The 57,317-nt window shown below is 71.4% G+C and carries 53 protein-coding genes and 1 tRNA gene (1 of these 54 running past the window's edge); 38 read left to right on the forward strand and 16 right to left on the reverse strand.

Translation table 11 applies throughout. The annotated features are described in order from the left end of the window. Both B082_RS37785 and B082_RS0106880 read right to left on the reverse strand, forming a co-directional pair. Positions 1-776, reverse strand: a 776-nt coding sequence (locus tag B082_RS37785) for an IS630 family transposase (RefSeq protein WP_018551076.1), incomplete at its 3' end; no start/stop codon positions are given. 121 nt (positions 777-897) lie between these two features. Then, positions 898-971, reverse strand: a tRNA-Gly gene (locus B082_RS0106880). Between the two features lie 432 nt (positions 972-1,403). Here B082_RS0106880 and dcd point away from each other — a divergent pair. Both dcd and B082_RS0106895 read left to right on the forward strand, forming a co-directional pair. Further along, complete coding sequence (gene dcd / locus B082_RS0106890; RefSeq protein ID WP_026249506.1) at positions 1,404-1,979, forward strand: dCTP deaminase; 576 nt, start codon at positions 1,404-1,406, stop codon at positions 1,977-1,979. A 6-nt stretch (positions 1,980-1,985) separates the two neighbouring features. Further along, complete coding sequence (locus tag B082_RS0106895; RefSeq protein ID WP_018551078.1) at positions 1,986-2,486, forward strand: phosphoribosyltransferase; 501 nt, start codon at positions 1,986-1,988, stop codon at positions 2,484-2,486. A 103-nt stretch (positions 2,487-2,589) separates the two neighbouring features. Here the strand turns inward: B082_RS0106895 and B082_RS0106900 are convergent, their stop codons facing one another. The 3 genes from B082_RS0106900 to B082_RS0106910 all read right to left on the reverse strand — a co-directional run bounded on the left by B082_RS0106900 (position 2,590) and on the right by B082_RS0106910 (position 6,878). Further along, positions 2,590-3,573 (reverse strand): Yip1 family protein, encoded by a 984-nt coding sequence (locus B082_RS0106900; RefSeq protein WP_018551079.1) that lies wholly within the window; start codon positions 3,571-3,573, stop codon positions 2,590-2,592. Between the two features lie 209 nt (positions 3,574-3,782). Then, on the reverse strand, positions 3,783-6,050 hold the full coding sequence (locus tag B082_RS0106905; RefSeq protein WP_018551080.1) for a (Fe-S)-binding protein: 2,268 nt from the start codon (positions 6,048-6,050) through the stop codon (positions 3,783-3,785). A gap of 150 nt (positions 6,051-6,200) precedes the next feature. Continuing rightward, the gene (locus B082_RS0106910; RefSeq protein ID WP_018551081.1) at positions 6,201-6,878 is read right to left on the reverse strand and encodes a sugar transferase; all 678 of its coding nucleotides are present in this window, start codon (positions 6,876-6,878) and stop codon (positions 6,201-6,203) included. A gap of 250 nt (positions 6,879-7,128) precedes the next feature. On the opposite strand from B082_RS0106910, the gene dnaK reads away from it, so the two are divergent. From dnaK to B082_RS0106930, 4 genes are all read left to right on the forward strand, one after another. Further along, on the forward strand, positions 7,129-8,988 hold the full coding sequence (gene dnaK / locus B082_RS0106915; protein ID WP_018551082.1) for a molecular chaperone DnaK: 1,860 nt from the start codon (positions 7,129-7,131) through the stop codon (positions 8,986-8,988). Beyond that, positions 8,985-9,635: a nucleotide exchange factor GrpE gene (gene grpE / locus B082_RS0106920; protein ID WP_018551083.1), complete on the forward strand. Its 651-nt coding sequence runs from the start codon at positions 8,985-8,987 to the stop codon at positions 9,633-9,635. The genes dnaK and grpE overlap by 4 nt, the downstream gene beginning before the upstream one ends. A 132-nt stretch (positions 9,636-9,767) precedes the next feature. Further along, positions 9,768-10,958, forward strand: a complete 1,191-nt coding sequence (dnaJ, locus tag B082_RS0106925) for a molecular chaperone DnaJ (RefSeq protein ID WP_018551084.1) — start codon at positions 9,768-9,770, stop codon at positions 10,956-10,958. Between the two features lies 1 nt (position 10,959). Then, on the forward strand, positions 10,960-11,406 hold the full coding sequence (locus tag B082_RS0106930) for a heat shock protein transcriptional repressor HspR (protein ID WP_018522258.1): 447 nt from the start codon (positions 10,960-10,962) through the stop codon (positions 11,404-11,406). Between the two features lie 24 nt (positions 11,407-11,430). Here B082_RS0106930 and B082_RS0106935 read toward each other — a convergent pair whose 3' ends face one another. The 4 genes from B082_RS0106935 to B082_RS0106950 form a co-directional block, all read right to left on the reverse strand. Then, the gene (locus tag B082_RS0106935) at positions 11,431-12,435 is read right to left on the reverse strand and encodes a helix-turn-helix transcriptional regulator (RefSeq protein ID WP_018551085.1); all 1,005 of its coding nucleotides are present in this window, start codon (positions 12,433-12,435) and stop codon (positions 11,431-11,433) included. Next, positions 12,435-13,403, reverse strand: a complete 969-nt coding sequence (locus B082_RS0106940) for a LuxR C-terminal-related transcriptional regulator (protein WP_018551086.1) — start codon at positions 13,401-13,403, stop codon at positions 12,435-12,437. Before B082_RS0106940 ends, B082_RS0106935 begins: the two co-directional genes overlap by 1 nt. Further along, positions 13,400-14,380 (reverse strand): helix-turn-helix transcriptional regulator, encoded by a 981-nt coding sequence (locus B082_RS0106945; RefSeq protein WP_018551087.1) that lies wholly within the window; start codon positions 14,378-14,380, stop codon positions 13,400-13,402. The genes B082_RS0106940 and B082_RS0106945 overlap by 4 nt, the downstream gene beginning before the upstream one ends. A 189-nt stretch (positions 14,381-14,569) precedes the next feature. Further along, entirely contained in the window at positions 14,570-15,580 is a 1,011-nt protein-coding gene (locus B082_RS0106950; RefSeq protein WP_199783768.1) for a helix-turn-helix transcriptional regulator, read from the reverse strand. 113 nt (positions 15,581-15,693) lie between these two features. Here B082_RS0106950 and B082_RS0106955 point away from each other — a divergent pair, with 113 nt between their 5' ends. Together B082_RS0106955 and B082_RS0106960 are read left to right on the forward strand one after the other, a co-directional pair. Next, entirely contained in the window at positions 15,694-15,945 is a 252-nt protein-coding gene (locus B082_RS0106955) for a hypothetical protein (RefSeq protein ID WP_018551089.1), read from the forward strand. After that, positions 15,942-16,262, forward strand: coding sequence for a hypothetical protein (locus B082_RS0106960; protein WP_018551090.1), 321 nt, complete (start codon positions 15,942-15,944; stop codon positions 16,260-16,262). The genes B082_RS0106955 and B082_RS0106960 overlap by 4 nt, the downstream gene beginning before the upstream one ends. Positions 16,263-16,361: 99 nt before the next feature. Here the strand turns inward: B082_RS0106960 and B082_RS0106965 are convergent, their stop codons facing one another. Further along, on the reverse strand, positions 16,362-16,766 hold the full coding sequence (locus tag B082_RS0106965; protein ID WP_018551091.1) for a pyridoxamine 5'-phosphate oxidase family protein: 405 nt from the start codon (positions 16,764-16,766) through the stop codon (positions 16,362-16,364). A 219-nt stretch (positions 16,767-16,985) separates the two neighbouring features. Here B082_RS0106965 and clpB point away from each other — a divergent pair, with 219 nt between their 5' ends. Next, on the forward strand, positions 16,986-19,580 hold the full coding sequence (gene clpB / locus B082_RS0106970; RefSeq protein ID WP_018551092.1) for an ATP-dependent chaperone ClpB: 2,595 nt from the start codon (positions 16,986-16,988) through the stop codon (positions 19,578-19,580). A gap of 193 nt (positions 19,581-19,773) precedes the next feature. Continuing rightward, entirely contained in the window at positions 19,774-20,343 is a 570-nt protein-coding gene (locus B082_RS0106975; RefSeq protein WP_018551093.1) for a YbjN domain-containing protein, read from the forward strand. Between the two features lie 58 nt (positions 20,344-20,401). Here B082_RS0106975 and B082_RS0106980 read toward each other — a convergent pair whose 3' ends face one another. Beyond that, the gene (locus B082_RS0106980) at positions 20,402-21,580 is read right to left on the reverse strand and encodes a pyridoxal phosphate-dependent aminotransferase (RefSeq protein ID WP_018551094.1); all 1,179 of its coding nucleotides are present in this window, start codon (positions 21,578-21,580) and stop codon (positions 20,402-20,404) included. Between the two features lie 135 nt (positions 21,581-21,715). Here B082_RS0106980 and B082_RS37790 point away from each other — a divergent pair, with 135 nt between their 5' ends. From B082_RS37790 to B082_RS0107050, 15 genes are all read left to right on the forward strand, one after another. Continuing rightward, a complete protein-coding gene (locus B082_RS37790) occupies positions 21,716-22,009 on the forward strand; it encodes a hypothetical protein (protein WP_106435476.1) in 294 nt (97 codons plus the stop codon). A 313-nt stretch (positions 22,010-22,322) separates the two neighbouring features. Next, the gene (locus tag B082_RS0106985; protein ID WP_018522268.1) at positions 22,323-22,844 is read left to right on the forward strand and encodes a DUF2617 family protein; all 522 of its coding nucleotides are present in this window, start codon (positions 22,323-22,325) and stop codon (positions 22,842-22,844) included. Between the two features lie 84 nt (positions 22,845-22,928). Further along, a complete protein-coding gene (locus B082_RS0106990; protein WP_026249509.1) occupies positions 22,929-24,527 on the forward strand; it encodes a polyamine aminopropyltransferase in 1,599 nt (532 codons plus the stop codon). Between the two features lie 94 nt (positions 24,528-24,621). Beyond that, positions 24,622-25,719 (forward strand): SRPBCC domain-containing protein, encoded by a 1,098-nt coding sequence (locus B082_RS0106995; protein WP_018551096.1) that lies wholly within the window; start codon positions 24,622-24,624, stop codon positions 25,717-25,719. 21 nt (positions 25,720-25,740) lie between these two features. After that, positions 25,741-26,538, forward strand: coding sequence for an aldose 1-epimerase (locus B082_RS0107000; protein WP_018551097.1), 798 nt, complete (start codon positions 25,741-25,743; stop codon positions 26,536-26,538). A gap of 173 nt (positions 26,539-26,711) precedes the next feature. Then, positions 26,712-27,251: an orotate phosphoribosyltransferase gene (gene pyrE, locus B082_RS0107005; RefSeq protein ID WP_018551098.1), complete on the forward strand. Its 540-nt coding sequence runs from the start codon at positions 26,712-26,714 to the stop codon at positions 27,249-27,251. A gap of 201 nt (positions 27,252-27,452) precedes the next feature. Further along, entirely contained in the window at positions 27,453-28,475 is a 1,023-nt protein-coding gene (gene fbaA, locus B082_RS0107010) for a class II fructose-bisphosphate aldolase (protein WP_018551099.1), read from the forward strand. Positions 28,476-28,571: 96 nt separating this feature from the next. Beyond that, positions 28,572-29,738, forward strand: a complete 1,167-nt coding sequence (locus B082_RS0107015) for a MalY/PatB family protein (RefSeq protein ID WP_018551100.1) — start codon at positions 28,572-28,574, stop codon at positions 29,736-29,738. Between the two features lie 137 nt (positions 29,739-29,875). Next, positions 29,876-30,289 (forward strand): DUF3151 domain-containing protein, encoded by a 414-nt coding sequence (locus B082_RS0107020; RefSeq protein WP_018551101.1) that lies wholly within the window; start codon positions 29,876-29,878, stop codon positions 30,287-30,289. A gap of 158 nt (positions 30,290-30,447) precedes the next feature. Continuing rightward, positions 30,448-31,296, forward strand: a complete 849-nt coding sequence (locus B082_RS0107025) for a tryptophan 2,3-dioxygenase family protein (protein WP_018551102.1) — start codon at positions 30,448-30,450, stop codon at positions 31,294-31,296. Then, positions 31,289-32,485 carry a kynureninase gene (gene kynU / locus B082_RS0107030; RefSeq protein WP_018551103.1) on the forward strand — a complete coding sequence of 399 codons (1,197 nt, stop codon included), beginning with the start codon at positions 31,289-31,291 and terminating at the stop codon, positions 32,483-32,485. The genes B082_RS0107025 and kynU overlap by 8 nt, the downstream gene beginning before the upstream one ends. A gap of 205 nt (positions 32,486-32,690) precedes the next feature. Then, positions 32,691-33,566 (forward strand): alpha/beta hydrolase family protein, encoded by an 876-nt coding sequence (locus tag B082_RS0107035; protein ID WP_018551104.1) that lies wholly within the window; start codon positions 32,691-32,693, stop codon positions 33,564-33,566. A gap of 94 nt (positions 33,567-33,660) precedes the next feature. Further along, positions 33,661-34,962 carry a sensor histidine kinase gene (locus B082_RS0107040; RefSeq protein ID WP_018551105.1) on the forward strand — a complete coding sequence of 434 codons (1,302 nt, stop codon included), beginning with the start codon at positions 33,661-33,663 and terminating at the stop codon, positions 34,960-34,962. Further along, positions 34,959-35,636, forward strand: coding sequence for a response regulator (locus tag B082_RS0107045; protein ID WP_018551106.1), 678 nt, complete (start codon positions 34,959-34,961; stop codon positions 35,634-35,636). The genes B082_RS0107040 and B082_RS0107045 overlap by 4 nt, the downstream gene beginning before the upstream one ends. A gap of 81 nt (positions 35,637-35,717) precedes the next feature. Further along, on the forward strand, positions 35,718-36,941 hold the full coding sequence (locus B082_RS0107050) for a cytochrome P450 (RefSeq protein WP_018551107.1): 1,224 nt from the start codon (positions 35,718-35,720) through the stop codon (positions 36,939-36,941). A gap of 80 nt (positions 36,942-37,021) precedes the next feature. On the opposite strand, the gene B082_RS0107055 is transcribed toward B082_RS0107050, so the two are convergent. Beyond that, on the reverse strand, positions 37,022-37,873 hold the full coding sequence (locus B082_RS0107055; RefSeq protein WP_018551108.1) for a hypothetical protein: 852 nt from the start codon (positions 37,871-37,873) through the stop codon (positions 37,022-37,024). Positions 37,874-38,059: 186 nt separating this feature from the next. Between B082_RS0107055 and B082_RS0107060 the strand changes: the two genes are divergently transcribed. The 4 genes from B082_RS0107060 to dnaN all read left to right on the forward strand — a co-directional run bounded on the left by B082_RS0107060 (position 38,060) and on the right by dnaN (position 42,793). Next, complete coding sequence (locus B082_RS0107060; RefSeq protein WP_026249510.1) at positions 38,060-39,343, forward strand: adenylosuccinate synthase; 1,284 nt, start codon at positions 38,060-38,062, stop codon at positions 39,341-39,343. Positions 39,344-39,573: 230 nt separating this feature from the next. Further along, positions 39,574-40,434, forward strand: coding sequence for a glycoside hydrolase family 19 protein (locus tag B082_RS35755; protein ID WP_275942400.1), 861 nt, complete (start codon positions 39,574-39,576; stop codon positions 40,432-40,434). A 184-nt stretch (positions 40,435-40,618) separates the two neighbouring features. Further along, a complete protein-coding gene (locus tag B082_RS0107070) occupies positions 40,619-41,515 on the forward strand; it encodes a glycoside hydrolase family 19 protein (protein ID WP_018551112.1) in 897 nt (298 codons plus the stop codon). 135 nt (positions 41,516-41,650) lie between these two features. Continuing rightward, positions 41,651-42,793 (forward strand): DNA polymerase III subunit beta, encoded by a 1,143-nt coding sequence (gene dnaN / locus B082_RS0107075; protein ID WP_018551113.1) that lies wholly within the window; start codon positions 41,651-41,653, stop codon positions 42,791-42,793. Between the two features lie 56 nt (positions 42,794-42,849). Here the strand turns inward: dnaN and B082_RS0107080 are convergent, their stop codons facing one another. After that, the gene (locus tag B082_RS0107080; protein ID WP_018551114.1) at positions 42,850-45,039 is read right to left on the reverse strand and encodes a serine/threonine-protein kinase; all 2,190 of its coding nucleotides are present in this window, start codon (positions 45,037-45,039) and stop codon (positions 42,850-42,852) included. 143 nt (positions 45,040-45,182) lie between these two features. On the opposite strand from B082_RS0107080, the gene B082_RS0107085 reads away from it, so the two are divergent. Both B082_RS0107085 and B082_RS0107090 read left to right on the forward strand, forming a co-directional pair. Next, positions 45,183-45,887 (forward strand): GntR family transcriptional regulator, encoded by a 705-nt coding sequence (locus B082_RS0107085; RefSeq protein ID WP_018551115.1) that lies wholly within the window; start codon positions 45,183-45,185, stop codon positions 45,885-45,887. Positions 45,888-46,064: 177 nt separating this feature from the next. Further along, positions 46,065-46,712 (forward strand): hypothetical protein, encoded by a 648-nt coding sequence (locus B082_RS0107090; RefSeq protein WP_018551116.1) that lies wholly within the window; start codon positions 46,065-46,067, stop codon positions 46,710-46,712. Positions 46,713-46,755: 43 nt separating this feature from the next. Here the strand turns inward: B082_RS0107090 and B082_RS0107095 are convergent, their stop codons facing one another. Then, positions 46,756-47,541, reverse strand: coding sequence for an SLATT domain-containing protein (locus tag B082_RS0107095; protein WP_018551117.1), 786 nt, complete (start codon positions 47,539-47,541; stop codon positions 46,756-46,758). Between the two features lie 449 nt (positions 47,542-47,990). Between B082_RS0107095 and B082_RS0107100 the strand changes: the two genes are divergently transcribed. The 7 genes from B082_RS0107100 (at position 47,991) to B082_RS0107130 (ending at position 54,643) form a co-directional block, all read left to right on the forward strand. Continuing rightward, positions 47,991-48,329 (forward strand): YbaB/EbfC family nucleoid-associated protein, encoded by a 339-nt coding sequence (locus tag B082_RS0107100; protein WP_026249513.1) that lies wholly within the window; start codon positions 47,991-47,993, stop codon positions 48,327-48,329. Between the two features lie 86 nt (positions 48,330-48,415). Then, positions 48,416-49,015: a recombination mediator RecR gene (gene recR, locus B082_RS0107105; RefSeq protein WP_018551119.1), complete on the forward strand. Its 600-nt coding sequence runs from the start codon at positions 48,416-48,418 to the stop codon at positions 49,013-49,015. Between the two features lie 92 nt (positions 49,016-49,107). Then, on the forward strand, positions 49,108-49,767 hold the full coding sequence (locus B082_RS0107110) for a DUF5063 domain-containing protein (RefSeq protein ID WP_018551120.1): 660 nt from the start codon (positions 49,108-49,110) through the stop codon (positions 49,765-49,767). 223 nt (positions 49,768-49,990) lie between these two features. After that, positions 49,991-51,262, forward strand: coding sequence for an aspartate kinase (locus B082_RS0107115; protein WP_018551121.1), 1,272 nt, complete (start codon positions 49,991-49,993; stop codon positions 51,260-51,262). Beyond that, positions 51,259-52,323, forward strand: coding sequence for an aspartate-semialdehyde dehydrogenase (locus B082_RS0107120; RefSeq protein ID WP_018551122.1), 1,065 nt, complete (start codon positions 51,259-51,261; stop codon positions 52,321-52,323). The genes B082_RS0107115 and B082_RS0107120 overlap by 4 nt, the downstream gene beginning before the upstream one ends. Before the next feature lie 383 nt (positions 52,324-52,706). Continuing rightward, the gene (locus tag B082_RS0107125) at positions 52,707-53,282 is read left to right on the forward strand and encodes a SigE family RNA polymerase sigma factor (RefSeq protein ID WP_026249514.1); all 576 of its coding nucleotides are present in this window, start codon (positions 52,707-52,709) and stop codon (positions 53,280-53,282) included. Positions 53,283-53,428: 146 nt separating this feature from the next. Continuing rightward, positions 53,429-54,643 carry a hypothetical protein gene (locus B082_RS0107130; protein WP_018551124.1) on the forward strand — a complete coding sequence of 405 codons (1,215 nt, stop codon included), beginning with the start codon at positions 53,429-53,431 and terminating at the stop codon, positions 54,641-54,643. 187 nt (positions 54,644-54,830) lie between these two features. Here the strand turns inward: B082_RS0107130 and B082_RS0107135 are convergent, their stop codons facing one another. Then, positions 54,831-55,784, reverse strand: a complete 954-nt coding sequence (locus B082_RS0107135) for an SURF1 family protein (protein ID WP_018551125.1) — start codon at positions 55,782-55,784, stop codon at positions 54,831-54,833. A 79-nt stretch (positions 55,785-55,863) separates the two neighbouring features. Then, positions 55,864-57,317 carry the 3' portion of a prolyl oligopeptidase family serine peptidase gene (locus tag B082_RS0107140; RefSeq protein ID WP_234018121.1) on the reverse strand. 478 nt of this gene lie beyond the right edge of the window, so 1,454 of the gene's 1,932 nt are visible here — the last part of the coding sequence; its start codon lies beyond the right edge, outside the window — the gene reads right to left on this strand; its stop codon occupies positions 55,864-55,866.

Below are 57,317 nucleotides of genomic sequence, written 5' to 3' on the forward strand. Positions count from 1 at the left end.
GAGTGCCGGTCCACGATCAGGTGGACCTTGCGGTCGAAGTGGCCGACGAGCCGGGCAAGGAAGCGGCACATGACCTTCGCATCGAAAGTCTCGGTGAAGACCATGAAGTGCATCCGGCCGCGGGTGCTGATCGCGGACATCGCGTTCACGGAGAACCGGTTGCCGGTGCGACGGACCACCGGCGTCACGCCTTTGGCGCCCCAGGTGCGGCCGGTGACCTGGTCCGAGCGGATTCCGACCTGGTCACCGAAGAGGACTTCGGCACCTTCCGCCTTCGCCCTGGCCCGGATCGCCGGCCAGGCCTCCTCGCACCAAGTGCGGACGGTCTGCGGGTCCTGTTCGACAGCCCGCTTGTCCGGCCGCTGGAAGGTCAGGCCCCACCGCTTGAGGTACTTGCCCACCCCGGGTTCGGTGAAGCGGATCCGGTACAGCTTGAAGATCAGTTCACCTATCAGCCCCCGCGTCCACAGCTGACCGGAAAGCCCCAGGTCACAGGGGATATGGTCAAGGACCGCCTGCCGCACGGCGGCCTGTTCGGCCTCGGACAGCACCTGGTGCTCGCCTGTGCGGCGGCCTCGCGGCCGGGACAGCAGCGCGTCCCGGCCACCCGCCTGCCACCTCGCCCACCAGTTGTCCACGGCCCTGACCGACACCTTGAACAAGCCCGCGACCTCCGACCTGTCCCGACCCTCCACCAGCGCGGACACCGCCAGTAGCCGCACAGCCTCCTGTGCGTCCGGCGACCACGTCCGCGCGTCCCCCACCAGATCACNCACACACAGTCAACGAGCCTGAACCCAAAGCGTTCCGGATCAATAGGGCACGCGGAGGGCACGCCGCCGCTCAAGAGTTCCAGACAACAAAGAAGCCCCCGGCCGCTGGCCTGGGGCTTTTTCATGGAGCGGGTGACGAGAATCGAACTCGCGCTCTGAGCTTGGGAAGCTCATGTTCTACCATTAAACTACACCCGCGTAACGCCGTCGCTGATCAGCGATGCATCGTTCCACACTGTACCCCATCGCCGACCGGGTGGGGGTGACGTGGGTGTCGGGGGCGGGAGTTGGGGGCGTAGCGTGGGTGGTCGGAGTGCCGCGTGGAGTGGGGTCCTGTTCATCCCCTAATGTGGCGGTCTCGTCCACGGCTTGATGGGGAAGGGACTTGATGGACTCCATGGAGCGCACCGTCGTCCGCTGTGCCGAAGGGCACGTTTTCGCTACCAGTTCGTTTCCGATGCAGCAGCTCGGGGCCGGGCGGATCGGGCCCGGGCGGCTGATCCGTTGTCCTCGTTGTGCTCGGTTGCGGCATGCCGTGCCTGTGGTGTTCGAGCAGCGGTAGCGGGCGGGTGACAGGCGCGCGGGCGGCCCGATGGGGGCGGGCCCGCGCGTTCTGCGTATCCTCGGTGGGTGCTTCTCTCAGACAAGGACATCCGGGCCGAGATCGACGCCGGACGCGTACGTATTGATCCATTCGATGCGTCGATGGTGCAGCCGTCGAGTATCGATGTGCGTCTCGACCGCTACTTCCGGGTGTTCGAGAACCACCGTTATCCGCATATTGATCCGGCCGTCGAGCAGGTCGATCTGACGCGTACCGTCGAGCCGGACGGGGACGAGGCGTTCATCCTGCACCCGGGGGAGTTCGTGCTCGCGTCGACGTACGAGGTCATCTCGCTGCCGGACGATCTCGCGTCGCGGCTGGAGGGGAAGAGTTCGCTCGGCCGGCTCGGGCTGGTCACGCATTCCACGGCCGGGTTCATCGACCCCGGTTTCTCCGGGCACGTGACCCTGGAGCTGTCGAATCTGGCGACGCTGCCGATAAAGCTGTGGCCGGGGATGAAGATCGGTCAGCTGTGCATGTTCCGGCTGAGTTCTCCTTCGGAGTTTCCTTACGGCTCCGAGCGGTACGGATCTCGTTATCAGGGGCAGCGGGGGCCGACCGCGTCGCGCTCCTTCCTGAATTTCCACCGGACGCAGGTGTGACGGTCGATGGGTGACGACGTGCGGGAGAACCTGACGTACGACGGCTTCGGGCATGCCGTGCGGGAGCTGGCGCAGGCGGTGGCCGACGACGGGTACGAGCCGGATGTGGTGCTGAGCATCGCGCGGGGCGGGGTGTTCGTCGCGGGTGGTCTCGCGTACGCGCTGGACTGCAAGAACATTCACCTGGTGAACGTGGAGTTCTATACGGGTGTGGGCACCACGTTGGAAATGCCGGTGATGCTGGCGCCCGTGCCCAACGCCATCGACTTCTCGGCCAAGAAGGTCCTGATCGCCGACGACGTCGCCGATACCGGGAAGACGCTGAAACTGGTGCGTGATTTCTGCATCGATCACGTTGCCGAGGTGCGGTCCGCGGTCATCTACGAGAAGCCCCAGTCGCTCGTGAAATGCGAGTACGTGTGGAAGAAGACCGATCGCTGGATCAACTTCCCGTGGAGTGTGGAGAAGCCCGTCGTGCGGCGCGGCGGGCAGGTTCTCGACGCCTGAGTGGGTACGTGACGAGTGAGTACGCGGGTGGGAATGGCTGGGCCCGGTGGTGGATTTCTCCGCCACCGGGCCCTTTCAGGTGTTGCGGTTGTGCCTCAGGTCCTCAGATCGTGCCGAGTTTCAGGATCGACACCAGCGCCAGCAGCTGGATCGCCGACGCGCCCAGTGCCTTCGGCCACGGCAGGTCGTGCGACTTGCTCACCATGGAGGTGAGGAGCGCCGCCGCGGCCAGCCAGGTGATCCAGCCGAGGATCACGACCAGGGAGTTCTCGCCGCCCAGGAACATCGCGAACACCAGGCGCGGGACGTCCGTGAGGGACATGATCAGCATGGACAGGCCCACCGTCGGCTGCCACGAGCCGTCGCCGCCGAGCTGGCGGGCGAGCGTGTGGGTGACCGCGCCCAGGACCAGGCCGCCGAGTACGAAGCAGACGCCCGTGATGAGGACGTACGGGACGGCGCTGGAGACGGGGGCGCGGATCGCGTCTTCGCGGGCCTCGTCGAAGCCGAAGAGGGCCAGCAGGCCGTAGAGGAACGTCACGATCAGGGCGGGGCCCCAGACCGGGTAGTCCCGCATCTGCCAGAACGTCGGGCCGGGGCGCGTCACGATGCCGCTGAGCAGCTGCTTCCAGTGCAGGCGCGGGCCCATGGGCGGGGCGGGGGCGTGGCCGGCGCGGTAGGCGTTGCCGTCGCTGTACGGCTCCTCGCCGATGCTGAACGCCTGCGTGTGGCCGGGGTTGTTCGCGTACGGATCGCCGTGGTGCGGGCCGCCCTGCTGGGGGTACGGGTCGCCGAAGTACTCGGGTTCGTCGGGGCCGCCGCCCGGGTAGCCGCCGTTGCCCGGGTAGCCGCCGGGGTGGTGCGGGCCGCCGGGGTGGTTGTAGCCGTTGTCGGCGGGGTAGGCACCGCCGTCGTTGTAGCCCGGTGCGGCGTGGTGCGGGGCGTTGTTCCCTCCCGTCGGCGGCCATTGCTGCTGTCCGTACGGCGGCGGGGGTGCCTGATTGCCGTACGGCTGCTGCCGCGGTTGCTGTTGCCCTTGCTGCGGGGTGCGGTTGTCCCGGCCGCGTCCGATCCTGAATCCAGCCACCCATCGAACGTACCTGCTCCATCGGGGGCGGGTGCCGGGGCGGCGGAACTGGCCGGCCTTTGACGCTCAGCTGTGACATCCCCTAGGGGGTCCCCGAGGGGCTGCCACCAGCACGCCGCGGGGGAAGGCAGGAGCGGGAAAAGCGGAAGCGGCCGGTCCTGCCCCCGAGGCAGGTCCGACCGCTTCGCTCCGCCGTGGCGCGGGTCCGGCTACTTCGCCGGTTCCGGCTCCGGTGCGTCGGCCGATTCCGGCTCGCCCGCCGGGTCGGCCGGGGTCTTCACGGAGTCGAGCAGCAGCTGCGACACGTCGACCACCTGGACGGACTCCTTCGCCTTGCCGTCGTTCTTCTTGCCGTTGACCGAGTCGGTCAGCATGACCAGGCAGAACGGGCAGGCCGTGGAGACGATGTCCGGGTTGAGGGAGAGGGCCTCGTCGACGCGCTCGTTGTTGACGCGCTTGCCGATCCGCTCCTCCATCCACATCCGGGCACCACCGGCGCCGCAGCAGAAGCCGCGCTCCTTGTGGCGGTGCATCTCCTCGTTCCGCAGTCCCGGGACCTTCGCGATGATCTCGCGCGGGGGCGTGTAGATCTTGTTGTGACGGCCCAGGTAGCAGGGGTCGTGGTACGTGATCAGGCCCTCGACCGGGGTCACCGGGATCAGCTTGCCCTCGTCGATGAGGTGCTGGAGCAGCTGCGTGTGGTGGATGACCTCGTACTCGCCGCCGAGCTGCGGGTACTCGTTGGCGATGGTGTTGAAGCAGTGCGGGCAGGTGGCGACGATCTTCTTCGTCGCCTTGGCCTTCTTGGTCGAGTCGTCCTCGTCGTCCTCGCCGAACGCCATGTTCAGCATCGCGACGTTCTCCGCGCCGAGCTGCTGGAACAGCGGCTCGTTGCCCAGGCGGCGGGCGGAGTCACCCGTGCACTTCTCGTCGCCGCCCATGATCGCGAACTTGACGCCCGCGATGTGGAGGAGCTCGGCGAAGGCCTTGGTGGTCTTCTTCGCGCGGTCCTCCAGGGCGCCGGCGCAGCCGACCCAGTAGAGGTAGTCGACCTCGGTGAGGTCCTCGATGTCCTTGCCGACGATCGGGACGTCGAAGTCGACCTCCTTGGTCCACTCGACGCGCTGCTTCTTGGCGAGCCCCCAGGGGTTGCCCTTCTTCTCCAGGTTCTTGAGCATGGTCCCCGCCTCGGACGGGAACGCGGACTCGATCATCACCTGGTAGCGGCGCATGTCGACGATGTGGTCGACGTGCTCGATGTCGACCGGGCACTGCTCCACGCACGCACCGCAGGTGGTGCAGGACCAGAGGACGTCCGGGTCGATGACGCCGTTCTCCTCCAGCGTGCCGATCAGGGGGCGCTCGGCCTCCGCGAGGGCGGCCGCGGGGACGTCCTTCAGCTGTTCGGCCGAGGCCTTCTCCTCGCCCTCCATGTCCTTGCCGCCGCCGGCCAGCAGGTAGGGGGCCTTGGCGTGCGCGTGGTCGCGCAGGGACATGATCAGGAGCTTCGGGGAGAGCGGCTTGCCGGTGTTCCAGGCGGGGCACTGCGACTGGCAGCGGCCGCACTCGGTGCACGTGGAGAAGTCGAGGATGCCCTTCCAGGAGAACTGCTCGACCTGGGAGACGCCGAAGACGGCGTCCTCGGCCGGGTCCTCCCAGTCGATCTCCTCGCCGCCCGAGGTCATCGGCTGGAGCGCGCCGAGCGCGACCTCGCCGTCGGCGTTCCGCTTGAACCAGATGTTCGGGAAGCCGAGGAAGCGGTGCCAGGCGACACCCATGTTGGTGTTGAGCGACACCGTGATCATCCAGATCAGCGAGGTGCCGATCTTGATCATCGCGACGAAGTAGATGAGGTTCTGGAGGGTGCCGAGCGCCAGTCCCTTGAAGGCGAGGACCAGCGGGTACGAGACGAAGTACGCGGCCTCGTAGCCGCCGACGTGGTGGATCGCGCCCTCAAGGCCGCGCAGGGTCAGGATCGCCAGGCCGATGACGAGGATGACGTACTCGACGAAGTACGCCTGCCAGGCCTTCGAGCCCGCGAAGCGGGACTTGCGGCCCGCCCGGGACGGGAGGTTCAGCAGCCGGATGGCGATCAGCACGAGGATGCCGACCGTCGTCATCAGGCCGATGAACTCGATGTACAGCTCGAACGGCAGCCATTCACCGATGATCGGCAGGACCCAGTCGGCCTTGAACAGCTGCCCGTACGCCTGGAGCAGCGTCGGCGGCAGGGTCAGGAAGCCGATGGCGACGAACCAGTGCGCGAAGCCGACGATCCCCCACCGGTTCATCCGGGTGTGGCCGAGGAATTCCCTGACCAGGGTGAGGGTGCGCTGCTTCGGGTTGTCGGTGCGACTGCCGGCCGGGACCGGCTGTCCGAGCGTGACGAACCGGTAGATCTGCGCGACGGCTCGGGCGATGAGCGCAACGCCGACCACGGTCAGCACCAGCGACACGATGATCGCGGCGAGTTGCATTGGGGGCTCCTCGGGCCTGCGAGGTGGGGATCGATCCAGCGTCTACTAGCGGGTACCGCGTGTGCCAGTGGGCATGGAGGTGATCACTGGGACTACGAGTATCGCTACTACTAAGCAGTAACTTAATCAGTCTGTGCTGACACTATCCACTTATTCCGCCGTCCTGTAGCCGGGCAGGCGGTGATCTGTGTCGCTCAGGTGTGCCTTGCCGCGCCACCGAGGGGCGCGGGCCGCCCGGAGCAGGGGGGCGCGGACCGCCTCGGCCAGGATCGCCAGGTCCAGCCGCAGCCCCTGGTGCTCCGCGTAGTGCTGGTCGAGGAGCGCCGCCTCGTCCCACGGCATTCCCGAGCGGTGGCGCACCTGGGCCAGGCCGGTCAGGCCCGGTTTCAGCTCCTGGCGCCAGTGTCGCGCGCCGCCGGAGCCGTTCCGTACGTCGCCCGGGGCGAGCGGTGCCGGGCCCACGAGGGAGAGCTCGCCCCGTACGACGTGGTGCAGCCGGGAGACGATGTCCAGTTTCAGGCGGCGGGTGCGCAGTGAGCGCAGGACGAAGGGGCGGCCGTGCAACCCGGTGCGCGGGGAGTGCGTCAGTACGTCTGCCGGCCGGTGCCGGACGGCGAGCGCCAGGGCGGCGGCGGCCAGCAGCGGGGAGGCCAGGAGCAGCAGGGCCGAGCCGAGGAGCACGTCCAGGGTGCGCTTGGCGGTGGGGCGGGGGAGGGGTGCGGGGGTCAGGGTGCGCAGGGTCTCGCGCGCGGTCGTCAGGCGGGATGCCCGGGGCGGCTGCCAGGGGCGTGGCCCGCGGCCCCGCTGCCCTCTCCTCTGCGTACGCATCGTTCGCACCTGCCTGGGTTCGGCGGATCGGATGACGGTTTTGCACTGCTCACGGCATTTTGTGACAGAACGATCCCATGCGGCCATGATGGGAAGGGTTGTATGGCCCATCGGGTGGGCAGGTGTCGCCGGTCGCGCGGGGTGTGTGCACGTAAGTTGAGTCCACTCGACTCAGGTCTGTTGACTCCGGGACGGGAGTCATGCATCCTTGAGTCAGATCCACTCAAGTAGTCATGTTGGAGGAATCGAAATGGCACGTGCGGTCGGCATCGACCTGGGCACGACTAACTCCGTCGTCAGCGTTCTCGAAGGCGGCGAGCCCACCGTCATCACCAACGCAGAGGGCGCCAGGACCACGCCGTCCGTCGTCGCCTTCGCGAAGAACGGCGAGGTGCTGGTCGGCGAGGTCGCCAAGCGCCAGGCAGTGACCAACGTCGACAGGACCATCCGCTCCGTCAAGCGCCACATGGGCACTGACTGGAAGGTCGACCTGGACGGCAAGAGCTTCAACCCGCAGCAGATGAGCGCCTTCATCCTGCAGAAGCTCAAGCGTGACGCCGAGTCGTACCTGGGCGAGAAGGTCACCGACGCGGTGATCACCGTCCCGGCGTACTTCAACGACTCCGAGCGCCAGGCGACGAAGGAGGCCGGCGAGATCGCGGGCCTGAACGTCCTGCGTATCGTCAACGAGCCGACCGCCGCCGCGCTGGCGTACGGGCTCGACAAGGACGACCAGACGATCCTCGTCTTCGACCTCGGTGGCGGCACCTTCGACGTGTCCCTCCTGGAGATCGGCGACGGCGTCGTCGAGGTGAAGGCCACCAACGGTGACAACCAGCTCGGTGGCGACGACTGGGACCAGCGCGTCGTCGACTACCTGGTGAAGCAGTTCGCCAACGGGCACGGCGTGGACCTGTCCAAGGACAAGATGGCTCTCCAGCGTCTCCGCGAGGCCGCGGAGAAGGCGAAGATCGAGCTGTCGTCCTCGACGGAGACCACGATCAACCTGCCGTACATCACGGCGTCGGCCGAGGGCCCGCTGCACCTGGACGAGAAGCTCACGCGCTCGCAGTTCCAGCAGCTCACCGCGGACCTCCTGGACCGTTGCAAGACCCCGTTCCACAACGTCATCAAGGACGCGGGCATCCAGCTCTCCGAGATCGACCACGTCGTTCTCGTCGGTGGCTCGACCCGCATGCCGGCCGTCACCGAGCTCGTCAAGGAGCTGACCGGTGGCCAGGAGGCCAACAAGAGCGTGAACCCGGACGAGGTCGTCGCGATCGGCGCCTCGCTCCAGGCCGGTGTCCTCAAGGGCGAGGTCAAGGACGTCCTGCTCCTCGACGTCACCCCGCTGTCCCTCGGTATCGAGACCAAGGGCGGCATCATGACGAAGCTCATCGAGCGCAACACCACGATCCCGACCAAGCGCTCCGAGATCTTCACGACGGCCGAGGACAACCAGCCGTCCGTGCAGATCCAGGTCTACCAGGGCGAGCGCGAGATCGCGGCGTACAACAAGAAGCTCGGGATGTTCGAGCTGACCGGTCTGCCGCCGGCGCCGCGCGGCGTCCCGCAGATCGAGGTCGCCTTCGACATCGACGCCAACGGCATCATGCACGTCGCCGCGAAGGACCTCGGCACCGGCAAGGAGCAGAAGATGACCGTCACCGGCGGCTCCTCGCTGCCGAAGGACGAGGTCAACCGGATGCGTGAGGAGGCCGAGAAGTACGCGGAGGAGGACCACGCCCGCCGCGAGGCCGCCGAGTCGCGCAACCAGGGCGAGCAGCTCGTCTACCAGACCGAGAAGTTCCTCAAGGACAACGAGGACAAGGTCCCCGGTGACGTGAAGACGGAGGTGGAGACCGCGCTCACCGAGCTGAAGGAGAAGCTCAAGGGCGAGGACACCGCCGAGATCCGCACGGCCACCGAGAAGGTCGCGGCCGTCTCCCAGAAGCTGGGCCAGGCGATGTACGCCAACGCCCAGGCCGAGGGCGGCCCGCAGGGTGACGCGCAGCCGGGTGCCGAGCAGGCGCAGGGCGACGCCCAGGACGATGTCGTCGACGCCGAGATCGTCGACGACGAGAAGGACTCCAAGGGCGGTGCGGCGTGACCGAGGAGACTCCGGGCTTCGAGGAGGAGCCCGACGTCCCCTCCGGCGCCACCCCTGACGACGCCGAGCCGAAGGCCGCCGCCCCCTCCGAGGAGGAGGCTGCGGCCCCGGCCGGGGACGCGAACCAGATCACGGCACTCACCGCGCAGCTGGACCAGGCCCGCAGTGCGCTCACCGAGCGCACCGGCGACCTCCAGCGGCTCCAGGCCGAGTACCAGAACTACCGCCGCCGCGTGGAGCGGGACCGGGTCACGGTCAAGGAGATCGCTTCGGCGAACCTCCTGTCCGAGCTCCTGCCCGTGCTCGACGACGTCGGCCGGGCCCGGGAGCACGGAGAGCTCGTGGGCGGGTTCAAGTCGGTGGCCGAATCGCTGGAGACGGTCGTCGCGAAGCTCGGTCTGCAGCAGTTCGGCAAGGAGGGCGAGCCCTTCGACCCGACGATCCACGAGGCCCTGATGCACAGCTACGCGCCGGACGTCACGGAGACGACCTGCGTAGCGATCCTGCAGCCCGGGTACCGGATCGGCGAGCGCACCATCCGTCCCGCGCGGGTCGCGGTGGCCGAGCCCCAGCCGGGCGCGGCTCCCGCGGCGGCGAAGGAAGAGAAGACAGACGACGAGGAGAGCGGTGGCGGCGAGGAGGTCTGACATTCCGTCCGATCACCTGGCAGCACACCGCCCGGCCACCAGGACCTTCCGTCCGGTCGGTGCCAGGGCCTTCGGGCCCGGCGCCGGCCGGACGGGGGGCTCCCGGCCGGTCGTCCGAAAGGAGGGACGTCGATGAGTACGAAGGACTTCGTCGAGAAGGACTACTACAAGGTTCTCGGCGTCCCCAAGGACGCCACCGACGCCGAGATCAAGAAGGCGTACCGGAAGCTCGCCCGCGAGTTCCACCCGGACGCCAACAAGGGCGACGACAAGGCGGAGGAGCGCTTCAAGGAGATCTCCGAGGCGAATGACGTCCTCGGCGACACCAAGAAGCGCAAGGAGTACGACGAGGCGCGCGCCCTCTTCGGCAACGGCGGCTTCCGCGCCGGGCCCGGCGGCGCCCAGGGCAACTTCAACTTCGACCTGGGGGACCTCTTCGGAGGCGCCCAGGGCGGCGGGGGCCAGGGCGGCGCCGGCGGATTCGGCGGCGGCGGCGGGCTCGGCGACGTGTTCGGCGGCCTGTTCAACCGCGGCGGCGGCACCGGTACGCGGGTGCAGCCGCGGCGCGGCCAGGACATCGAGTCCGAGGTGACGCTCAGCTTCACCGAGGCGGTCGACGGGGCCACGGTCCCGCTGCGGATGTCCAGCCAGGCCCCCTGCAAGGCGTGCTCCGGCACCGGCGACAAGAACGGCACCCCGAGGGTGTGTCCGACCTGCGTCGGTACCGGACAGGTCTCGCGCGGCAGCGGCGGCGGCTTCTCGCTGACCGACCCGTGCGTGGACTGCAAGGGCCGCGGTCTCATCGCCCAGGACCCCTGCGACGTCTGCAAGGGCAGCGGCCGGGCGCGTTCCTCGCGGACCATGCAGGTGCGGATCCCGGCGGGCGTCTCCGACAGCCAGCGCATCCGGCTGCGCGGCAAGGGCGCGCCGGGCGAGCGCGGCGGCCCGGCCGGCGACCTGTACGTCGTGGTCCATGTCGACGCCCACCCGGTCTTCGGCCGCAGGGGCGACAACCTCACCGTCACGGTGCCCGTCACCTTCACGGAGGCGGCGCTCGGCGGCGAGGTGAAGGTCCCCACGCTCGGCGGGCCGCCCGTCACGCTGAAGCTTCCGGCCGGCACCCCGAATGGGCGTACGATGCGGGCCCGCGGCAAGGGCGCGGTCCGTAAGGACGGCACCCGGGGCGACCTCCTGGTCACCGTCGAGGTGACCGTGCCCACCGACCTCGGCACCGAGGCCAGGGACGCGCTGGAGGCCTACCGGAAGGCGACCGCGGGCCAGGACCCGCGGGCGGAGCTGTTCCAGGCGGCGAAGGGAGCTTGAGGTGGACGGCCGACGGCGTAATCCGTACGAACTGACCGATGAGTCCCCGGTGTACGTGATCTCGATCGCGGCCCAGCTCTCGGGCCTGCATCCGCAGACGCTGCGCCAGTACGACCGCCTCGGCCTGGTCTCCCCCGACCGCACGGCCGGACGCGGCCGGCGCTACTCGGCCCGTGACATCGAGCTGCTGCGCACCGTGCAGCAGCTGTCGCAGGACGAGGGCATCAACCTCGCCGGCATCAAGCGCATCATCGAGCTGGAGAACCAGGTCGCGGCCCTTCAGCAGCGCGTCGCCGAACTCTCGGCGGCCGTGGACGGCGCCGCGGCGGCGATGCAGCAGCGCGAGGCCCAGGTCCACGCCTCGTACCGGCGCGACCTGGTCCCGTACCAGGACGTGCAGCAGACCAGTGCGCTGGTGGTCTGGCGGCCCAAGCGGCCGAAGGACTGAGCGGCCCCGCGCGTACGCGGCCCGTCATCCCGGTGTTCCGGGCATGGCGGGCCGCGTCGTCGTGTGCGGGGTCTGTGCGACGCCCGTACGGACGAGGAGGGCGCCGAGGTGGGTGCGGCTGGTGGCGCCGAGGGTCCGCATGAGCTTGGCGATGTGCGCGCGGCAGGTGCGGACGCTGATGCCGAGGGTGCGGGCGACGGCCTCGTCCTGGTTTCCCTCGACGAGCAGGCGCGCGATGCTCTGCTGGACGGCGGTGACGGGTGCGCCGGGCACGGCGGTGGGCAGCGGCTCGCTGAACGGTGTGGCGCGGGCCCAGAGGACGTCGTACAGCTGCGCCAGGTAGCGGACGAGCGCGGGGTGGCGGATCTCCAGGGCGGCGCTGCGGTCGGGGGTGGCGGGCAGGTAGGCGATCTTGCGGTCGAAGATCATGAGGCGGTCGACCGCCTGCTCCACCGTGCGGACCTGGAGGAGGTCGCCGGGCAGCCGTTCCAGATACGCCTTGAGCCCCGGGCCGTAGCGCGCCGAGTGCTGGTAGATGTGGCGCAGCCGGACGTTCCGCTCGACGGTGGGCAGGGTGCTGGACAGCGCCACCCGGAGCATCTCGGGTGAGCGGGTGCTGCCGGGCTGGAGGGTGAGGATCTCGTCGTTCGCCTCCTCCAGGGCGGCGCTGATGGCCGCCTGGATGGTGGACTGCCCGGCGACGACGGTGATGGCGAGGTCCGCGGGCCGGTCGGTGAGCGCGTCGAGCGCCCCCAGCGTCCGGGCCGGACGGCCGGCGGTCCGTACCTGCTCCAGGATGTCCCGGGCCAGGGGATGCAGCAGCTGTGCCAGGGCCGCCGACGGCGGTACGGGGCGCAGCCACTGGCCGTTTGCGGGGTCGGGCGCGAGCAGGGCGTGGTCGGTGAGGCAGGGCACGTGGGCGGCGGCGGAGCGGGCGACGCGGCCGTGGGACAGGGCCTGGGTGTAGAGGCCGACGGCCTCGTCGCACAGCGCGTGGCCGCTGTGGCCGTGTCCGGGTGACGGGGGCATTACCGGGCGGGCTCCGCGAGGTCGGAGCGGACGAGGAGGGCGCCGAGGTGGGTGCGGCTGGTGGCGCCGAGGGTCCGCATCAGCCGGGAGATGTGGGCGCGGCAGGTGCGGACGCTGATGCCGAGCTTCTCGGCGACCGCCTGGTCCGCGTACCCCTCGACGAGGAGGCGGGCGATGCTGAGCTGTACGGCGGTGGCCGGGGCTCCGGGGACCGCGGTCGGCAGGCTCTCGGTGAAGGGCGTGGCCACGGCCCATAGCGTCTCGTAGACGTCCGCGAGGTAGCGGACGAGGGCGGGGTGGCGGATCTCCAGCGCGGTACTGCTGTCGGGGTCGGCGGGGATGTAGGCGGTCTCGCGGTCGAAGATGAGGAGGCGGCCGACGCTCTGTTCCATCGTGCGGATCTGGAGGCGGCCGGAGGGGATCTCCGTCAGGTACTCCCTGAGCCGGGGGCTGTAGCGCGCCGGGTGCTGGTAGAGGTGCCTGAGCCGTCCTCCCGCCGCGATGACGTACTCGGCGTTCGCCAGGCCCTGCCGCATGTTGGTGGCCATGCGGTTGCCGCCGGGCTGGGCGGTCAGCACTTCCTCCCGGGCCGACCGCGAGGCGTTGCGGAGCGCCGCGCGGATCCTGTCCCGCCCTTCGAGCACGGTGATCGAGCGGTTGGGGTCGTCACCGGCCGTCGCGGCCAGCGGCATCAGCGACCGGGTCAGCGCGGTGGCCAGCCGCAGGCGCGCGTCGATCTCCCGGCTGAGGGGGTCCAGCAGCCGGGCCAGGGCAGCGGACGGTGGTACGGGGCGCAGCCACGCGGCGTCCCGCGGATCGGGCAGGAGCAGGGCGAGGCCGACGAGGCAGGGGGCCGGTCCGAGGGCGCTGCGGGCGATGCGGCCGGCGGTGAGGGCCTCCGTGTAGAGGGTGAGGCCGGGCTCGCACAGCTCCCGCTCGCCGTGGGGGTGCGGCGCCGGTCCGGTCACTTCCCGGCGCCTTCCACGATGCCGGACTGGACGAGGAGGGCGCCGAGGTGGGTGCGGCTGGTGGCGCCGAGGGTCTGCATGAGCTTGGAGATGTGGGTGCGGCAGGTGCGGACGCTGATGCCGAGCTTGCGGGCCACGATCTGGTCGGCGTTCCCCTCGGCGAGGAGCCGGGCGACGCTCAGCTGGGCGGTGGTGACCGAGGTGTGGGGCGCGGTGGCCTGGAGGGGGGCCGAGAGCGGTTTGGCCTGGGCCCACAGCACTTCGTACACCTGGATCAGGTAGCGGACGAGGGCGGGGTGGCGGATCTCCAGGGCGACGTCGCGGTCGGCGCTGGCGGGGATGAAGGCCACGGTGCGGTCGAAGACGAAGAGGCGCTCGACGGTCTGCTCGATGGTGCGGACCTGGATGTGGCCGGCCGGAACCTCTTGCAGGTACGCCTTGATGGCGGGGCTGTAGCGGGCCGGGTGCTGGTAGATGTGGCGCAGCGTCACCCCCCGGTCGGCCATGGCCTGGGCGCGGCCCAGCGCCTTCTTGAGCTGGTCGACGGGCCGGCTGCCGCTGGGCTGGAGGGTCAGGACCTCCTCCCGCGCGCCGTCCGTGGCGTTCTGGATGGCCGCGTCGATCAGCGGGATGCCTTCGAGGACGGTGATGGCGAGGTTGGGGTCGGTGCTGGCGACGGAGGCCAGGGGGGCCAGGGAGTCGGCCAGGGCGGCGGAGAGCCTGATGCGCTCGTGGATCTCCCGGGTGACGGGTTGCAGCAGGTGGGCGAGGGCCGCGGAGGGCGGCACCGGGCGCATCCAGGCGTTGTCCTGCGGGTCGGGGTGGACGAGCGCCAACTCGGTGAGACAGGGGGCGGGTTCCAGCGCGGTCCGGGGTACGCGTCCCGCGCTGAGCGCCTCGGTGTAGATGCTGACGGCCGCTGCGCACAGTTCGAGGTCTCCGTGCGGGTGGTGCGCTATGTCCTCGTCCTTGCCCATTCGTGACCCCCCACTTTTGGCAGTGCAGCAAGATGAAGGTGGTGGAAGCGTAATCCCCGGGGCAGTGTGGACGTGCCGGGGGAGCCGGGAACTTCCCCGGCCGATCCAGGGCGTGGCCACGCTTCTCCCCCGTTGGGTGGCCGTGCCCTGCCGGCCCGGGGGGTGGGGATCTCATGGGGCCCGGCCCGGTCAGGAGTCCTGTTCGAGGATTCCTGACCGGGCGATCAAGTAGCCGAGCTGGGCCCGGCTGTTGCTGCCGAGCGCGGCGGCGAGTTTGGCGACGTGCGCCCGGCAGGTGCGGACGTTCATGCCGAGGCGGCGGGCGATCGAGTCGTCCACATGGCCCTCGATGAGCAGCTGGGCGATGGAGTACTGGACTCCGCTGATGCCCAGCGGTATCGGCTCGTACTTGATCTCCTCGCGGAGCGGAGCGGCGCGTTTCCAGAGTTGCTCGAACACGTTGGCCAGGTACTCGACGAGTCCGGGATGGCGCAGTTCCAGGGCGACTTGCCGGTCGTCCTGGGCGGGGATGAAGGCCACCGTCCGGTCGAACACGATCAGGCGCTCGACGAGTTCCTCAAGCGTGCGGATCTCCACGTTGCTGTCGGCCATGCGTTCCGCGTACGCGAGTGTGCTGGGGCTGTGCCGCACGGTGTGCTGGTAGAGGGTGCGCATCCGGACGCCTCGCTGGACGACGGAGAGGCCGCGGTCCAGCGACTTGCTCAGGCGGTCCTCGATGCGGCCGCCGCCGGGCTGGACGGTGAGGACCTCGGTGCGGCACTCCGCGGTGGCCTGGTCGAGCGCGGCGTTGATGCGGTTGACGCCCTCCAGCACGGTGATCGCGTGGGTGACCGGAGGGCCCTGCGTACTGATGTCCATGAATGGCTCGAACGATTCGGTCAGCTGAACCGAATGCTTGCGGCGTTCCAGGATCTCCCGCTCCAGCGGATGGAGGTGCTGAGCCAGGGCAACCGAAGGGGGGACTGGTCGGAGCCATGCCGGGTCGTCCGGATCGGGGTGCAGGAGGGCGAAATCTATGAGGCAGGGTGCCGGTTCGATGTCGGCCCGCGCTATACGCCCCAGACGCAACGCACTGGCGTAAAGACGCGCCCCGGCCTGGCAAAGTTCGGTGATCCCATGAGGATGTGCCGGATTGGTGCTTTTTGTGGCCATATCTTCACCCCCCAGGTTCCTGAACATACAGGAACATGATGCATCTCCTCGGTGGTGCTTGCGTGCCCCTGTAAGACATCGTCTTTGGTGCGGGGGAGAAGAATCCACAAGTGAGGACGAAGCCGACTATGTATAAGCGAATGCTTCGCTCGGCGCTTGCCGCCTCGTTCGTTGCGGCCCTGGGTATAGGGCTGTTGGGCGGCAGCGGCTTTGGGCAGGGCGGCGATGGGGCTGTCGCTGCCGGGGACATCGGCTGGACCGTTTCGCCCGCCAAGTCGGACATCGGATGGACCGCCTCGGCTGACGGGTCGGACATCGGCTGGACCATTCTGCCCACCGGCTCGGACATCGGCTGGACCACTGCGCCGGCCGGTTCCACCGCAGTCGCATGACCACCCCACCGGACGACCGGACCTTCCGGCGCGAGATGGCGACCGCCTACCGGTCAGGGTGGCATTTCATCGATCTCGTCACGGCGCTGCCCCGCCGTGGTGACTCGTTGATGGTCACTCTGTTCGGCGACCCGGTCGTCGTCGCCCGGGAGGACGACGGCGAGGTCCGGGCCTACCGATGCCTGCGCAAGCCGCGGGGTGCGCCGCAGCCGGTGCGCTGCGCCATCCGGTACGACATGATTTTTGTGAACCTCGCACAGCGTGACCACCAGCTGTTCGAACCCGAAGCCATTTCCGCCACCCCCCGCAGTGCCTGAGCGATCCCCCGTCGTTCCACGTCGCTCAGTCACTCCCCCACACAGCGGCGCCACCGTGACCTGAACACGGTGGCGCCGTTGTGCTGTGCCCGGACGCGCTCAGCCGCGGCCGAGAGCCCGGTCGAGGGTGATCTCGATGACGACCCGGTCGGGGTTGGGTGACGGCACCCGGTCGTAGCGCTCGGTGTGGCGGCGTACCGCCTCCGCGACCCGCTCCGGGTCGGTGCTGATCCGGGCCACGCCCTCCAGGGTCGCCCAGCGGCGGCGGTGCACCTGGCACGCCGCGACGCGGGCGCCGTCCGGGCCGGCGGCCAGGATGTTGGCGACCTTGCGGCTGTGCTTGTTGGTGATGACGCGGGCGAGACCGGCCTCGGGGTCGTAGGTCACGCACACCGGCACCACGTGCGGGGTGCCGTCGGGGCGGACCGTGGTGAGCGTGCACACGTGGTTCTCACGCCAGAACGCGAGGTACTCGGGGCCGGGATGGTGTACGTCGACTGCCATGGGCCACAGCGTAGGCGGGGCGCGACGCGCTGCGGTGGCGGGTACCCGGGGCGGCGGTTTCACTCGGAGGAGGGGCGGAGGCGGGGTTTCGCCTTGAGTGGAACGGGCTCAACTCTGTGCGCGAGCAGCCTTGAGTGGAATAGACTCAACTTTGTACACGTTGACCGTGGCAGACCAGACGACAACGGACCCCGTCATCGCGAGGAGGAGACAGCGCACGTGGACGCCGAGCTGACCAACAGGAGCCGGGACGCCATCAACGCGGCCACCAGCAGGGCCGTGAAGGACGGCCACCCCGATCTGACCCCGGGGCATCTGCTGCTCGCGCTGCTTTCGGGCGAGGACAACGAGAACCTCATCGATCTGCTGGCCGCCGTCGACGCGGACCAGATCGCCGTGCGCACCGAGACTGAACGGCTCCTCGGCGCGCAGCCCAGCGTGACCGGGTCGACCGTCGCACCGCCCCAGCCCAACCGGGAGACGCTGGCCGTCATCGCGGACGCCGCGCAGCGCGCCAAGGAGCTGGGCGACGACTACATCTCCACCGAGCACCTGCTGATCGGGATCGCCGCGAAGGGCGGCCGCGCCGGTGAGATCCTCGACGGGCAGGGGGCCAGTGCGAAGAAGCTGCTGGACGCGTTCGAGAAGAGCAGGGGAGGGCGACGGGTGACCACTCCCGACCCGGAGGGCCAGTACAAGGCCCTGGAGAAATTCGGCACGGACTTCACCGCGGCGGCCCGCGAGGGCAAGCTCGACCCGGTCATCGGGCGCGACCAGGAGATCCGCCGCGTCGTCCAGGTGCTCTCGCGGCGCACCAAGAACAACCCGGTGCTCATCGGTGAGCCCGGCGTCGGCAAGACCGCCGTGGTCGAAGGGCTCGCCCAGCGCATCGTCAAGGGCGACGTGCCGGAATCCCTGAAGAACAAGCGGCTCGTCTCGCTGGACCTGGGCGCCATGGTCGCGGGCGCGAAGTACCGCGGCGAGTTCGAGGAGCGCCTGAAGACCGTCCTGTCCGAGATCAAGGAGAGCGACGGCCAGATCATCACGTTCATCGACGAGCTGCACACCGTCGTGGGCGCGGGCGCCGGCGGCGACTCCGCCATGGACGCGGGCAACATGCTCAAGCCGATGCTGGCCCGCGGCGAGCTGCGGATGGTCGGCGCCACCACCCTGGACGAGTACCGCGAGCGGATCGAGAAGGACCCGGCCCTGGAGCGCCGCTTCCAGCAGGTGCTGGTGGCGGAGCCGTCCGTGGAGGACACCATCGCGATCCTGCGCGGACTCAAGGGGCGGTACGAGGCCCACCACAAGGTGCAGATCGCGGACGCCTCACTGGTCGCCGCCGCGACCCTGTCCGACCGCTACATCACCTCCCGTTTTCTGCCCGACAAGGCCATCGACCTCGTCGACGAGGCGGCCTCCCGGCTGCGCATGGAGATCGACTCCTCGCCCGTCGAGATCGACGAACTCCAGCGCTCCGTCGACCGGTTGCACATGGAGGAGCTGGCCCTCAGGAACGAGAGCGACGCCGCCTCCAAGCAGCGTCTGGAGAAGCTGCGCCGCGACCTCGCCGACAAGGAGGAGGAGCTGCGCGGCCTCAACGCCCGCTGGGAGAAGGAGAAGCAGGGCCTCAACCGGCTCGGTGAGCTGAAGGAGCGCCTGGACGACCTGCGCGGCCAGGCCGAACGCGCCCAGCGCGACGGCGACTTCGACACCGCGTCCAAGCTTCTGTACGGGGAGATCCCCGGCCTGGAGCGCGAGCTGGCCGAGGCCGCCGAGGCCGAGGAGGAAGCGGCGAAGGAGCCCAAGGAGACCCTGGTCAAGGAGGAGGTCGGCCCGGACGACATCGCCGATGTGGTGGGTGCCTGGACCGGCATCCCGGCCGGCCGCCTGCTGGAGGGCGAGACGCAGAAGCTGCTGCGCATGGAGGCGGAGCTGGGCAAGCGCCTCATCGGGCAGACCGAGGCCGTCCAGGCCGTGTCGGACGCGGTACGCCGTACCCGCGCCGGTATCGCCGACCCGGACCGCCCCACCGGCTCGTTCCTCTTCCTCGGGCCGACCGGTGTCGGCAAGACCGAGCTGGCGAAGGCCCTCGCGGACTTCCTCTTCGACGACGAGCGGGCCATGGTCCGCATCGACATGAGCGAGTACAGCGAGAAGCACAGCGTCGCCCGCCTGGTCGGCGCCCCGCCCGGATACGTCGGCTACGAGGAGGGCGGCCAGCTCACGGAGGCGGTCCGCCGCCGCCCGTACAGCGTGGTCCTGCTGGACGAGGTCGAGAAGGCCCACCCCGAGGTCTTCGACATCCTGCTCCAGGTCCTGGACGACGGCCGGCTCACCGACGGGCAGGGCCGGACGGTGGACTTCCGCAACACCATCCTGATCCTGACGTCCAACCTCGGCAGCCAGTTCCTCACCGACCCGCTGACCAAACCGGAGGAGAAGAAGCGGCAGGTCCTGGAGGTCGTCCGGGCCTCCTTCAAGCCGGAGTTCCTCAACCGGCTGGACGACCTGGTGGTCTTCTCGGCCCTGTCCGGCGACGAGCTGACGCACATCGCGGGGCTCCAGATCGACCGGCTCGCGGCGCGCCTCGCCGACCGCAGGCTCACCCTGGAGGTCACCCCAAAGGCCCTGGCCTGGCTCGCGGAGGAGGGCAACGACCCGGCGTACGGCGCCCGGCCGCTGCGCCGCCTCATCCAGACGGCGATCGGCGACCGGCTGGCCAAGGAGATCCTGGCGGGCGAGGTCAAGGACGGCGACACGGTCCGCGTGGACCGGTTCGAGGACGGTCTGATCGTCGGCTCGACGGCGTGAGCGGAGCGCACATGTCCGTAACCGGAACCCGCCCGCGCCCGTAACCGGAACCCGCACGGCGTAACCGGAGTGCCCGAGGCCCCTTTCCCCGCCGGCCGGATATCAGCTTGTGGCGGATCGGGGCCTCGCGGGCTTGCCATGCCCCGCCCGGGATGGGAGAGGATGGCAGCCAACCGCACGAAGGGAAATTACGGTGAGCATCGATCCGTCCTCGATTCCTAACTTCGGGGGCCAGCCCGAACCGCAGGCGGCAGGACCGGAGGGCCCCGTCGTCCCTGACCAGGACCTCGTCAAGCAGCTGCTGGACCAGATGGAGCTGAAGTACGTCGTCGACGACGAGGGTGACCTCGCCGCGCCGTGGGAGGAATTCCGCACGTACTTCATGTTCCGCGGCGAGGGCGAGCAGCAGGTCTTCTCGGTCCGCACGTTCTACGACCGCCCGCACGACACGGACCAGCGCCCGGTCCTCCTCGACGCGATCGACGACTGGAACCGCCGCACCCTGTGGCCCAAGGTCTACACGCACACCCACGAGCCCGAGGAGGGCTCGGAGGAGACCAGTGCCTCGATCCGCCTGATCGGTGAGGCGCAGATGCTCATCGGCACCGGCGTCTCCCTGGAGCACTTCGTCTCCTCGACGGTCAGCTGGGTGCGTGCCTCCATCGAGTTCGACAAGTGGCTGCTGGAGCGCCTGGGCCTGGCCCCGGCCGAGCAGAAGGCCGCCGACGGCGCGGAGGGCACGGAGTCCGCTCCGGAAGCCTGAGCGACCGCACACACGACGGAGCCCGGCGCGGGAGTCCCGCGCCGGGCTCCGTCGTGTCTCACAGCTTCCCGAGCCGGGTGACGGCCTCCTGGAGCACCTCGGTCCGCTTGCAGAAGGTGAACCGGACGAAGGGGGCGCCCTGGTCCCGGTGGTCGTAGAAGACGGCGTTGGGGACGGCCACCACCCCGCACCGCTCGGGCAGCGCCCGGCAGAACGCGATCCCGTCGCCGGAGGCGTCGAGCGGCCGGATGTCGGTGGTGACGAAGTACGTGCCGGCCGGCCGGTAGACCGCGAACCCGGCGTCGGCGAGCCCGGCGCACAGCAGGTCCCGCTTGGCCAGCAGATCCGCGCGCAGCTCCGCGTAGAAGCGGTCGGGCAGCCGCAGCGCCTCGGCGACGGCGTACTGGAGGGGCCCGCCGGAGACGTACGTCAGGAACTGCTTCGCCGAGCGGGCCGCCGCCACCAGCTCCGGGCTCCCGGTGATCCAGCCGATCTTCCAGCCGGTGTACGAGAACGTCTTGCCGGCCGAGCTGATGGTGACCGTGCGCTCGCGCATGCCGGGGAAGCCGGCCAGCGGCAGGTGTTCGCCCTCGAACACCAGGTGCTCGTAGACCTCGTCGGTGACGACCAGCAGATCGCGCTCGCACGCCAGCTCGGCGACGGCGGTCAGTTCCTCGCGGGTCAGGACGGTGCCGGTGGGATTGTGCGGGGTGTTGATCAGCAGCAGCCGGGTACGCGGGGTGACGGCCGCGCGCAGTTCGTCGAGATCCAGCCGGTAGGTGCCCGCAGAGGTGTCGGGACGCAGGGTGACGGGAACGCGGGTGGCGCCCGCCATGGCGATGCAGGCGGCGTACGAGTCGTAGTACGGCTCCAGCGCGATGACCTCGTCACCGGGCTCCAGGAGCGCCAGGAGGGAGGCGGCGATGGCCTCGGTGGCGCCCGCGGTGACCAGGACCTCGGTGTCGGGGTCGTACGCCAGGCCGTAGCGGTGCTGCTGATGGGCGGCGATCGCGGTGCGCAGCTCGGGGATGCCGGGGCCCGGCGGGTACTGGTTCCCGTGCCCGGCGCGCAGGGCACGGACCGCGGCCTCGCGGACCTCCTCGGGGCCGTCGGTGTCCGGGAAGCCCTGGCCGAGGTTGATGGCTCCGGTGCGGACGGCCAGCGCGGACATCTCCGCGAAGATCGTCGTGCCGAACTCGGCGAGGCGGCGGTTGAGCAGCGGTCGTCCCTGTGTCATGACCGTCATCCTGCGCGCAAGCTCTGGAGTTGCTCAAGTCTGCTTTGGGCCTGTCGGGGTGCGGGCATTCGCCTTCCACGCCGGAATCGGCGCGAAGCGGGGGCCTCGCTTCGGGGGACGGAAGGACGTGAGGTCATGAGTGGTGTGCTGGGCTGGCTGATCCTGGGCGTGGCGGTCGTCGTCCTCGTGGCGAGGCTGGCGGGGGTCGGCGGCAAGGGGCGTGCGCCGACGCGTGGCAGGCGGCGCGGTGCCGTGGGCGGTGGCGCGGGCGGGGGCAGCTGGTGGGCCGGGGGCGGCGACGGTGGCTCGTCCTGCGGCAGTGGCGGTCACTCGGGTGGTCATTCCGGCGGTCATTCCTGCGGCGGGGGTTCCTCCTGTGGCGGCGGCTCCTCCTGCGGTGGCGGAGGCGGCTGCGGCGGAGGCAGCTGACACGGGGCAGCTGGTCCGCGAGGGGCCCGGCGGGACGGGTGTGACACACGCCAAGTCCCGCTGGGTTCCTTTTTGTTGGGCCTGAAGGCGGGTCTGCGGTGAACAGATGAGCGGAAGGCCCCCGGGGGGATGGAAACCCCGGCAAGTTGGGCAAAAACGCTGTGAGTGCGGCGTAGTTCGTGATTCCCTCGGTGGAGAGAACATTCAGCCCTCGGACCCCAGTTGGACCTGATCGGGCGCTTCCCACCTCCCACGCGCACGGCGCGGGGGCGTCCCCTGTCCATGTGTCCATGCGTGTTTGCGGAGCCGATCCATGCTCACGACCCTTCATACGGCCTATTCCGATACCCGTGCCGCCGATCTCGCCTGGGCGCTGGGGCGCGAACCGCTCCCGGCGCTGGCCGTCCTCGACCTCGAACTCGCGGGCGCCACAATGCAGTTGAGGCTGCTCGGGGCGTCCCATCAGGTGCTCCTGGAGGAGGAGCGCGGCAGCTGTTCCGAAACCGTCGCCTGCATGCCCGGCAGCAGTACCCCGCTGCCCCTGGGCGTCGCCAAACGGATCGGCGACTGGGAGTACGAGTTCGCGGCCCGCGTCGAGACGCTCGGAGCGGGTTCCTTCGCCGGCCGCGCCCAGGAGTTGCTGGCGCTCGTCGCCGATCATCCCCATGGGCTGGCCGGTACGTTCCCGGGCAGCCCGCACGCCTTCACCGCCATGCTCGCCCAGCGCACCGAGGGGCAGGTGCGGTGGCGCACCTGGCACGCGTACCCGCAGGAGGGGCAGCTGGTGGTGACGCGGACCCGGGTGGGCGTGCGGATGCCGGCGGCGGCGCTGTGACGGACGCCGACTGCGCCGCGGGTGCGCCGGTTGCACCCTTGTGGGTGACAAACGGCGACGAGTCAGTGACGTAGCGTTCGCGGCATGATCGACCAGCATATGTCGCTGCGAGGGGGCGCGGCGCGGCTTCCCGTCCGGCCGAGGACCGGTCGGTACCTCGTGCTGGCCGCCGTCTTCGTCTGTGCAGCCTGTGGACTGGTGTACGAGCTCGAACTGGTCGCGCTCGCCTCGTACCTGATCGGTGATTCGGTCACCCAGGCGTCCGTCGTGCTGTCCGTGATGGTGTTCGCGATGGGCATCGGCTCGCTGCTCGCGAAACGTTTACGCAACCGGGCCGCGGTGGGCTTCGGGCTGATCGAGGCGGCGCTCGCCCTGGTCGGGGGCTTCTCCGCGCTGGTGCTGTACGCGTCGTTCGCCTGGTTCGGGGAGTCGAGGTACGCGCTGGTCGGGTTCTCGCTGACGATCGGCATCCTGATCGGTGCCGAGATCCCCCTGCTGATGACGCTGATCCAGCGGGTGGACCGGCAGGACGCGGGCGGGGCCGTCGCCGATCTCTTCGCCGCGGACTACGTGGGGGCGCTCGTCGGCGGTCTCGCGTTCCCGTTCCTGCTGCTGCCGGTGCTCGGACAGCTGACCGGCGCGCTGCTGACCGGCGCGGTGAACGCGGCGGCGGGCGGGGCGCTGGTGCTGTGGGTGTTCCGGCGGGATGTGCCGCCCCGGTCCAGGTGGCTGCTGATCGCCGCCAACGCGACGGTGATCGCCGTGCTGGCCACGGCCGCGCTGCTGGCCGACGACTTCGAGCGGGCGGCGCGGCGCGCGGTGTACGGGGACCAGGTGCGGGTCGCCGTGCAGACGGACGTGCAGGAGGTCGTGCTGACCGGTGCGGGCCGCAGTTCCCTGGACCTCTATCTGGACGGGCGGCTGCGGGTCAGCGCGCGCGACGAGTACCGCTACCACGAGGCGCTGGTGCACCCGGCGATGAACGGGACGCACGCCAGGGTGCTGATCCTGGGCGGCGGTGACGGGCTGGCGGCACGGGAGGTGCTGCGCTACCCGGGCGTGCGGGACGTGACGCTGGTGGAGCTGGACCCCACCGTCACCCGACTGGCCCGTACGGACCACGCCCTCTCCGCGCTGAACGGGCACGCGCTGGACGACCCCCGGGTGACGGCGGTGACCGGCGACGCGTTCACCTGGCTGCGCACGGCCCACGGGCGCTACGACGTGGTGATCTCCGATCTGCCGGACCCCGGGATCTCGGCGAGCACCAAGCTCTACTCGGCGGAGTTCTACGGTCTGGTCACCGAGGCCCTCGCGCCGGGCGGCCGCGTGGTGGTGCACGGCGGCCCGCCCGTCGGCCGGCCGCGTACGTACTGGACGGTCGACGCGTCGATGCGGGCGGCCGGGCTGCGTCCGCGCCCCTACCGGGTCGGCGGGCGCTGCTCGGGCTTCGTGGTGGGCCCCGACCGGGCCTCGGCCGACACGGACGGGGACCACGGCTGGGGGTTCCTGCTGGCCTCGGCGGGCGCGCGGCCCGCGCTCGGCCTGGACCCGCGGGCGCCCGCGCTGCGCTCCCTGACCCTGCCGGGGCTGCGGGACGCGGGGCGCAGGGCGGAGGCCGGGCGGCTGTCCGGGCTGAAGCCGTCGACGCTGGTGCACCCCCGCTACTGGGAGGAGCGGTGAGGCGGTCCGGCGGGCGGTGCCGGTCAGTCGCGGGGTGCGGAAGCGCTGACGTGACGGCCGGGGCTGAGTAGGCTCGGTTTCCATGGAGCATGAGGTGTTCGTTCCGGTTCCGGTCCCGGCCCTGCGGCGGACGCTGGGCGATCCCGTCCGGGTCGCCCGTTGCGTCCCCGGGCTTCAGCAGGACGCCGACGCGTCGACGGGCCCCCTGGCAGGCCGGCTCAGAATCCGCGCGGGCGGCCACACGATCACCTACCGGGGCACCCTGCGCCTCACCCCGCTGCCGGGCGACCCGGACGTGGACTCCGTGTACGCCGTCCTGGTGGAGGGCGAGGGCACGGAGGCCCGGGGCGGCGGTTCCGCGCAGCTCGCGCTGACCCTCCGGCTGACGGAGGGCGACGAGGGCACGTCGATCGCCTTCGGCGGCACGGTGAGCGGGGACGGGCGCCTGCGCGACCTGGACCCGGCGGCCGCGCTGTCGGCGGTCCACCGGCTGCTGGACCGGTTCGCGCAGCAGCTGGTGACGGAGTCGCTGGCCGCGCACGGGGAGGACTCCGGCGGGGAGCCGGGCGAGGGGTCCGGCGGCGGGACTGCCGGCGGCGAGGCGGACGGCGGCGAGGGGGCCGGTGGCGAGGCCGACGACCCGGGTGCTGCCGCCGTCACCGCGGACGAACTGGCCGTCGGGGAAGCGGTGGAGCAGGCGCTTGAGGAGGCCGCCGAGGAGGCGGACCAGACCGGCCCCGAGCCCTCGGCCGGATCACCGCTCACCGGGTCGGGGCCGATGGGCGGCGCCGACGAGGTGCTGCCCACGCACGAGGCCGCCGCCGACGAGGCCCCGGGCACGGAGCCGGGGAAGCAGGGCGGAGAACAGCCGGAGGAGCCGGGCGAGGAGCAGGAGGGGGACCGGGAGTCCGTGTTCGACGCCCCGATTCCGCCGTCGTCGCTCGACCCGGTCGCCGGTATCGAGTTCACCGTTCCGGACGGGCCGCCGGCCGAGGCCGCGCACGCCCGGCGCACCATGATCGGGCGCAGCGCCGAGGAGGTCGACCACGCCCCGCCGCGTGGCCGGTACGCCCCGGTGCCCTCGCCGGAGGCGGGCGGCGCGGGTGCCACGCTGCGCTGGGTCGCCCCGGCCGCCGCGCTCGCCCTCGCATCGGCGGTGGTCGTGAGCCGGGCGCTGCGGCGCCGGAGGTAGCGGCGACAGTAGGCTCGTCCCGTGAGCAGCAGCGAGAAGGACGTCCGGCTCTCCGTCGGCGACACAGAGTTGACCGTGAACCCCGCCAACGGCTGCCGTATCAGCAGCCTGCGGATCGGCGGCACCGAACTGCTGCGGCAGGGGGAGCGGTACGGCTGCTTCCCGATGGTGCCGTGGTGCGGGCGCACCGAGAACGGGCAGTTCCGCGACGGCGGCGTCCTGCACCAACTGCCGCTGACCGCCCCTCCGCACGCCATCCACGGCACCGGCCGCGACACGGCGTGGAGGACCGCGCTGGAGAGCGGGACACAGGCGTCGTTCTACTACGACCTGGCCGACCCCTGGCCGTACCCGGGCCGGGTGACCCAGACCTTCGAACTGGCCGAGGACTCCCTCACGTTGGCCTTCGGCATCGAGACGTACGGGGACTCCTTCCCGGCGCAGGCGGGCTGGCACCCGTGGTTCCGCCGCCGCCTCGACAGCGGCGAGGAGGTCCGGATCGACTTCGACGCCGCCTGGCAGGAGGAGCGCGGCGAGAACCACCTGCCGACCGGCCGCCGGGTTCCGCCCTCGGCCGGGCCGTGGGACGACTGCTTCGGGATGCCGGACGGCGTCGATGTCACCCTCACCTGGCCCGAGCGGCTGGAGCTGACCGTGAAGAGCCGGTCCGAGTGGGTGGTGATCTACGACGAGCAGGACGAGGCGGTCTGCGTGGAGCCGCAGTCCGGTCCGCCGAACGGGCTGAACACCGCCCCGCGCTATGTCACCCCGATCGAGCCGCTGGAGATCGCGACCACGTGGAGCTGGCGCCGGCTCTGAGCCGCGGGCACCTCCGCCCGCCGGGGGCCCGCCCGCCCGGCGAGCCGGGGTCGGCTCCGGTATGGGCGCCGGCTCCGGTGCGGGCGCCGACTCCGGTGCGGCCACCGGCTCCGGCGTGGGCACCCGCTCCGGCGTGGGCACTCGCGGGAAACGGGCGCCTTATCCTCGTAGCCATGACTGACGTACGCGCTGAGCTGCTCCAGCAGATCAAGGACAAGGCCGTGGTTCACGGCAAGGTGACGCTCTCCTCCGGCCTGGAGGCCGACTGGTACATCGATCTGCGTCGCATCACGCTGGACGGCAAGGCCGCTCCCATGGTCGGTCAGGTCATGCTCGACGCGACGGCGGAGCTGGACTACGACTGCGTGGGCGGTCTGACGCTGGGCGCCGACCCGGTCGCCACGTCGATGCTGCACGCCTCCGCGGCCCGGGGTCAGGAGCTGGACGCCTTCGTCGTCCGCAAGGCCCAGAAGGCCCATGGGATGCAGCGCCGGATCGAGGGCGCGGACGTCAAGGGCCGGCGCTGCCTCGTCGTGGAGGACACCTCGACGACCGGCGGCTCGCCGCTGACCGCCGTCGAGGCCGTGCGCGAGGCGGGCGGCGAGGTGGTCGCCGTCGCCGTGATCGTGGAGCGCGGTGCGGCCCCGGCCATCGCCGAGGCGGGCCTCCCGTACGTCCACGTGTACACGGTCCCGGACCTCGACCTGGGGTGACCTGCGGCTTTCTGCGAGGGCGGCCTGTTTCACGTGAAACAGGCCGCCTTTGTCGTACCCCTGCGAACCGGGGTCGCGAACGCTGGGGGACTCCGCCGGGTGGAGCCGGGACAGGAGTCTGGGAAGATGGGGGCGACGATGACGTCGCCCCCAGGTCAGGGACCAAGCAACGCACACCCGCACATCCCAAGGAGCGGACAGATGCCCATCGCAACCCCCGAGGTCTACGCCGAGATGCTCGACCGGGCGAAGGCAGGCAAGTTCGCCTACCCGGCCATCAACGTGACCTCGACCCAGACCCTGCACGCTGCGCTGCGCGGCTTCGCGGAGGCCGAGAGCGACGGCATCGTTCAGATCTCGACCGGCGGCGCTGAGTTCCTGGGCGGCCAGTACAACAAGGACATGGTCACGGGCGCGGTCGCGCTGGCCGAGTTCGCGCACATCGTCGCCGCCAAGTACGACATCACCGTCGCGCTGCACACCGACCACTGCCCCAAGGACAAGCTGGACGGCTACGTCCGCCCGCTGCTCGACATCTCCGCCGAGCGCGTCGCCAAGGGTCTGAACCCGCTGTTCCAGTCGCACATGTGGGACGGCTCGGCCGAGACGCTGGCCGACAACCTGGCCCTCGGCCAGGAGCTGCTGGCCAAGGCCGCCGCCGCCAAGATCATCCTTGAGGTCGAGATCACCCCGACCGGTGGCGAGGAGGACGGCGTCACCCACGAGATCAACGACGAGCTCTACACGACCGTCGACGACGCGCTGCGTACCGCCGAGGCGCTCGGCCTGGGTGAGAAGGGCCGCTACCTGCTGGCCGCCTCCTTCGGCAACGTGCACGGCGTCTACAAGCCGGGCAACGTCGTCCTGCGTCCGGAGCTGCTCAAGGACCTCCAGGAGGGTGTCGGCGCCAAGTACGGCAAGACCTCCCCGTTCGACTTCGTCTTCCACGGTGGCTCCGGCTCCACCGCCGAGGAGATCGCCACCGCGCTGGAGAACGGCGTCGTGAAGATGAACCTCGACACCGACACCCAGTACGCCTTCACCCGCCCGATCGTGGACCACGTGTTCCGCAACTACGACGGTGTGCTGAAGGTCGACGGCGAGGTCGGCAACAAGAAGGTCTACGACCCGCGCAGCTGGGGCAAGTCCGCCGAGGGCGGCATGGCCAAGCGCGTCACGGAGGCCTGCGCCAGCCTGCGGTCCACCGGCACCAAGCTGAAGTAATCCGGTCCGGATGTACGGCGTGGGCCCGGCGACCCCTCGGGGTTGCCGGGCCCACGGCATGTCCGTGTCCGGCACGCACGATCCGAGGGAACAGCTGTGAGCACGTCCTACGACTTCGACACCGTCATCGACCGCCGCGGAACCTGGTGCGTCCAGTGGGACGGAGTCGCGGACCGGTTCGGGGTGGACGGCCTGCTGCCGTTCACCATCTCCGACATGGACTTCGCGACGGCCCCCGAGGTCCTGGCCGCCCTGCGGGCCCGGCTCGACCACGGCGTCTTCGGCTACACGGACTGGCGGCAGGGCGACTTCCGGTCCGCCGTCGCCCACTGGTACGCGACCCGGTACGGCACCACGATCGACACGGACCGGCTGGTGTACGGGCCGTCCGTGCTCAGCCAGTTCTCCCAGCTGCTCCAGATGTGGACGGCCGAGGGCGACGGGGTGGTCCTGCACACCCCCACGTACGACGGTTTCCGCAAGGCGGTCACCGGGCTCGGGCGGGAGCTGCGGGGCGTGCCGCTGGGGGACACGGACGCGCTGGAGCGTGAGCTCGCGCGGCCGGACAGCACGGTCCTCGTGGTGTGCTCGCCGCACAACCCGTCCGGGCGGGTGTGGACGGAGGCGGAGCTCGCGGAGATGGCCGCGCTCGCCGCACGGCACGGGGTGGCCGTGATCAGCGACGAGATCCACGCGGACTTCGTGCACGACGGGCGGCCGCACGTGCCGTGGACCCGGGTGGGCGGTGACGCGCGCTGGGCGGTCGTCACGTCCGCCTCGAAGTCGTTCAACTTCCCGGCGCTGACCGGTTCGTACGGCCTCATCGGACGGACCGAGGACCGGACGGAGTTCCTGCGCCGGATGGAGACGGCCGAGGGCCTGGCGTCCCCGGCGGTGCTCTCGCTGACCGCGCACATCGCCGCGTACCGGGAGGGCGGGCCGTGGCTGGACGCGGTACGCGCGTACGTCGCGGAGAATCTGGCCCTCGTCGCCGAGCGGCTGAACGGCGCGTTCCCGGCCCTGGAATGGGAGCCGCCGCAGGCCGGATACCTGGCCTGGATCGACCTGCGCCGCGCGGGTGTCACGGACGACGAGGCACTCCAGCGTGTGCTGATCGAGCGGGAGCGAGTCGCGGTGATGCCGGGGAGCACGTATGGGGCGGACGGCTTCGTGCGGCTGAATGTGGGGTGCGCGCGGAGCAAGGTGGAGGCGGGGGTCGCCGCGTTGATCCGGGGCGTGGAGGCGGTGCGGGGCGCCGCGTAGCGGCGGGGCGGGGCTGTTTCGGGGGCTCCGCCCCCGGGCCCCCGCTTCTCAATCGCCGGAGAGGCTTGAAGGCGGGCTTGAAAGGTGGGCTTGAAGTGCGGGCTTGATGGGGCCGCCGGGCCAGGCACACTTGGAGCATGTCGATCCACGAGAACCTGCTCGGGGGCCCTCCCCCGACCCACCTGCCCGACGACCCGGAGCCGCGCGAGCTGCTCGCCGCCGACACCGCGCCCGCCGACGTCGCCGCGAAGTACCCGACCTCCTCGCTGGCCTGGGCGCAGCTCGCCGACGAGGCGTTCGAGGGCGGCCGGGTCGTCGAGTCGTACGCCTACGCCCGCACCGGCTACCACCGCGGTCTCGACGCGCTGCGCCGGGCCGGCTGGAAGGGCCACGGCCCCGTACCGTTCGAGCACGAGCCGAACCGCGGCTTCCTGCGGGCCCTGCACGCCCTCGCACGGGCCGCGCAGGCGATCGGCGAGCAGGAGGAGTACGAGCGCTGCTCGACGTTCCTGCGCGACTCCTCCCCGACCGCCGCCGAGACCCTCGGCTGACCCGCCCCCGTACCGCAGGCCCCGCGAACGCGCACCCGCGCACGCGGGGCCTGCGCGTCTCCCGGCGGGCCGTTTAGGATGCGAACAGGGGACCGGAGCTCCATCACCTCACGGAAGGGGCGGACCGCTACCCGGAAGCTCGTGTCGAGGAGACAGCGATGTCGACGATTCACCCCGACCCCGAAGCCACCGGTGCGCAGACCCCGCACCTCGACTTCGCGGGAACGACTCCGTACGAGGACTACGTCCAGGCGGATGTCCTGACCCACCTCCAGCACCTGCGCTCGGACGATCCCGGCGAGATGGTCTTCCTGGTCACCACCCAGGTCATGGAGCTGTGGTTCACCGTCATCGTCCACGAGTGGGAGACCGCGGCGCACGCGATGCGCGGGGACCGGCTCGACGTCGCGCAGGACGCGCTGAAGCGGTCCCTGCGCGAGCTGGAGGCGTTGAACGCCTCCTGGACGCCGCTCGCCCAGCTCACCCCCGCCCAGTTCAACTCCTACCGGTCCTCGCTCGGCGAGGGCTCCGGCTTCCAGTCGGCCATGTACCGGCGCATGGAGTTCCTGCTCGGTGACAAGTCCGCGTCCATGCTGGTGCCGCACCGGGGCGCGCCCCGCGTCCACGCGGAGCTGGAGAAGGCCCTCGCGGAGCCCGGTCTGTACGACGAGGCGCTCGCCCTGCTCGCTAGGCGCGGGCACGCGATCCCCGAGGCCGTGCTCGGCCGGGACCTGACCCAGAAGTACGAGCCGTCGCCCGAGGTCGAGGCCGTCTGGACGGCGGTCTACGCCAACCCGGACCAGAACGACGAACTGGTCCGCCTCGGCGAGGTGCTCACCGATGTGGGCGAGCTGGTCTGGCGATGGCGCAACGACCACCTCCTGGCGACCCGGCGGGCCATGGGCTCCAAGACCGGCACCGGCGGCTCGGCGGGCGTGGCCTGGCTGGAGAAGCGCGCCACGAAGAACGTGTTCCCCGAGCTCTGGACGGCCCGCAGCCATGTCTGACCTCCGGGAGCGCGCCCAGGCGCTCGACACCGCGGACGCCCTGGCCCCGCTGCGCGAACTGTTCACCCTCGACGACACCGTCTACCTGGACGGCAACTCGCTCGGCGCGCTGCCGCGCCACGTGCCCGCCCGGGTGCAGGAGGTCCTCACCCGCGAGTGGGGCGAGCTGCGCATCCGGTCCTGGGGCGAGAGCGGCTGGTGGACGGCGCCCGAGCGGATCGGCGACCGCATCGCCCCGATCGTGGGGGCCGCGGCCGGCCAGATCGTCGTCGGCGACTCGACCAGCGTGAACGTCTTCAAGGCCCTCGTCGCGGCGACCCGGCTGGCGCCGGAGGGCCGCGACGAGATCCTGGTCGACGCGCACACCTTCCCCACCGACGGCTACATCGCGTCATCGGCGGCCCGGATGACCGGGCACCGGATCGTCCCGGTCGCCCCCGCCGACGTGCCGGACGCGCTCGGTCCGCGTACCGCGGCCGTCCTGCTCAACCACGTCGACTACCGCTCGGGCCGGCTGCACGACCTGCCGGGGCTCACCGCCGCCGTGCGGGCTGCCGGCGCGGTGGCCGTGTGGGACCTGTGCCACAGCGCGGGGGCGCTCCCGGTCGGTCTGGACGAGCACGGCGTCGACCTGGCGGTGGGCTGCACGTACAAGTACCTCAACGGCGGCCCCGGTTCGCCCGCCTACCTGTACGTCGCCGAGCGGCACCAGGCGGCCTTCGACTCGCCCCTGCCGGGGTGGACGTCGCACGCGGACCCGTTCGCGATGACGCCCGGCTACAGCCCGGCCGACGGCGCGGTCCGGGGCCGGGTCGGCACCCCCGACATCCTGTCCATGCTGGCGCTGGAGGCCTCCCTCGACGTCTGGGACGGGGTCGGGATCGAAGCGGTACGGGCCAAGTCCCTGGCGCTGACGGACTTCTTCCTGGAGTGCGTCCAGGCGTACGCCCCCGAGGGCCGGGTCACCTCGGTCACCCCGGCCGCCCACCGGGAGCGCGGCAGCCAGGTCGCACTGCGCTGCGAGGACGCCGAACCGGTCATGGCCGAGCTGATCGCACGCGGCGTCGTCGGGGACCTGCGCCGGCCCGATGTACTGCGGTTCGGTTTCACACCGCTGTACGTGGGGTTCGCCGACGCGGAACGCGCGGCACGGGTGCTTGCGGAGGTTCTGGGCGCCCCGGCGGCGTAGGCTGCCGCATCCGTCCGGTGACCGGCTCGCCCCGGTCGCCGGACGGCGCCGCGCCCCGGTTCGGTACGGGTTGTGGAGGGCGTCGGCCCCGCCTCCCGCGCGCCGGTGCCCCGCAGCGATTCCCGGTGGGCGCGCCCCGCTCCCGTACTGGTACCGTCCCCGCAGGTCAGGCCAGAGGCCGGGGGACAGGGAGGGTGGGAACAGCATGACGGATTCCGCCGCGCGCGAGCAGGACGCCGCCGAGACCGAGTCGGCCTTCTCGCATCCGGCCGTCGCCCCCGACGCGTCCGCCTCCTACGGCAGCCACCCCGACCAGGTCATCGACTTCTACGCCCCGCGCGAGGGCCGTACCGGCGCGCCCGTCGTGGTCGTCCTGCACGGCGGCGCGTGGCGGGCCCCGTACGACCGGGCCCATATGTCGCCGTTCGCGGACTTCCTGGCCCGGCGCGGGTTCGCCGTCGCCAACGTCGAGTACCGGCGCGGCAGCGAGCTTCCGCAGCAGCGCGGCTCGGGCCCGGTCGCGGGCCGCTGGCCGGAGACCTTCGACGACGTGGCCGCCGCGCTGGACGCCCTGCCGGAGCTGCTGGCGCGGGAGCTGCCCGCGGCGGACGGCCGCCGGATCGTCGTCACCGGGCACTCGGCGGGCGGGCAGCTGGCCCTGTGGGCCGCGGCCCGGCACGTCCTGCCCGAGGGCTCGCCGTGGCGGCTGCCGAGGCCGCCCGCGCTGCGCGGTGTGGTGGCGCTCGCGCCGATCGCGGACTTCGCCTCCGCGGTCGGGCTCGACGTGTGCTCGGGCGCGATCGGGCAGCTCCTGGGCGCCGCGGAGGACTTCGCCGGGCGGAGCGCGTACGCCGACCCGGCCCGGCTGCTGCCCACCGGCATCGCGACGGTCGTGGTGCAGGGCACCACGGACCTCACGGTCCCGGCGGCGGTCTCCGAGGCGTTCGTGGACGCGGCGGCGAAGGAGGGCGAGACGGTGGGGCTCACGCTGCTGCCGGACGTCGGGCACTTCCCGCTGATCGACCCGGCCGCCGACGCCTGCGCCGTGGTCGCCGAGGAGATCGCCCAGCTCGCCTGGTAGGGCCGCGCGGCGCCCGCGTAGTACTTGCGACGGACGGCCGGGAATCCACATCACTGCTGACGACCCGGCCCGTCGCCCCGCCTACCGTGGAGGCGTGACCGAGACCAAGACCAGAAGCCCGGAACTCCGGCTCGCCGCAGGGGCGATCGGCGATCTGCGGCAGGACCTCCTCCAGGACCCGTTCGCATATCGGCCGATGGCACCGATGCGGACCGACGGGCCGCTGACCAGGCGGTTGCCGGCGCGGATCCGGGCCGCTTTCGCCTGGGCCCCGCACGCCATGGTGCTGCTCGCCGCGCTGATCACCTTCATGGCCGGTTTCGCCTCCACCGGGAACGCCGGCGTCCTGCTGTCCGGGCTGATTCCCGCCGCCTGTGTGGCGATGACCCTGATCAGGCCGGTCGGGGCGTTCTGGATATCGATGGCGCTGACACCGGTGACCGTGATCGTGGAGGGCGGAGACCAGCCGTGGGGGCCGAGTCTCTTCTTCTCCCACCTGGTGGTGCTGTTCGTCGTCGCGGCCAGGACCCGGCCGCGGACCGCCGCCTGGATGTGGGCGCTCACGCTGGTGCTGGGCCTCTTCGTGGAGGGCGTCATCGGTGCGGGCGGCGGGGTGGAGACCGCGGCCATGGCGGTGGTCTCGGCATTCGCGCTGCTCGTGGTGAGCCTGGTGCAGATCCGGCGGGAGGCGCAGCACGAGGTCACCGTGCAGCGCACCGTGACCGCCGTCGAGCGCGACCGGCGCACGCTGCTGGAGGAGCGCACCACGATCGCCCGCGAACTGCACGACGTGGTCGCCCACCACATGTCGGTCGTCGCGATCCAGGCCGAGGCCGCCCCGTACCGGGTGGAGAACCCGCCGCCGGAGCTGGAGCAGGCCTTCGTCACGATCCGGGAGAACGCCGTCGCCGCCCTCACCGAACTGCGCCGGGTGCTCGGCGTCGTACGGGCCGACGACTACGAGGCGCCGGACGCCCCGCAGCCCACCCTGGCCGATCTCGACCGGCTGCTCGCCAATGTGCGGGAAGCGGGTCTGGAGACGGAGAAGGCGGTGACCGGAGCGGTCCGCGAGCTGCCCCAGGGCGTCGAGCTGTCGGCGTACCGGATCATTCAGGAAGCGCTCAGCAACAGCCTGCGGCACGCGCCGGGCGCCATCGCCAGGGTGGAGATCGGCTACGTCCTCGGCGGGCTCGGGCTGCGCGTGGTCAACGGCCCGCCGACCGGTCCGGTGAAGCCGTCGCCGGGGGCCGGGCACGGGATCACCGGGATGCGGGAACGGGTCGCGATGCTCAACGGCGAGATGACCGCCGAGGCCACAGCGGAGGGCGGTTACGAGGTCACGGCCTTCATCCCCGCCCAGCCGGCCGCGTCCGACGACCCCATGGAGAAGCCATGACGGCCTCGCCCGCCGCCCCGATCCGGGTCCTGATCGTGGACGACCAGATGATGGTCCGCGAGGGCTTCTCGGTCCTGCTCAACGCCATGCCGGGCATCGAGGTCGTCGGCGAGGCGGTCAACGGGCGCGAGGCCGTCACCCAGGTCGCCGCGCTCAGACCGGACGTGGTGCTGATGGACATCCGCATGCCGGAGCTCAACGGCATCGAGGCCACCCGCGAGATCGTCGCCGCCGACGCGGACGCCAAGGTGCTGGTGCTGACCACCTTCGACCTCGACGAGTACGTCTACCAGGCCCTGCGCGCCGGTGCCTCCGGCTTCCTCCTCAAGGACGCCTCGGCCCGCCGGCTCGCCGACGGCGTACGCGTGGTCGCCTCCGGCGAGGCGCTGCTCGCCCCGACGGTCACCCGGCGCCTGATCACCGAGTTCTCCAAGCTGGCCGCTGCGCCCAGGCCCCCGGCCCTGGCCCGGATCGGCGACCTCACGGAACGCGAGACGGAGGTGCTCGTCCTCATCGCCCAGGGCCTGTCGAACGCCGAGATCGCCGGACACCTGGTGGTCGCCGAGTCCACGATCAAGACCCATGTGAGCCGCATCCTCGTCAAGCTGGGCCTGCGTGACCGTACCCAGGCCGCAGTCTTCGCCTACGAGGCCCGCCTTGTGACCCCGTCCTGACCCGGTGCTTCCGACCCGGTGCTCCCGGAGCGGGCGCGGCAAGGGCTGGCCGGGGTGCGGGTGGCCGGTTAGCGTCGGTCCATGGAACAGCCCAGCGCGTCCCCCGGCCCGTTCGACCCCTGGTCGGCGGCGTTCGTCGCCGATCCGTACCCCGCCTACGCCGAGCTGCGGGCCACCGGCCGCGCGCACTACTTCGCGGCCACCGACCAGTGGCTCGTCCCGCACCACGCCGATGTCTCGGCCCTGCTGCGGGACCGGCGGCTGGGGCGGACGTATCTGCACCGGTTCACCCACGAGGAGTTCGGCCGGACGCCCCCGCCCCCCGAGCACGAGCCGTTCGAAACGCTCAACGGGCAGGGGCTGCTGGACCTCGAACCGCCGGACCACACCCGCATCCGGCGCCTGGTCTCCAAGGCCTTCACCCCGCGCACCGTCGAACAGCTCGTCCCGACGGTGCGGCGGCTGGCCGCCGGGCTCGTCGACGACTTCGTCGAGCAGGGCGGGGGCGATCTGCTCTCGGCCGTCGCCGAGCCGCTGCCGGTCGCCGTGATCGCCGAGATGCTGGGCATCCCGGAGTCCGACCGGGCGCCGCTGCGGCCCTGGTCGGCCGCGATCTGCGGAATGTTCGAGCTCAACCCCTCCGAGGAGACCGCCCGCGCCGCCGTCCGCGCCTCCCTGGAGTTCTCCGCGTACCTGCGCGGGCTGATCGCCGAGCGGCGCGCCGACCCGGGCCCGGACCTGATCTCCGCGCTCGTCGCCGCCCACGACGAGGGCGAGCGGCTGACCGAGCAGGAGATGGTCTCCACCTGCGTCCTGCTGCTGAACGCCGGGCACGAGGCCACCGTCAACACCACGGCCAACGGCTGGTGGACCCTGCTGCGCCACCCCGAGCAGCTGGCCGCCCTGCGCGCCGACCACGGTCTTCTGCCGACGGCACTCGAAGAGCTGATGCGGTACGACACGCCGCTCCAGATGTTCGAGCGCTGGGTGCTGGACGACATCGAGATCGGCGGCACGGTCATTCCGCGCGGTTCCGAGGTGGCCCTGCTCTTCGGCTCGGCCAACCGCGACCCGGCCCGCTTCACGGATCCGGACACGCTGGACCTCACCCGCCGGGAGAACCCGCACATCACCTTCGGCGCCGGCATCCACTTCTGCCTCGGCGCCCCGCTGGCCCGCGTCGAGCTGGCCGCGTCCTTCGGCGAACTGCTGCGCAAGGCCCCCGGCCTGCGGCTGGTCGCGGAACCGGAGTGGAACCCGGGCTACGTCATCCGGGGCGTGAAGGAGCTGCGGGTCGAGCTGTGAGGCCACGGGCACGGGGTGCCGGGGCCCGGGAGTGCGCCGGCCCGGCGCGTGAGGCCCCGGCGCCGCACGGGCCGGGCCGGCTACCGGGCCGGAAGTATCAGCCCCCAGGCCCCCGCCCGCACCGTCCAGGTCCGCGTCCGCACCGGCCCGCCGACCTGTATGTCCGCCCGGTAGCGGAAATCCGCCCCCGAGACCGTGACGGCCTTGGCCCTGGTGATGACCGGGGCGCCGTCCGGCGCGTCGATCGTCACCTCGGCCACGCCGTCGGCACCGCGCCCTGAGGTCACCGTCACCGAGGCGACCGGGCGGTCCAGATCGTTCAGCACGACACCGTCGGCCTCCACGCGCAGCCGGTGCGTCGAGGCGGCGGCGGACGGCTCCGGGGGCGCGGGGCGCACCAGGGTGCGGACCAGGGAGCGGCAGCTGTCCCAGACCGCTGTGACCCCCGAGCGGCCGGTGGCGGCGCCCGGGGCGCCGTTCAGGGCGGGGATGCGCAGCGCCCCCAGCACCACGCCGTCGCTGTCGTCGACGAGCAGGTCCAGCCGGCGCTCCGCCCCGTCCAGCGCCGTGCGCGCCGCCGCCACCGTGCCCGTCGGCACGCCGAGCGAGTGCGCGAGTTCCAGGGTGGCCGACGCGCCGACCGGTACCAGTGAGAGCGCGTTCATGGCCGGTTCCCGCTCCCGGTGCAGCAGGGACACCGCGCGCCGCAGTGCCCGGTCGTCGCCTATGACCACCGGCCGCCGGCCGCCGCGCCGGGACAGGGCCCGGACGAATTCCCCCGGGCTGTCCGGGAGGCAGATCTTGGCGTGCGAGCCCGCGCTCAGCACGTCCTTGGCGATGCGGACGGACTCGCCGTCCGTGCGGCGGGCGACCGGATCGATCACCACCAGCAGATGGGGCGCACCGTTACCGGGGGGCTGGGCAGCCGACACCTCGGTCCTTCCTCGGGTAGCATCTTGGTGCAAGAGCCCCTTGCGCTATTGCGCCAGGGGCTTCGTCTATTCCGGGGCACCCGGTTCGACGGTTCAGGCTGTGCCGTACAACGTCGTACGGCATGTACGGCGTTTTGGTACGCCCCCTGACCTTGGACATGCCCCGCCCGGAAGGGGTGTACGCCTGTGCCCGCACTTGTGCTGCTCGGTGCTCAGTGGGGTGACGAGGGCAAGGGAAAGGCCACCGACCTCCTCGGTGGATCCGTGGACTACGTGGTGCGCTACCAAGGCGGCAACAACGCCGGTCACACGGTCGTCGTCGGCGACCAGAAGTACGCACTGCATCTCCTCCCCTCCGGAATCCTGTCACCGGGATGTACCCCGGTCATCGGTAACGGTGTCGTCGTCGACCCGGCGGTCCTGCTCTCCGAGCTGAGTGGGCTGAACGACCGCGGCGTGGACACGTCGAAGCTGCTGATCAGCGGCAACGCCCATTTGATCACCCCGTACAACGTCACCGTCGACAAGGTGACGGAACGGTTCCTCGGGAAGCGCAAGATCGGCACGACCGGGCGCGGTATCGGCCCGACGTATGCCGACAAGATCAACCGCGTCGGCATCCGCGTCCAGGACCTCTACGACGAGTCGATCCTGGAGCAGAAGGTCGAGGCGGCCCTGGAGCAGAAGAACCAGCTCCTGGCCAAGGTCTTCAACCGGCGCGCCATCGAGGCCGGCAAGGTCGTCGAGGACATGCTCCAGTACGCGGAGCAGATCAAGCCCTACGTCGCCGACACGACGCTGGTCCTGAACAACGCCATCGACGCGGGCAAGGTCGTCCTCTTCGAGGGCGGTCAGGGCACGCTGCTCGACGTCGACCACGGCACGTACCCCTTCGTCACCTCCTCGAACCCGACCGCGGGCGGCGCCTGCACCGGTTCCGGCGTGGGGCCGACCAAGATCAGCCGGGTCATCGGCATCCTCAAGGCGTACACCACCCGCGTCGGCGCCGGCCCGTTCCCGACGGAGCTGCTGGACGAGGACGGCGAGGCGCTGCGCCGGATCGGCGGCGAGCGCGGTGTCACCACCGGTCGCGACCGCCGCTGCGGCTGGTTCGACGCGGTCATCGCGCGGTACGCGACCCGGGTCAACGGTCTCACCGACTTCTTCCTCACCAAGCTGGACGTGCTGACCGGCTGGGAGCAGATCCCGGTGTGCGTGGCGTACGAGATCGACGGCAAGCGCGTCGAGGAGCTCCCGTACAGCCAGACCGACTTCCACCACGCGAAGCCGGTCTACGAGATGCTCCCGGGCTGGTCCGAGGACATCACGAAGGCGAAGACCTTCGCCGACCTGCCGAAGAACGCGCAGGCGTACGTGAAGGCGCTGGAGGAGATGTCCGGCGCCCCGATCTCCGCGATCGGCGTCGGCCCCGGCCGGACCGAGACCATCGAGATCAACTCGTTCCTGTAGGCACACGGGCACGGAGGAGGGCCGGGGCGGAGGTCGCGCCCCGGCCCTCCGGCATGTCCGCCCGACGGAGACCGCTGCTGGTCTAGACCTTGACAGGTCCAGACCAGCAGCGGTTGGGTGTCGGGATGCCCGGACGGCCCGCCCCCGCTGAGGTGTCGCGCGGCGAGCCATGCCCGTCCTTGTCGAAGGAGTGAGCAGCGCTGAACCGCATCAAGAGCGTCCTGACCGTACTGAGCGCCGTCATCGCGACGGCTGCCTTCCTGCCCGGCGCCGCCAACGCCGCTCCCGCCGGGCCGGCCGTCGCCGGCCCGGCCTCGTGCGCACCCCTGTGGAGCTCGTCGACCGCCTACTCGGCGGGCGGCACGGTCTCGCACCACGGCCGCAACTGGACGGCGAAGTGGTGGACGCAGAACGAGAACCCGGGCGCCACCACCGTCTGGGCCGACGCGGGTGCCTGTACGGGTGGGGTCTCCGACTTCGCCATCAGCGAGGCGGAGTTCGACGAGATCTTCCCCGACCGCGACCCCTTCTACACGTATCAGGGTCTGATCGACGCCCTGCACGCGTACCCGCGGTTCGCGAACACCGGTACCGAGCAGACCAGGAGCCGGGAGGCGGCGGCGTTCCTGACGCATGCCGACTTCGAGTCGGTCGGCCTCCAGTACGTGAAGGAGATCAACGAGGCCAACTACTGGATCAAGTGCGACTACAGCCAGCCGTTCGGCTGCCCGGCGGGCCAGTCCGCGTACTACGGGCGCGGGCCGATCATGTTCAGCTGGAACTTCAACTACAAGGCGGCGGGGGACGCCCTCGGCCTCGATCTGCTCAACGATCCCTGGCTGGTGGAGCGTGATCCCTCGGTCGCCTGGCAGACCGCGCTCTGGTACTGGAACACCCAGAACGGCCCCGGGACCATGACCTCGCACGACGCGATGGTCGGCGGGGCGGGCTTCGGCGAGACGATCCGCTCGCTCAACGGATCGTTGGAGTGCGACGGCGGCAACCCCGAATCGGTGCGCGCGCGGGTCGCCAAGTACGAGCACATCACCGATGTCATCGGCGTCGCCCCGGGCTCGGGCCTCACCTGCTGACGTCACTTCGGTGCCCCGGGCCCGTCCGCGATCCCGCATCGTGGACGGGCCCGGGGTTTAACCGGCGGAAATTCCCTCATTGTTGGTCTAGACCTTGACAGGTCCAGACCAACAGCGCTTGAGTGTCGGCACCCCCACAGCGGCGCGCCGGGTCAGCGATGCGCCGCGCCGAAGGAGTGTGCAGATGTTCCGACGCGCCATGGGCCTGCTCGCCGCGCTGGGCGCGGTCGTCGCAGGACTCGTCGTACTCCCCGCCACGACCGCATCGGCCGCCGACTGCGCGGCCGCCTGGAACGCCTCGTCCGTCTACACGGGCAGCGACTCCGCCTCGTACAACGGGCACAACTGGACCGCCAAGTGGTGGACGCAGAACGAGACCCCCGGCAGTTCCGACGTCTGGGCCGACCAGGGCGCCTGCGGAGGCGGCGGCAGCACGGACCCGGGCGACCCGGGCTCCTCCGCCGGCTTCGTCGTCAGCGAGGCCCAGTTCAACCAGATGTTCCCCGGCCGCAACTCCTTCTACACGTACAGCGGGCTGGTCGCCGCCCTGGACGCCTACCCGGGCTTCGCCAACACCGGCAGTGACGACGTCAAGAAGCAGGAGGCCGCGGCCTTCCTCGCCAACGTCAGCCACGAGACCGGCGGCCTCGTGTACATCGTCGAGCAGAACACCGCCAACTACCCGCACTACTGCGACAGCGGCCAGCCCTACGGCTGCCCGGCCGGTCAGGCCGCGTACTACGGGCGCGGACCGATCCAGCTCAGCTGGAACTTCAACTACAAGGCCGCGGGCGACGCGCTCGGCATCGACCTGCTGGGCAACCCCTACCTGGTCGAGCAGGACGCGGCCGTGGCCTGGAAGACCGGCCTCTGGTACTGGAACACCCAGAACGGCCCCGGCACCATGACGGCCCACAACGCCATGGTGAACGGCGCCGGCTTCGGCGAGACGATCCGCTCCATCAACGGCTCGATCGAGTGCAACGGCGGCAACCCCGCCCAGGTCCAGAGCCGCATCGACAAGTACCAGGCGTTCACGCAGATCCTCGGCACCACGCCCGGCTCCAACCTCAGCTGCTGACCGCGGAATTCACACGTGTGGGGGACGCCCCCGGCCACTCGGCCGGAGGCGTCCCCCACCTCGTTGTCAGTGGTGGCCTCTAACGTCGCAATCGTCGGGACCGCAGGCGGTCGGCGCACGAGGAGAGGCACCACGATGGAGTTCCTGATCGAACGCGGCGAGCTGACGGACGCCGTCGCCTGGGCCGCCCGTGTCCTGCCCACCAGATCGCCCGTGCCCGTCCTGGGCGGTCTGCTGCTGGAGGCGGCGGACGGCAGGCTGAGCATCTCCGGCCTGGACTACGAGGCGTCCGCCCGCATCGAGGTGGCGGCGCGGACCGAAAGGCCCGGGAAGGTCCTGGTCATGGGCCGCCGCCTGCTCGATGTGTGCAAGGTGCTGCCCGAGGGACCGGTGGAGTGCGCGGTCGAGGGGGCGCGGTTCACGGTGACGGGCGGCGGCGCCGGATTCGGCCTGTCGGTCCTGCCGTTGGACGACTATCCGGCGCTGCCGCCGCTGCCGGACGTCCTCGGCGCGGTGGACGGGCAGGAATTCGCGGCGGCCGTCGCCGACGTGTCGGTGGCCGCGGGCCGCGACGACACGCTGCCCACGCTCACCGGCATCCGGCTGGGGATCGACGGCGGGCGGCTGACCCTCGCGGCGACGGACCGCTACCGCTTCGCGGTCCGTACGCTCGGCTGGCAGCCCGCGGAGCCCGGCGTCACGGCCGATGTCGTCGTCTCGGCCCGCCGGCTCAGCGAGATCGCCCGGTCCGTCGGCGCGCGCCCGGGACCGGTCCGCCTCGCGCTGGACAAGGGCTCGGCGGGCTTCGAGCGGGAGGGCATGCGCACCACCGTCCGGCTGCTCGACGGCCGGCTCCCGCGCCACGACAAGCTGTTCGTGCTGAACGGCCCGGTCAAGGCGGTGACCGAGCGCGAGCCGCTGGTGGAGGCGGTGAAGCGGGTCGCGGTGGTGGCGGACGGGGACAGTCCGCTCCAGTTCGCCTTCTCCGCCGGCTCCGTGCTGCTCCAGGCGGGATACGAGGACGACGTGGCCTCCCAGCGCCTGCCCGCCGAGCTCCTGGACACCGAGGAGATCACGGTCGCGTTCAACCCGTCGTACCTGATGGACGCGCTGGCCTCGTTCGACACCCCGGTCGTCCGGTTCCAGCTGATGGGCCAGGGGCAGCGCGCCATGATCACCGGGCACCGGGACCACGAGGAGGCGGCGGGCGCGGCGGACGGGTCGGGGGACACGGTCCACCAGCACCTGCTCATGTCGGTCAAGCCGCTGGTCCAGTGAGGACGGACACGGGGCCCGGCCCGCCGGTCCCTGGGCCCGCGGCCGGGCGGGGCCGGTCAGCCGGACTTCGTGTACGTGAGCTTCTCGCCGCTGGACGTGTTCTCGCGGCTCAGCGTGCCGTCAGGGAGCAGGGTGAGTCTGGTCGGGCTGCCGGGGGAACAGGACGTCATGGGCTCGCCCTCCGTCACGGTGGACGGGCCGATCTCCACCGAATCGCCCTCGGCCGCCTCGGCGGACAGCGACGCCTCGAAGACGCAGCGGTAGGTGCCGCCCGTGGCCAGCGGGCCCTCGGCGGTCAGGGTGAGGATGGTGTCGCCCACCTCGCCCTGCCGGATGACGAGTTCACGGGTGGAGTGGCCGGTGGCGTTGTCGATGCTGCCGGACCAGGACCCGAGGTAGCCCTCGGGGACGCCGCCCTCCTCGCCGTTCTGCCCGTGGTCGCTGGGGGAGGGGTCCGGGGAGACGGAGACGTCCGGGGACGGGGAGTTGCCGGTGTCCTCGGACGGGGACGGGCCGGCGGAGTGGGAGGGGCCCGCCGTGGGCTTCCCGCCCTTGTCGTTCATGAGCGCGTAGACGGAGCCCCCGGCCCCTATCGCGACCAGCACGGCGACGACGACGAGAGCGACGGTCGAGCCTCTGCGGCGGCCCGGCTCCGGCGCGGGGGCCGGGTGCGGGGCGCCCGCCGGGTAGCCGGGGCCGTACGGGGGAGTCGCGACGAGACCGGGCTGCTGCGGGTATCCGTAGGGGTAGCCGTGGTCCTGGCCGGGCTGCTGCGGATAGCCGTACCCCGGGGCGGGGCTGGGCTGTTGCGGGGGGCCGAAGCCCTGGGCCGGCTGTTGCGGGTAGCCGTAGCCGGGCGGCGCGGCGGGCGGCGGTCCGCTCGGTGGCGGTCCGCTCGGCTGCGGGGCGACGGGGCTGGGCGCGGCGATCGCGGTGGGGAGCGCGTGGACGGGCGCGGGCGGCGTGGCCGAGGGCTCGCCGGGCGTGGCGGGGAGCACGGCGGTGGGTGGCTCGGGCGGGGGGCCCGGCGCCGGCGCGGGTCCGCTCGCAGCCCCGTCGGGGACCGGCTTGGTCAGGGAGGCCGGACCGGCCGGGACCGGAGCGGCCACCGGGACCGCGTCCTGTGGCCCCACGCCGTCCTGCTGCCCCGCACCGCCCTGCTGTCCGGCGACCGGCTGTCCGGCGACCGGCGGCCGCGCGTCCCGTGGCTCCGCGTGCCCGGGGCCGCCTCCTGCCGGCCCGCTCCCTGCCGGCCCGCTCCCTGCCGGCCCGCTCCCTGCCGGTCCGGCGTGGGCCGGCCCCGCGTCCTCGGGGTCCTCCGAGTCGAGCAGTTCCACGGCGTGGCGGCCGAGTTGGGCGATGAGCGCGCCCGGCAGCCAGGGCTCCGGGCTGTTGTCGCCGTCGGCGAGCAGGGCCAGGATGTCGTCCGTGGACGGCCGGGCCTGCGGGTCCTTGTGGAGGCAGCCCCGGATCAGGTCGTCGAGGCCGGCCGTCACGCCGGTCAGGTCGGGGTCCTCCTGCGCGATGCGGAACAGCAGGGCGTGCATCTCGTTGGCCGCCGCCCCGAAGGGCAGCCGCCCGGTCAGGGCATACGTCAGCACCGAGCCCAGGCAGAACACGTCGCTCGCCGCGCTCACGCGCTCGCCCCGCACCTGCTCGGGCGACATGAAGCCGGGCGAGCCGACCAGCGCGCCGGTGCGGGTGAGACCGCCGTCGGTGACGGTGTCCAGGGCTCTGGCTATCCCGAAGTCGATGACGCGCGGACCGTCGATCGTGAGGAGGATGTTGGACGGCTTCAGGTCCCGGTGGATGAGGCCGGCCGTGTGGATGGCCTTCAGGGCGTGTGCGAGACCGGAGCCCAGAATGCGGACGGACCGTTCAGGCAGGGGGCCGTAGGTGCCGGGGGCGGGCCCGGACGAGGCGCTGGGCCGGCCCGAGACGGTGGCATGGAGGGAGGGCCCAGCGACATAACCGGTGGCGACCCACGGCACGTCGGCGTCGGTGTCGGCGTCCAGCACCGGGGCGGTCCACGTCGAGCCCACCCGGCGTGCGGCCTGCACCTCCTGCCGGAACCGGTCGCGGAACACCTGCTGAGCGGCGAGTTCCTCGCGTACGAGCTTGAGCGCGACCGTACGGCCGCGGTCGGAGCGGGCCAGATACACCTGGCCCATCCCGCCCGCGCCGAGGCGCCCCAGCAGGCGGTACGCGCCGATGCGCTGTGGATCGGTGGACCCGAGCTTTTCCATGGTGTGCGGCCTCCCCCGTACGACAACACGCCGGACGGGGACGAGAATAGCGGCGTGGATCGCCGTGCCGCGGCCCCTCCGGGGCTCGGGGCCGGTCAGGCGCCGGTCTAAGGTGACCCGGAACCGAATCGGGGAGGGGCACCATGTGCGCGAGCGGAGCCGTCACCCGCAGCACCCTGCGGCAGCAGATCGCGGACGCGCTGCGTGACGAAGTGCTCGCCGGGCGCCTGCTGCCGGGGCGGGAGTTCACCGTCAAGCAGATCGCCGAGCAGTACGGGGTCTCCGCGACCCCCGTCCGCGAGGCGCTGTTCGACCTGTCCGCGCAAGGGCTCCTCGAATCCGACCAGCACCGCGGGTTCCGGGTGCACCAGTTCTCCGTCGCGGACTACCGGGCCATGGTGGAGGCCCGTGCCCTGGTCATGGACGGGGTCATCCGGGACGTCTTCCGCGATCAGGCCCCGTCGCGGCACGGAGGCTACGGGGACGCGCTCGTCTCCGTACACCGCCGCGCCGAGGAGGCGACCCGCGCGGCACGCTGCGGCGACCTGGACATACTCATCGGCTACGACCTGCGCTTCTGGCGGGAGGTGGGCGGGCTCGTCGGCAACGGCTACATCAGCGACTTCCTGCACCGGCTGCGCGTCCAGGCATGGGTGTTCGCCGTTCCCTACCTGCGCGGCGACGCCGATGTGCGGGACTGGCTGTGGAAGGGCCACGCCGAGCTCGTCGCCGCGATCGCGCACCGGGACCGCGACGCCCTGCGCGCGGTGATCGACGACTACAACAGCCACGCGCTGAGCTGGGCCGACCGGCTGGCGGACCACCCGGCCACTCCCGGACGCCCCTGACCCGGCGCCACCGGCCCGCCGAGCCCGCCAGCCCGCCGGCCCGCCGAGCCCACCGCGCCCGCCGGCCCACCACGCCCGCCGCGCACCGAGCCCGTCACGAGCGACCACTGTGCGCGAGGTGCCGACCGCATTACGCTGTCCCGACCACCGCACGCCCCCGTTGGAGAGCGAGACTTCGTGGCCTGTGACCTGTGGCTGGTCCCCCTCGTCGATGTGCTGTGCCACAGCCCCGACAACCCCTTCGCCGATGAGATAGCCGTCTACGACAAGGCCCTGGGCGAGGCGGGACTGCCGCCCGTCCCCGTCTACGCCTACATGCCGGGGCTGACCGGCGACGTGGCTCCGATCGCCGGCTTCGACTACGACGCGCTGCACCTCCTGCGCCGCGCCTACCTGCTCCAGCTCAGCGGCCTCGCCGTCACCCCGGTCGACGCGCTGGGCGGGGACTACGAGCAGCTGCTGGAGATGTTCGAGCCGACGGCCCGGCAGTCGCACCTGGTGTGGCACTTCGACCACGCAGGGGCGTACGTGCCGCTGGACTACCCCGCCCCCGTCTCCACCGACGACCTCATGGAGGCCGGCGGGCCGCTCGGCTCGGCGCACGGGCTGCTGCGGGAGCTGGAGTTCGTCGCCCCGGCGATCGGCATCGACCCGGCGAACCCGCCGGCCGCCCCGCTGCCGCCCGCCGCGCCCACCGAGCTGGAGGAGCCGGCGAGCGTCCCGTACGACGACAACCCCTTCGCCCGGGAACGGCACGTCTGGCTCGGCCTGCACGCCGCGGCCACCCGCAGCCTGGCCCAGGGGTCGATGATCGTCTTCAGCTGACGCGGCCGGGCACCCGCCGGGGCCCCGCACTGCCCGGGACCGGTCAGCGCGGGGACTCCGGCGGACGCTGCCGCGGCATGTTCGGCCGGCCCATCGACTGGAGCGGGAAGCGGCCGGGCGACGCCCCCTGCTCCGGGCGCCCGCCCCCGGTACCGCCGGTGACCAGCGCCTGCATGCCCATCGGCGCGGGCCCGGCCCGGAACTCCACCATCCAGTCGGCGGTCTCCGACCGTACGAGCTCCGTGATGTCCTCGGAGAAGCGCCGCAGCACCCCCAGGCACCGCTCGGTCGCCTCGCTCGCCGTGCCCTCGGCCGGGCCGAGCACCTCCCGTACGCACTCCGACGACCAGTCGAAGCGGAGCACCTGGAGCCGCCGCTGTACGGCCTGCGCCGTCGCGAGATTCCTTATCCAGCCCGAGGTGAGGCCGAAATACCGGTCGCACGCCATGCACGCGGCACCCAGCAGCAGCGACAGATACCCCCAGCCGGCGGCGTCGTGCAGCGCGCCCGTCAGGTCGAGCAGCGGCAGGGCGGCGCCCGCGACCACGCCGGCGGCGGTGCCGATCCGCAGCGCCCTGGCCGCGCGCCGCTTCCACAGCCGGTCGTTCAGATACCACTCGGCGGTGCGCAGCGCGTCCGCTTCCGCCCATCGGTACAGCTCGTCCAGCCGCTGGGACGGTTCGCCCCAGTCGCCCAGCGGGAACGGCTCCCCGGTCAGGTCATGGCCCCGCCCACCGCGGTCCTCGGCGCCGGAGCCCGTACCGGAGGGAGCGGCCGGACCCGCTGGACCGGGCGTGCCGGACTTGCTGGGCGGCACTTCGGGCTGCATCTCCGGCTGACTCACCGGGGTACTCCTCTGCATGCTGCGTGGCGACGCGTGCTCTCGACCGCGTACTCGTACTCGACGACGGGGCGGATCTCTGTTCCCCAGGGGGCGTCCGGCATATCCCCGCGGTGTCACGGGTACGTGTCGGACACCCTCTGGCTGCTCCATGCCCCTGGACGCGACGGGCAGTCCCCCTTGCGTAACCATGCGTGACGGGAGGGGTGCGCGTGCGTACCGGGACGCATGCCCTTCCTACCGCCGAATGGTGGGCCGCGGGGTCGAAATCGCGGTATTCCCGGGTGCGTACGGCCTCTGGTCAGGTATAGGACTCCCGGCACCACCCTCTCGATCTCACTCGAAAGAGTTGCTCGTCGGCGGGTGGGGCGCACCGCCCGGGGACCACGTAGGCTCGGCGTACCGAAACATTTGTCGTCGAAATGCCTGGAGTGACCGTGATTCCCGGTGGTGGTCAGCCCAATATGCAGCAGCTGCTGCAGCAGGCCCAGAAGATGCAGCAGGACCTCGCCCAGGCCCAGGAGGAGCTTGCCAGGACGGAGGTCGACGGCCAGGCGGGCGGTGGCCTGGTCAAGGCGACGGTCAACGGATCGGGCGAGCTGCGCGGCCTGGTGATCGATCCGAAGGCGGTGGACCCGGAGGACACCGAGACCCTCGCGGACCTCGTCGTTGCGGCTGTGCAGGCGGCCAATGAGAACGCCCAGCAGCTCCAGCAGCAGAAGCTCGGCCCGCTGACCCAGGGCCTGGGCGGCGGCATGCCGGGCCTGCCGTTCTGACCGTCCGCATACCCATACCCAAGACCGTACGTACCCCCTACGGTACGTAGCACGACCCGGCCGGCTCAGTCAGGAAGGCGTTTCCGTTGTACGAAGGCGTGGTTCAGGACCTCATCGACGAACTGGGCAGGCTGCCCGGCGTCGGTCCCAAGAGCGCGCAGCGGATCGCCTTCCACATCCTCCAGGCCGAGCCCACGGACGTGCGGCGCCTCGCCCACGCCCTCCTGGAGGTCAAGGACAAGGTCCGCTTCTGCGCGGTCTGCGGCAATGTGGCGCAGCAGGAGGAGTGCGGCATCTGCCGCGACCAGCGGCGCGACCGGTCGGTCATCTGTGTGGTCGAGGAGCCGAAGGACGTCGTCGCGATCGAGCGGACCCGTGAGTTCCGGGGCCGCTACCACGTGCTGGGCGGGGCGATCAGCCCCATCGAGGGCGTCGGTCCGGACGATCTGCGCATCCGGGAACTGCTGGCCCGCCTCGCCGACGGCTCCATCACGGAACTGATCCTGGCGACCGACCCCAACCTGGAGGGCGAGGCCACCGCGACGTATCTGGCGCGGATGGTCAAGCCGATGGGCCTGCGCGTCACCAGGCTGGCCAGTGGCCTGCCGGTGGGCGGCGACCTGGAGTACGCGGACGAGGTCACCCTCGGCCGCGCCTTCGAGGGGAGGCGACTGCTGGATGTCTGACGCCCCCGCCCCGGCCTCTCACAGCCGTTTTACGTTCAGCGCGGTTATCTTCTACTCACCGTCTCCGACCGTGCACACGGGAGGTCTCCTCGATGTCTGACGCCACGTTGAACACCGTCACGCACGACCCCGGCGACTTCGCGGTCCAGATCGCCGACCAGATCAAGACGTTCATCGTCGCGGTCACCGAGGTGTCCGGGGTCGAGGAGCCGGAGGAGGCCGTTCCGGTCCTGCTCCTCCAGGTCTCCCAGCTCCTGCTGGCCGGTGGCCGGCTCGGCGCGTACGAGGACATCGTCCCCGACGAGCGCTACGAGCCCGACCTGGGCGCCGAGCCGGACGCGGACGGCCTGCGCGAGCGTTTCGCGGTCCTGCTGGAGCCGATCGACGTCTACTCCGAGGTCTTCGACCCGTACGAGCCCCGCAAGGCCCCCGTCGCCGCCCGCATCTCCGACGACCTGGCCGACCTCGTGACCGACCTGCGCCACGGTCTGGCCCACTACGAGGAGGGCCGCACCGTCGAGGCCCTGTGGTGGTGGCAGTTCTCGTACTTCTCCAACTGGGGCTCGACCGCCTCCGCCGCGCTGCGCGCCCTCCAGTCCCTCATCGCCCACATCCGCCTCAACCAGCCCCTCCAGGAGCTGGACGGCCTGGACACCGACCAGGACGCCGGTGACGACGACCTGGCCGAGGAGGCGGGCCGCGTCATGGTCGAGGAGATCGCGGGTCCGCTGGGCCTGCGGCCGGTGAAGTAGCGGGGCGGCTCCCGTCGCTGCGTGTGGGCTGTGCGTGTGGGCTGGGCCACATACGGGAATGCGTACGGGTTCGGTGGGCAGCAGCGCGTTACGAGCAGTTCGGAGCGACACGCCGATGATCACGTGGTGAGCGGGACATCTCAGCATGTGGTATCAGCGAGGCCTTTCCGGGCTGCTCGTTAAACTGAGCCGACCGCAGTAATGGACTGAGCGAGGAGCGCACGTGGGCCTTGTCGTGCAGAAGTACGGAGGCTCCTCCGTAGCCGATGCCGAGGGCATCAAGCGGGTCGCCAAGCGAATCGTCGATGCCAAGAAGAACGGCAACCAGGTGGTTGTCGTGGTGTCAGCGATGGGCGACACGACGGACGAGCTGATCGATCTCGCCGGACAGGTATCCCCGATACCGGCCGGGCGTGAGTTCGACATGCTGCTGACCGCGGGAGAGCGGATCTCCATGGCGCTGCTGGCCATGGCGATCAAAAACCTGGGCCACGAGGCCCAGTCGTTCACCGGCAGCCAGGCAGGCGTCATCACCGACTCGGTCCACAACAAAGCGCGCATCATCGATGTGACGCCGGGCCGTATCCGTACGGCGCTGGACGAGGGGAACATCGCGATCGTCGCGGGGTTCCAGGGTGTGTCCCACGACAAGAAGGACATCACCACCCTCGGCCGCGGCGGGTCCGACACCACGGCCGTCGCGCTCGCCGCCGCGCTGGACGCCGAGGTCTGCGAGATCTACACCGACGTGGACGGCGTCTTCACCGCCGACCCGCGGGTCGTGAAGAAGGCCCGTAAGATCGACTGGATCTCCTTCGAGGACATGCTGGAGCTGGCCGCGTCCGGTTCCAAGGTGCTGCTGCACCGGTGCGTCGAGTACGCACGCCGTTACAACATTCCGATCCACGTCCGCTCGTCCTTCTCCGGACTGCGCGGCACCTGGGTCAGCAACGAGCCGCAAGGGGACCAGAAGGTGGAGCACGCGATCATCTCCGGAGTCGCCCATGACGTCTCCGAGGCCAAGATCACCGTCGTCGGCGTGCCCGACAAGCCGGGTGAGGCCGCCGCGATCTTCCGCACGATCGCGAACGCCGAGGTCAACATCGACATGGTGGTGCAGAACGTCTCCGCCGCCTCGACGGGTCTGACGGACATCTCGTTCACGCTCCCGAAGGCCGAGGGCCGCAAGGCCATCGACGCCCTGGAGCGCAACCGCGGCGTGATCGGCTTCGACTCGCTGCGCTACGACGACCAGATCGCCAAGATCTCCCTCGTCGGCGCGGGCATGAAGACCAACCCCGGCGTCACCGCCGGCTTCTTCGAGGCGCTCTCGGACGCCGGTGTGAACATCGAGCTGATCTCGACATCCGAGATCCGTATCTCGGTGGTCACCCGCGCCGACGACGTCAACGAGGCCGTGCGCGCCGTGCACACCGCCTTCGGTCTCGACAGCGACTCCGACGAGGCAGTCGTGTACGGGGGCACCGGCCGATGACCGCACGCCGCCCTTCGCTCTCGGTCGTCGGCGCGACCGGGGCGATCGGTGGCGTCATGCTCCAGATCCTCTCGCAGCACGCGGACGTCTGGGGCGAGGTCAGACTTGTCGCCTCACCGCGCTCGGCCGGCCGCAAGCTGGTCGTGCGCGGTGAGGAGAGCGAGGTCCTCGAACTCACCGAGGACGTCTTCGACGGCATCGACGTGGCGCTCTTCCTGGTGCCCGCCGATGTCTCCGCGCGCTGGGCTCCGCTCGCCGCGTCCAAGGGCGCCGTCGTCATCGACGACTCCACGGCGTTCCGGGCGGACGGTGACGTTCCGCTCGTCGTGCCCGAGATCAATCCGCACGCGGTACGGATCAGGCCGCGCGGCATCGTCGCGAACCCGAACTGCACCACGCTGGCGCTGATCGTCGCGGTCGGCGCCCTGCACGCCGAGTTCGGCCTGCGCGAGCTGGTCGTCTCGTCCTACCAGGCCGTCAGCGGCGCCGGACGCGACGGTGTCGCCGCGCTGCGCGAACAGCTGTCGATGGTGGCCGGCACCGAACTCGGTACGAAGCCGGGCGACGTACGACGCGTCGTCGGCGACACGCACGGCGGCCCGTTCGCCGCGCCGGTCGCGCTCAACGTCGTCCCGTGGGCCGGGACGGACGCCGGGGACGGCTGGTCGTCCGAGGAGCTGGCCATCCGCGACGAGTGCCGCAAGATCCTCGATCTGCCGGGCCTGCGGGTGTCGGCGACCTGCGTCTACGTACCGGTCGTCGCCACGCACTCGATGTCCGTGCACGCCCGCTTCGAGAACGAGGTGGCGGTCGACCGGGCGCACGAGATCCTGGCGACCGCTCCCGGCGTGGTGCTGTACGACAGCCCGGGTGCCGGTGACTTCCCCACCCCCTCCGACGTGGTGGGGACCGACCCGACCTGGGTCGGCCGGGTCCGGCGCTCGCTGGACGACCCCCGGGGGCTGGAACTCTTCGTCTGCGGCGACAACCTCCGCAAGGGCGCGGCGCTCAACGTGGCCCAGATCGCGGAGTCGGTGGCCGCGGAATTCCCCAGGCCCTGACCGGACACGATCACCATGTTCCGATCGAACCTGTTTTGTACGTTCTGTGAACGACCTGTGAGCAACTCGCTGGTCTGAACCTCTTGAGCTGGGGAGTCGCCGTGACCGACGATGACCTTTCGGTTCGTTGCAACCGCGGGTCGGGCGCCAGGCGTCTAAGCGGACACTTCTTGCGCGGCGGGGCGCATGTGCGGGGCATCTGGGGAAGAGCGGGTTCGTATGAAGGCATATCGCATGGCCTCAAACGCGGTGCCGTATGCGTACAACCCTGACGGGGGGAAGCGTGTCCAACTGGCGTGGCAGAGGTTCTCGATATCACAGTGGTGGGCCCCTTGCGCGGCGCCTCGGTGCGACCGCTCCGACGGGCTCGTGCAACCGGCGGCATGCCAGTGATCGCGCCCATGCCGGCCGCACGTCGGACGGGGCTGCCGTCGCAGCGCGAGGGTGCTGAAGAGGGCGTGGCAGCCGGAACCACCGTCGACCATCTCACCGAAACCTACCGCGCCCACTACCGTTCACTGCTCGGCCTCGCGGCCCTGCTCCTGGACGACACGGCGTCCTGCGAGGACGTCGTGCAGGAGGCGTTCATCCGCGTGCACTCGGCACGCAACCGGGTCCGGGAGCCCGAGAAGACCCTCGCGTATCTGCGCCAGACCGTCGTCAACCTCTCCCGCTCCGCCCTGCGCCGCCGCATCCTCGGGCTGAAGCTGCTCTCCAAACCCATGCCGGACATGGCGAGCGCGGAGGAGGGGGCGTACGACCAGCTGGAGCGGGACGCGCTGATCAAGGCGATGCGAGGTCTGCAGCGGCGCCAGCGCGAGGTGCTGGTCCTGCGCTACTTCGCGGACATGACCGAGGCTCAGGTCGCCGAGACGCTGGGGATATCCCTGGGCTCGGTGAAGGCATACGGGTCCCGCGGCATCGCGGCACTGCGCGTGGTGATGGAGGCGCAGGCATGAGCCGGCGCGGCGGCCACTACGACCAGGATCATGAACAGGACCTGCGACCCGGGGGCGGAAGCGGACCGCGGCGCGGCCCCTCGCGCGGACTGCCGACCGACCGGACTGGAAGCGGACTGCCCACCGACCGGACTGGAAACGGAACTGTGAACCACGGGCCGGAGAAAGCCCCGCACGCGGGCCGCGACGAGGGACCGGACGCGCGTACCGCCGGGGACGGCGACACGGCCCGCTTCGCGACCCCGGCCGACCTCTTCGGCGGTGGTGGCCCCTTCGGCGGCGGCCCCGCGGGCGGCGGCCCGTTCGGTCTCGGTGACGGCGAGGGCGACGGCGTCGACGAGGACGCGCTGCGCCGGATGATGCACGGCGTCGTGCAGGGCCTGGAGCCCAGCGAGGGCAGCCTCGACCGCCTGTACCGCGCGGTGCCCGCCAGGCGCGCCCGTCGGCGGCAGGCGCTCGTCGGCGCGGCGGCCGCCGCGCTGCTCATCGGTACGGCGATTCCCGCCTTCGTCCACGTCGCCGGCTCGAAGGGTTCCAGCACCGCGAGCCCTGCCATCGCCGGCCACGGCGAACAGGCGCAGGGCGGCAACGGCGACGCCCCCGGCGCGGAATCCGGCAACGGGAGCGGTGGCGACGGCGGCGCCGGGCAGCACAACGGTGGCCAGGGCCTCCCGCAGAGCACCGTGAGCCCGTCCGGCAGCAGCGGCCAGGGCATGGACGGCGATACGACGGGTGCCTCCGCCGATCCGGCCGTCAGCGCGGAGAACGCCATGCCCGCGTGCGATCCGGGGCAGCTGGGCGTCAAGTCGGCGCGGACCGGCGCCGCCGGTGCCGACGGCAAGGTGTACGGGGCCTTCCGCATCGCCAACGTGTCCAGCACGGTGTGCTCGGTGAGCAGCAGCGGGACGGTGGGCTTCGAGGCGATGGGCGCGGCCGACCCGACCCGGATCGAGGTCGTCCGGCACACCGAGGGCGACCCGGCCTCCGGCCTCCCCGACCCGGCGACCGAGGAGGGCACCGTCCTGCTCAAGCCGGACATGGTCTACGAGGTGCAGTTCGCCTGGGTCCCCAAGGACACCTGCCCGTCCACCGGCAGCTCGCCCACCCCGACACCGACGGAGGGCGCGGCCGGCAGCGGCAACGGCGGCGGCACGTCGGGATCCACCGCGGGCAGCGGTACGGGGGAGAGCGAGGCGGGTACGGAGACGCAGTTCGGCTCCGCCGAGGGCGGGGGAGCCGCGCAGGGCAGCATCTCCGTGCAGCACACCCCGGAGCCCGGGGCCCCGGTCGCCGCGACCAAGATCGACAACGCGTGCGCGGGCACGATCTACCGGACCGGCGTCCTGGAACCTTCGTCGTAGGAGCGGGGGCTCAGGGCCTGTCCGGGCGTACGGCGAGAGTGCGTGCCAGGCGTCGCGGCGGGCGAAGATCCGCCGAACAGGCCCAGGGGGCGGAGGGTGCGACGGGTCCGGAACGGGACCACCGCTCACCGGCCCCCGCGCCCCGCTCGACCTGGCTCGGCCGTCGTGTCGGCCCGGGACGCCCGGCTCACTGCCCCGCAGGGGCCTCCGCGTCGGGGACCAGGCCGAGCTTCAGGTCCCTGGCGGCCTCGGCCTCGCGCCGCAGCAGCCGGAACCACATGAAGACGACGAACGCGGCGAAGACGAACCACTCACCGGTGTAACCGAGGTTCTGGAACGCCTTCAGATCGAGCCCGCCACCCTCGGGCGCGGTGGCCGGTACGGGACGCAGAGCGGTCGCACCGGCCTGCGCAGCGCTGCCCGCCGAGTCGCCGGAGGCACCCGAGGCGTCCTCGGCCCCGGAGGTACCTGAGGTGTCCTCGGCCCCGGAGGCGTGCGCGGCGTCCGAGGCGTCCTCGGTCCCGGAGGTGCCTGAGGTGTCCGCGGCTCCTGAGGTGTCCGCGGCTCCGGTGTCGCTCGTCCGGAGCGTCACCCACGCGTCGTACACGTCGTACGGCACGAGGTTGACCAGCGACGCCGCGCTGATGATGCCCACCTGTCCGTCGGGCAGACCGCCCGATGCGTGGACCCCGGCGCTCCCCGCGCTCTCCGAGGCCTGGAGGTCGCCGGTCACCGTGACCCGGCCGGCCGGTGCGGCCGGTACCGGGGTCCGGCCCGCCTTCCCCGGCAGCCAGCCGCGCACCACCGGCAGGGCCTTGCCGCTGTCGGTCCGCAGCATGTCCAGGACGTAGAAGCCCTGCCGGTCGTCCAGCTCCCGGCCGGGCACCAGGAAGCGGTCCGCGTACCGGCCGGTCGCGGTGGCCGGCCGGCCGGAGGTCTCCGTGTCGACGGGCAGCAGCTCGGCGAGGGGCTTGGCGGCCCGAGTGCCCGGCGCGGGCTGCTTCTCGGCAGCCTCGTGCGTGTGCACGCGGTCCTCGAAGCGGCCGAGCTGCCAGGTGCCCATGAACACGCAGAACGGGATGGCCAGCACGACGAAGAGGTTGATCCCCCACCATCGCGGGGTCAGCAGGAACCGGTACACCCCTCCACGGTACGGTCCCCGCTCCGGCCGGACGGAGCGGGGGCTCCCGAAAAGCGGCCCCTTATCCGGGCCTTACGCCTTACGCCTCGCCCACCGGCTCCCCCCGGCCGGGCACCCCGGTGTCCTCGTGACCGGCAGGGTCCGTCGGCTGCGCCGGGGCGACCGGGCCGCCGGGCCCGGCGGGCGAAACCCCTGCCAGGTGGCGCCGCGTGAAGTCGAGCTCCAGCCGGACCTGCTTGATCCGCTCCTCCACGACCAGCGAGCCGTGCCCCGCGTCGTACCGGTAGACCTCGTGCACCGCGTCGCGCGCCTTCAGCCGGTCCACGTAGTTCTCCACCTGGCGGATCGGGCAGCGCGGGTCGTTGACGCCCGCCGAGATGTAGACCGGCGCGCGCACGGCATCGACGTACGTCAGCGGCGACGAGGCCTCGAACCGCTCGGGCACCTCCTCCGGCGTCCCGCCCAGCAGCGTGCGGTCCATCGCCTTCAGCGCCTCCATCTCGTCGTGGTACGCCGTGACGTAGTCCGCGACGGGGACCGCCGCCAGCCCGAGGGCCCAGTCGCCGGGCTGCGTACCGAGACCGAGCAGCGTGAGATAGCCGCCCCAGGAGCCGCCGGCCAGGACGAGCTTCGCCGGGTCCGCGAGGCCGGACTTCACCGCCCACTCCCGCACCGCCGCGATGTCCTCCAGCTCGATCAGCCCGACCCGGTGCTTCAGCGCGTCCGTCCACGCCCGCCCGTAGCCGGTCGAGCCGCGGTAGTTGACCCGGACGACCGCGTACCCGTGGTCCACCCAGGCGGCCGGCCCGGCCGCGAAGGCGTCGCTGTCGTGCCAGGTGGGGCCGCCGTGAATCTCGAAGACCGTGGGGAACGGCCCCTCGGCCGGGGCCGCGGGGCGCTGGACGAGCGCGTGGATCCGGCCGCCGGGACCGTCCACCCACACGTCCTCGACCGGCACCGAGGCCGGTGCCTTGGCCCCCGGCGGGTCGAGCACCACCGCACCGGTCGTGGAGCGGACGACGGGCGGCTCGGCCGCCGACGACCACAGATACTCCACCGACCCGTCCGGCCGGGCGGTGGCGCCCGAAACCGTCCCGGTGGGCGTCTCCACCCGCACCAGCGCCCCGCCGGCCGCGGCAGGCTCGTACCGCCACAGCTCGCTGCGGGCCTCGAAGCCGTGCTCGATCAGCAGCGCGGAGCCGTCCGGATACCACTCGGCACCCACATCGCCCGGCAGGTCGATGGCGAGGTCCGTCTCCGTGCCCGCCACCGGGTCCCAGATCATCGGCTCCCAGCGCCCACGCCGCTGGTGCCCGACCAGCAGCCGGGTGTCCCCGTCGACCGGCGCGAAGCCGAGGACCGCGAGACCCAGCTCCTTCGTACCGCCCTCGGTGTCGTCCAGCTCCGCGACCGTCGTACCGTCCGGCCGCACCACGCGCAGCGCGGAGTGCATGGCGTCCCCGTGCTCCGTGTGCTCCAGGGCGATCAGCGTCCCGTCGTGCGACAGGTCACCGACTCCGGCCGACTCGCGGT

This window comes from Streptomyces sp. ATexAB-D23 (assembly GCF_000373645.1).
GTDB classification, from domain to species: Bacteria; Actinomycetota; Actinomycetes; order Streptomycetales; family Streptomycetaceae; genus Streptomyces; species Streptomyces castrisilvae.

Coding starts and splice junctions, on each gene's coding strand:
- B082_RS0106895 (WP_018551078.1), top strand. CDS start 1,986: ATGGGTGACGACGTGCGGGAGAACCTGACGTACGACGGCTTCGGGCAT.
- B082_RS0106905 (WP_018551080.1), bottom strand. CDS start 6,050: ATGCAACTCGCCGCGATCATCGTGTCGCTGGTGCTGACCGTGGTCGGC.
- B082_RS0106910 (WP_018551081.1), bottom strand. CDS start 6,878: ATGCGTACGCAGAGGAGAGGGCAGCGGGGCCGCGGGCCACGCCCCTGG.
- dnaK (WP_018551082.1), top strand. CDS start 7,129: ATGGCACGTGCGGTCGGCATCGACCTGGGCACGACTAACTCCGTCGTC.
- dnaJ (WP_018551084.1), top strand. CDS start 9,768: ATGAGTACGAAGGACTTCGTCGAGAAGGACTACTACAAGGTTCTCGGC.
- B082_RS0106935 (WP_018551085.1), bottom strand. CDS start 12,435: ATGCCCCCGTCACCCGGACACGGCCACAGCGGCCACGCGCTGTGCGAC.
- B082_RS0106945 (WP_018551087.1), bottom strand. CDS start 14,380: ATGGGCAAGGACGAGGACATAGCGCACCACCCGCACGGAGACCTCGAA.
- B082_RS0106950 (WP_199783768.1), bottom strand. CDS start 15,580: ATGTTCAGGAACCTGGGGGGTGAAGATATGGCCACAAAAAGCACCAAT.
- B082_RS0106955 (WP_018551089.1), top strand. CDS start 15,694: ATGCTTCGCTCGGCGCTTGCCGCCTCGTTCGTTGCGGCCCTGGGTATA.
- B082_RS0106960 (WP_018551090.1), top strand. CDS start 15,942: ATGACCACCCCACCGGACGACCGGACCTTCCGGCGCGAGATGGCGACC.
- B082_RS0106965 (WP_018551091.1), bottom strand. CDS start 16,766: ATGGCAGTCGACGTACACCATCCCGGCCCCGAGTACCTCGCGTTCTGG.
- B082_RS0106980 (WP_018551094.1), bottom strand. CDS start 21,580: ATGACACAGGGACGACCGCTGCTCAACCGCCGCCTCGCCGAGTTCGGC.
- B082_RS37790 (WP_106435476.1), top strand. CDS start 21,716: ATGAGTGGTGTGCTGGGCTGGCTGATCCTGGGCGTGGCGGTCGTCGTC.
- B082_RS0106985 (WP_018522268.1), top strand. CDS start 22,323: ATGCTCACGACCCTTCATACGGCCTATTCCGATACCCGTGCCGCCGAT.
- B082_RS0106990 (WP_026249509.1), top strand. CDS start 22,929: ATGATCGACCAGCATATGTCGCTGCGAGGGGGCGCGGCGCGGCTTCCC.
- pyrE (WP_018551098.1), top strand. CDS start 26,712: ATGACTGACGTACGCGCTGAGCTGCTCCAGCAGATCAAGGACAAGGCC.
- fbaA (WP_018551099.1), top strand. CDS start 27,453: ATGCCCATCGCAACCCCCGAGGTCTACGCCGAGATGCTCGACCGGGCG.
- B082_RS0107020 (WP_018551101.1), top strand. CDS start 29,876: ATGTCGATCCACGAGAACCTGCTCGGGGGCCCTCCCCCGACCCACCTG.
- B082_RS0107025 (WP_018551102.1), top strand. CDS start 30,448: ATGTCGACGATTCACCCCGACCCCGAAGCCACCGGTGCGCAGACCCCG.
- kynU (WP_018551103.1), top strand. CDS start 31,289: ATGTCTGACCTCCGGGAGCGCGCCCAGGCGCTCGACACCGCGGACGCC.
- B082_RS0107035 (WP_018551104.1), top strand. CDS start 32,691: ATGACGGATTCCGCCGCGCGCGAGCAGGACGCCGCCGAGACCGAGTCG.
- B082_RS0107045 (WP_018551106.1), top strand. CDS start 34,959: ATGACGGCCTCGCCCGCCGCCCCGATCCGGGTCCTGATCGTGGACGAC.
- B082_RS0107050 (WP_018551107.1), top strand. CDS start 35,718: ATGGAACAGCCCAGCGCGTCCCCCGGCCCGTTCGACCCCTGGTCGGCG.
- B082_RS0107070 (WP_018551112.1), top strand. CDS start 40,619: ATGTTCCGACGCGCCATGGGCCTGCTCGCCGCGCTGGGCGCGGTCGTC.
- dnaN (WP_018551113.1), top strand. CDS start 41,651: ATGGAGTTCCTGATCGAACGCGGCGAGCTGACGGACGCCGTCGCCTGG.
- B082_RS0107080 (WP_018551114.1), bottom strand. CDS start 45,039: ATGGAAAAGCTCGGGTCCACCGATCCACAGCGCATCGGCGCGTACCGC.
- B082_RS0107085 (WP_018551115.1), top strand. CDS start 45,183: ATGTGCGCGAGCGGAGCCGTCACCCGCAGCACCCTGCGGCAGCAGATC.
- B082_RS0107095 (WP_018551117.1), bottom strand. CDS start 47,541: ATGCAGCCCGAAGTGCCGCCCAGCAAGTCCGGCACGCCCGGTCCAGCG.
- B082_RS0107110 (WP_018551120.1), top strand. CDS start 49,108: ATGTCTGACGCCACGTTGAACACCGTCACGCACGACCCCGGCGACTTC.
- B082_RS0107120 (WP_018551122.1), top strand. CDS start 51,259: ATGACCGCACGCCGCCCTTCGCTCTCGGTCGTCGGCGCGACCGGGGCG.
- B082_RS0107125 (WP_026249514.1), top strand. CDS start 52,707: ATGCCAGTGATCGCGCCCATGCCGGCCGCACGTCGGACGGGGCTGCCG.